The 57,671-nt window shown below is 35.1% G+C and carries 54 protein-coding genes (2 of these 54 cut by a window edge); 44 read left to right on the top strand and 10 right to left on the bottom strand.

All coding sequences use genetic code 11. The features are described from left to right. The 19 genes from BMZ04_RS03465 to BMZ04_RS03375 form a co-directional block, all read left to right on the top strand. Positions 1–275, top strand: the end of a protein-coding gene (locus BMZ04_RS03465) for a polysaccharide biosynthesis protein (protein ID WP_093265329.1). The gene continues 1,561 nt to the left of window position 1, outside the view; 275 of the gene's 1,836 nt are visible here — the last part of the coding sequence; the start codon falls outside the window, past its left edge; it ends in the stop codon at positions 273–275. 57 nt (positions 276–332) lie between these two features. Then, on the top strand, positions 333–1,637 hold the full coding sequence (locus tag BMZ04_RS03460) for a glucose-6-phosphate isomerase (RefSeq protein ID WP_093265326.1): 1,305 nt from the start codon (positions 333–335) through the stop codon (positions 1,635–1,637). A gap of 21 nt (positions 1,638–1,658) precedes the next feature. After that, complete coding sequence (galU, locus tag BMZ04_RS03455; protein WP_093265323.1) at positions 1,659–2,537, top strand: UTP--glucose-1-phosphate uridylyltransferase GalU; 879 nt, start codon at positions 1,659–1,661, stop codon at positions 2,535–2,537. A 143-nt stretch (positions 2,538–2,680) separates the two neighbouring features. Then, the gene (locus BMZ04_RS03450; RefSeq protein ID WP_093265321.1) at positions 2,681–3,913 is read left to right on the top strand and encodes a DegT/DnrJ/EryC1/StrS family aminotransferase; all 1,233 of its coding nucleotides are present in this window, start codon (positions 2,681–2,683) and stop codon (positions 3,911–3,913) included. After that, a complete protein-coding gene (locus tag BMZ04_RS03445; RefSeq protein WP_093265319.1) occupies positions 3,913–4,524 on the top strand; it encodes a sugar transferase in 612 nt (203 codons plus the stop codon). The genes BMZ04_RS03450 and BMZ04_RS03445 overlap by 1 nt, the downstream gene beginning before the upstream one ends. 2 nt (positions 4,525–4,526) lie before the next feature. Next, positions 4,527–5,048: a GNAT family N-acetyltransferase gene (locus BMZ04_RS03440; RefSeq protein WP_093265316.1), complete on the top strand. Its 522-nt coding sequence runs from the start codon at positions 4,527–4,529 to the stop codon at positions 5,046–5,048. After that, positions 5,038–6,243 (top strand): ATP-grasp domain-containing protein, encoded by a 1,206-nt coding sequence (locus BMZ04_RS03435; protein ID WP_218145511.1) that lies wholly within the window; start codon positions 5,038–5,040, stop codon positions 6,241–6,243. The genes BMZ04_RS03440 and BMZ04_RS03435 overlap by 11 nt, the downstream gene beginning before the upstream one ends. Before the next feature lie 14 nt (positions 6,244–6,257). After that, positions 6,258–7,478 (top strand): glycosyltransferase family 4 protein, encoded by a 1,221-nt coding sequence (locus BMZ04_RS03430; RefSeq protein ID WP_093265314.1) that lies wholly within the window; start codon positions 6,258–6,260, stop codon positions 7,476–7,478. 69 nt (positions 7,479–7,547) lie between these two features. Next, positions 7,548–8,699, top strand: a complete 1,152-nt coding sequence (locus tag BMZ04_RS03425) for a glycosyltransferase family protein (protein WP_093265308.1) — start codon at positions 7,548–7,550, stop codon at positions 8,697–8,699. A gap of 58 nt (positions 8,700–8,757) precedes the next feature. Further along, positions 8,758–9,873 carry a glycosyltransferase gene (locus tag BMZ04_RS03420; protein WP_093265305.1) on the top strand — a complete coding sequence of 372 codons (1,116 nt, stop codon included), beginning with the start codon at positions 8,758–8,760 and terminating at the stop codon, positions 9,871–9,873. A 1-nt stretch (position 9,874) separates the two neighbouring features. Beyond that, positions 9,875–11,263 (top strand): O-antigen polymerase, encoded by a 1,389-nt coding sequence (locus BMZ04_RS03415; RefSeq protein ID WP_177184305.1) that lies wholly within the window; start codon positions 9,875–9,877, stop codon positions 11,261–11,263. 130 nt (positions 11,264–11,393) lie between these two features. Next, positions 11,394–12,671 (top strand): lipopolysaccharide biosynthesis protein, encoded by a 1,278-nt coding sequence (locus tag BMZ04_RS03410; protein ID WP_093265299.1) that lies wholly within the window; start codon positions 11,394–11,396, stop codon positions 12,669–12,671. 345 nt (positions 12,672–13,016) lie between these two features. Continuing rightward, positions 13,017–13,919, top strand: a complete 903-nt coding sequence (gene rfbA / locus BMZ04_RS03405; protein ID WP_093265296.1) for a glucose-1-phosphate thymidylyltransferase RfbA — start codon at positions 13,017–13,019, stop codon at positions 13,917–13,919. Beyond that, complete coding sequence (gene rfbC / locus BMZ04_RS03400; protein WP_093265293.1) at positions 13,916–14,476, top strand: dTDP-4-dehydrorhamnose 3,5-epimerase; 561 nt, start codon at positions 13,916–13,918, stop codon at positions 14,474–14,476. Before rfbA ends, rfbC begins: the two co-directional genes overlap by 4 nt. Positions 14,477–14,480: 4 nt before the next feature. Next, on the top strand, positions 14,481–15,335 hold the full coding sequence (rfbD, locus tag BMZ04_RS03395; protein WP_093265291.1) for a dTDP-4-dehydrorhamnose reductase: 855 nt from the start codon (positions 14,481–14,483) through the stop codon (positions 15,333–15,335). Continuing rightward, positions 15,336–16,355 (top strand): dTDP-glucose 4,6-dehydratase, encoded by a 1,020-nt coding sequence (rfbB, locus tag BMZ04_RS03390; RefSeq protein ID WP_093265288.1) that lies wholly within the window; start codon positions 15,336–15,338, stop codon positions 16,353–16,355. 51 nt (positions 16,356–16,406) lie between these two features. After that, complete coding sequence (locus BMZ04_RS03385) at positions 16,407–17,783, top strand: UDP-glucose dehydrogenase family protein (RefSeq protein WP_093265285.1); 1,377 nt, start codon at positions 16,407–16,409, stop codon at positions 17,781–17,783. Further along, the gene (locus tag BMZ04_RS03380; RefSeq protein ID WP_093265282.1) at positions 17,758–18,783 is read left to right on the top strand and encodes an SDR family NAD(P)-dependent oxidoreductase; all 1,026 of its coding nucleotides are present in this window, start codon (positions 17,758–17,760) and stop codon (positions 18,781–18,783) included. The genes BMZ04_RS03385 and BMZ04_RS03380 overlap by 26 nt, the downstream gene beginning before the upstream one ends. Positions 18,784–19,371: 588 nt before the next feature. After that, complete coding sequence (locus tag BMZ04_RS03375; RefSeq protein ID WP_093265279.1) at positions 19,372–19,809, top strand: VanZ family protein; 438 nt, start codon at positions 19,372–19,374, stop codon at positions 19,807–19,809. Between the two features lie 96 nt (positions 19,810–19,905). Here BMZ04_RS03375 and BMZ04_RS03370 read toward each other — a convergent pair whose 3' ends face one another. Then, positions 19,906–20,772 (bottom strand): LysR family transcriptional regulator, encoded by an 867-nt coding sequence (locus BMZ04_RS03370; protein WP_093265276.1) that lies wholly within the window; start codon positions 20,770–20,772, stop codon positions 19,906–19,908. A 176-nt stretch (positions 20,773–20,948) separates the two neighbouring features. On the opposite strand from BMZ04_RS03370, the gene tcuA reads away from it, so the two are divergent. Beyond that, the gene (gene tcuA, locus BMZ04_RS03365) at positions 20,949–22,457 is read left to right on the top strand and encodes an FAD-dependent tricarballylate dehydrogenase TcuA (RefSeq protein WP_093265273.1); all 1,509 of its coding nucleotides are present in this window, start codon (positions 20,949–20,951) and stop codon (positions 22,455–22,457) included. A gap of 231 nt (positions 22,458–22,688) precedes the next feature. Here the strand turns inward: tcuA and BMZ04_RS03360 are convergent, their stop codons facing one another. Then, entirely contained in the window at positions 22,689–23,966 is a 1,278-nt protein-coding gene (locus tag BMZ04_RS03360) for an L-lactate MFS transporter (protein WP_093265270.1), read from the bottom strand. A 507-nt stretch (positions 23,967–24,473) separates the two neighbouring features. On the opposite strand from BMZ04_RS03360, the gene BMZ04_RS22190 reads away from it, so the two are divergent. Further along, positions 24,474–24,623, top strand: a complete 150-nt coding sequence (locus BMZ04_RS22190; RefSeq protein ID WP_177184304.1) for a hypothetical protein — start codon at positions 24,474–24,476, stop codon at positions 24,621–24,623. A gap of 96 nt (positions 24,624–24,719) precedes the next feature. On the opposite strand, the gene BMZ04_RS23105 is transcribed toward BMZ04_RS22190, so the two are convergent. Then, entirely contained in the window at positions 24,720–24,917 is a 198-nt protein-coding gene (locus tag BMZ04_RS23105; RefSeq protein WP_369802621.1) for a carboxymuconolactone decarboxylase family protein, read from the bottom strand. Positions 24,918–25,073: 156 nt separating this feature from the next. Beyond that, complete coding sequence (locus tag BMZ04_RS03350) at positions 25,074–25,691, bottom strand: TetR/AcrR family transcriptional regulator (RefSeq protein WP_093265267.1); 618 nt, start codon at positions 25,689–25,691, stop codon at positions 25,074–25,076. A 213-nt stretch (positions 25,692–25,904) separates the two neighbouring features. Between BMZ04_RS03350 and BMZ04_RS03345 the strand changes: the two genes are divergently transcribed. The 7 genes from BMZ04_RS03345 to BMZ04_RS03315 all read left to right on the top strand — a co-directional run bounded on the left by BMZ04_RS03345 (position 25,905) and on the right by BMZ04_RS03315 (position 36,154). Further along, positions 25,905–27,215 carry a GntP family permease gene (locus BMZ04_RS03345; protein ID WP_093265264.1) on the top strand — a complete coding sequence of 437 codons (1,311 nt, stop codon included), beginning with the start codon at positions 25,905–25,907 and terminating at the stop codon, positions 27,213–27,215. A gap of 17 nt (positions 27,216–27,232) precedes the next feature. Next, a complete protein-coding gene (locus tag BMZ04_RS03340) occupies positions 27,233–28,126 on the top strand; it encodes an NAD(P)-dependent oxidoreductase (RefSeq protein ID WP_255367777.1) in 894 nt (297 codons plus the stop codon). After that, positions 28,123–29,634 carry a CoA-acylating methylmalonate-semialdehyde dehydrogenase gene (locus tag BMZ04_RS03335; RefSeq protein ID WP_093265258.1) on the top strand — a complete coding sequence of 504 codons (1,512 nt, stop codon included), beginning with the start codon at positions 28,123–28,125 and terminating at the stop codon, positions 29,632–29,634. Before BMZ04_RS03340 ends, BMZ04_RS03335 begins: the two co-directional genes overlap by 4 nt. 516 nt (positions 29,635–30,150) lie before the next feature. Continuing rightward, positions 30,151–31,338 carry a beta-ketoacyl synthase N-terminal-like domain-containing protein gene (locus BMZ04_RS03325; RefSeq protein ID WP_177184303.1) on the top strand — a complete coding sequence of 396 codons (1,188 nt, stop codon included), beginning with the start codon at positions 30,151–30,153 and terminating at the stop codon, positions 31,336–31,338. A gap of 12 nt (positions 31,339–31,350) precedes the next feature. Next, the gene (locus BMZ04_RS03320; protein ID WP_093265250.1) at positions 31,351–33,747 is read left to right on the top strand and encodes a sensor domain-containing protein; all 2,397 of its coding nucleotides are present in this window, start codon (positions 31,351–31,353) and stop codon (positions 33,745–33,747) included. A 174-nt stretch (positions 33,748–33,921) separates the two neighbouring features. After that, a complete protein-coding gene (locus tag BMZ04_RS21935; protein ID WP_143128262.1) occupies positions 33,922–34,089 on the top strand; it encodes a transposase in 168 nt (55 codons plus the stop codon). Positions 34,090–34,963: 874 nt separating this feature from the next. After that, positions 34,964–36,154: a M14 family zinc carboxypeptidase gene (locus tag BMZ04_RS03315; protein ID WP_093265247.1), complete on the top strand. Its 1,191-nt coding sequence runs from the start codon at positions 34,964–34,966 to the stop codon at positions 36,152–36,154. Between the two features lie 275 nt (positions 36,155–36,429). Here BMZ04_RS03315 and BMZ04_RS21930 read toward each other — a convergent pair whose 3' ends face one another. Beyond that, positions 36,430–37,248, bottom strand: a complete 819-nt coding sequence (locus BMZ04_RS21930) for a DUF2599 domain-containing protein (protein WP_143128261.1) — start codon at positions 37,246–37,248, stop codon at positions 36,430–36,432. Between the two features lie 418 nt (positions 37,249–37,666). Here BMZ04_RS21930 and BMZ04_RS03305 point away from each other — a divergent pair, with 418 nt between their 5' ends. Further along, positions 37,667–39,814, top strand: coding sequence for a purple acid phosphatase family protein (locus BMZ04_RS03305; protein WP_255367785.1), 2,148 nt, complete (start codon positions 37,667–37,669; stop codon positions 39,812–39,814). Positions 39,815–40,050: 236 nt separating this feature from the next. On the opposite strand, the gene BMZ04_RS03300 is transcribed toward BMZ04_RS03305, so the two are convergent. Continuing rightward, a complete protein-coding gene (locus BMZ04_RS03300; protein WP_255367784.1) occupies positions 40,051–40,485 on the bottom strand; it encodes a restriction endonuclease in 435 nt (144 codons plus the stop codon). Positions 40,486–41,142: 657 nt separating this feature from the next. Then, the gene (locus tag BMZ04_RS22690; protein WP_255367776.1) at positions 41,143–41,298 is read right to left on the bottom strand and encodes a transposase; all 156 of its coding nucleotides are present in this window, start codon (positions 41,296–41,298) and stop codon (positions 41,143–41,145) included. A gap of 338 nt (positions 41,299–41,636) precedes the next feature. Here BMZ04_RS22690 and BMZ04_RS03290 point away from each other — a divergent pair, with 338 nt between their 5' ends. The 3 genes from BMZ04_RS03290 to BMZ04_RS03280 all read left to right on the top strand — a co-directional run bounded on the left by BMZ04_RS03290 (position 41,637) and on the right by BMZ04_RS03280 (position 44,739). Then, the gene (locus BMZ04_RS03290; RefSeq protein ID WP_093265238.1) at positions 41,637–42,617 is read left to right on the top strand and encodes a quinone oxidoreductase family protein; all 981 of its coding nucleotides are present in this window, start codon (positions 41,637–41,639) and stop codon (positions 42,615–42,617) included. A gap of 135 nt (positions 42,618–42,752) precedes the next feature. Further along, positions 42,753–43,730, top strand: a complete 978-nt coding sequence (locus tag BMZ04_RS03285; protein ID WP_093265236.1) for an NAD(P)H-dependent flavin oxidoreductase — start codon at positions 42,753–42,755, stop codon at positions 43,728–43,730. Positions 43,731–44,217: 487 nt separating this feature from the next. Next, the gene (locus BMZ04_RS03280; RefSeq protein ID WP_177184302.1) at positions 44,218–44,739 is read left to right on the top strand and encodes a GNAT family N-acetyltransferase; all 522 of its coding nucleotides are present in this window, start codon (positions 44,218–44,220) and stop codon (positions 44,737–44,739) included. A 577-nt stretch (positions 44,740–45,316) separates the two neighbouring features. On the opposite strand, the gene BMZ04_RS22685 is transcribed toward BMZ04_RS03280, so the two are convergent. From BMZ04_RS22685 to BMZ04_RS03270, 3 genes are all read right to left on the bottom strand, one after another. Continuing rightward, a complete protein-coding gene (locus BMZ04_RS22685) occupies positions 45,317–45,448 on the bottom strand; it encodes a hypothetical protein (protein ID WP_255367774.1) in 132 nt (43 codons plus the stop codon). 108 nt (positions 45,449–45,556) lie between these two features. After that, positions 45,557–45,745: a hypothetical protein gene (locus tag BMZ04_RS03275; protein ID WP_093265231.1), complete on the bottom strand. Its 189-nt coding sequence runs from the start codon at positions 45,743–45,745 to the stop codon at positions 45,557–45,559. A gap of 40 nt (positions 45,746–45,785) precedes the next feature. Beyond that, positions 45,786–46,580: a type II toxin-antitoxin system SpoIISA family toxin gene (locus BMZ04_RS03270; protein WP_177184301.1), complete on the bottom strand. Its 795-nt coding sequence runs from the start codon at positions 46,578–46,580 to the stop codon at positions 45,786–45,788. Positions 46,581–47,253: 673 nt separating this feature from the next. Between BMZ04_RS03270 and BMZ04_RS03260 the strand changes: the two genes are divergently transcribed. The 12 genes from BMZ04_RS03260 to BMZ04_RS03210 form a co-directional block, all read left to right on the top strand. Beyond that, positions 47,254–47,715: a hypothetical protein gene (locus BMZ04_RS03260; RefSeq protein WP_093265223.1), complete on the top strand. Its 462-nt coding sequence runs from the start codon at positions 47,254–47,256 to the stop codon at positions 47,713–47,715. A 162-nt stretch (positions 47,716–47,877) separates the two neighbouring features. Continuing rightward, positions 47,878–48,009 carry a hypothetical protein gene (locus BMZ04_RS22680; RefSeq protein ID WP_255367773.1) on the top strand — a complete coding sequence of 44 codons (132 nt, stop codon included), beginning with the start codon at positions 47,878–47,880 and terminating at the stop codon, positions 48,007–48,009. A gap of 314 nt (positions 48,010–48,323) precedes the next feature. Continuing rightward, on the top strand, positions 48,324–49,442 hold the full coding sequence (locus tag BMZ04_RS03255; protein ID WP_177184300.1) for a type 2 periplasmic-binding domain-containing protein: 1,119 nt from the start codon (positions 48,324–48,326) through the stop codon (positions 49,440–49,442). Positions 49,443–49,502: 60 nt separating this feature from the next. Further along, positions 49,503–50,810 carry a TRAP transporter large permease gene (locus BMZ04_RS03250; RefSeq protein ID WP_093265218.1) on the top strand — a complete coding sequence of 436 codons (1,308 nt, stop codon included), beginning with the start codon at positions 49,503–49,505 and terminating at the stop codon, positions 50,808–50,810. 35 nt (positions 50,811–50,845) lie between these two features. Beyond that, entirely contained in the window at positions 50,846–51,388 is a 543-nt protein-coding gene (locus BMZ04_RS03245; protein ID WP_093265215.1) for a TRAP transporter small permease, read from the top strand. A gap of 6 nt (positions 51,389–51,394) precedes the next feature. Next, entirely contained in the window at positions 51,395–52,423 is a 1,029-nt protein-coding gene (locus tag BMZ04_RS03240) for a zinc-dependent alcohol dehydrogenase (RefSeq protein WP_093265212.1), read from the top strand. A 28-nt stretch (positions 52,424–52,451) separates the two neighbouring features. Then, positions 52,452–52,961, top strand: coding sequence for a 2,4'-dihydroxyacetophenone dioxygenase family protein (locus BMZ04_RS03235; RefSeq protein ID WP_093265209.1), 510 nt, complete (start codon positions 52,452–52,454; stop codon positions 52,959–52,961). Positions 52,962–53,080: 119 nt separating this feature from the next. Further along, on the top strand, positions 53,081–53,833 hold the full coding sequence (locus BMZ04_RS03230) for an SDR family oxidoreductase (protein ID WP_093265206.1): 753 nt from the start codon (positions 53,081–53,083) through the stop codon (positions 53,831–53,833). A 17-nt stretch (positions 53,834–53,850) separates the two neighbouring features. Then, on the top strand, positions 53,851–54,627 hold the full coding sequence (locus tag BMZ04_RS03225; protein ID WP_255367772.1) for an NADPH-dependent oxidoreductase: 777 nt from the start codon (positions 53,851–53,853) through the stop codon (positions 54,625–54,627). Positions 54,628–54,648: 21 nt separating this feature from the next. Continuing rightward, on the top strand, positions 54,649–55,422 hold the full coding sequence (locus BMZ04_RS03220) for an IclR family transcriptional regulator (RefSeq protein ID WP_093265203.1): 774 nt from the start codon (positions 54,649–54,651) through the stop codon (positions 55,420–55,422). A gap of 431 nt (positions 55,423–55,853) precedes the next feature. Beyond that, positions 55,854–57,008, top strand: a complete 1,155-nt coding sequence (locus tag BMZ04_RS03215; protein WP_093265201.1) for an acyl-CoA dehydrogenase family protein — start codon at positions 55,854–55,856, stop codon at positions 57,006–57,008. Continuing rightward, on the top strand, positions 57,005–57,671 hold the 5' portion of the coding sequence (locus BMZ04_RS03210) for an acyl-CoA dehydrogenase family protein (RefSeq protein WP_093265199.1). It continues 368 nt past the right edge of the window; 667 of the gene's 1,035 nt are visible here — the first part of the coding sequence; its start codon is at positions 57,005–57,007; its stop codon lies beyond the right edge, outside the window. The genes BMZ04_RS03215 and BMZ04_RS03210 overlap by 4 nt, the downstream gene beginning before the upstream one ends.

Below are 57,671 nucleotides of genomic sequence, written 5' to 3'. Positions count from 1 at the left end.
TATCTGGTTACTCAAAAGGCGAGATTGAAGTCAAAGAAACAGGAATTAGACCTGGCGAAAAATTATACGAAGAATTGATGAATGAAAACGAAAGACAGAGTGAAGTAGTGTTTCCAAAGATTTATATCGGGAAAGCTACGCCGATTACGGGCAATGAATTAGATTACCTACTCGAAAAGATTCCTACACTATCGACATCTGCGGTAAAAGATATATTAGTAGGCGTAGCTAATCAGAAGAATGTTGAAGTAGAACAGAAGTTAGTGAGAATGTAACGTGTGATAGCATGTTGGATCTATACTAAAACTTGAACTTTTAGATTGGAGAATAAGATGAGCACATTAACATTACAAACAAAATACTTAGATTCTTATATTCAACAGGATGAGTTACTTCTATTAAATGAGTCTGTTAAAACTATTCACAAAGAAATGCATAATAGAAGTTCAACAGGAAGTGAATTTTTAGGGTGGTTAGATTACCCACTAGAGAATCACGACTCTCAGATAGCAGAGATGATTCAAATTGCTAAAGAAGTGCGAAGTAATGCAAAAGTATTTGTAGTCATTGGAATTGGTGGATCCTATCTAGGGTCAAAAGCAATTCAAGATGCACTTACCCCTTACTTCCGAGTGGATGATACGTTCCCAGAAGTAATTTATGCAGGTCAAAATTTAAGCGGTCGCTATATGAATCAACTATTGCAGTATCTCCAATATAAAGATGTGTATATAAATGTTATTTCCAAGTCAGGAACAACAACAGAACCAGCAATTGCTTTTCGTATATTACGAAAATACATGGAAGAAAAGTACGGAGAAAAAGCAAATGAACGAATAATTGTCACGACCGATAGTGAAAAAGGAGCCCTTCGAGAGCTAGCGAATGAAAAAGGCTATCGCTCATTTATCATCAAAAATGATATCGGAGGCCGCTATTCTGTTTTTACTCCAGCAGGATTATTACCGCTTGCTGTGCAAGGATACAATATCCAAGCATTAATGAGTGGAGCAAAAAAAGCAGCTATCGATTTACAAACGAATGATATTTTTACAAACCAGGCTTATCAATACGCAGTAACTCGTCAACTATTGCTTTCAAAAGGGTATGAAGTCGAAGTATTAGCTTCATTCGAGCCTGCTTTAAAAAATCTACATGAATGGTGGAAACAATTATTTGGAGAAAGTGAAGGGAAAGGACATGATGGGATATTCCCAGCAGCAGTCTCCTTTTCAACAGATCTTCATTCAATCGGACAATATATTCAAGATGGTAAACGATTTTTGTTTGAAACATTACTGCATTTCCATGAAGTAGAGGGAGATTGTGAAGTTCCATATGAGAGTCAGAACAAAGATCAGCTGAACTATTTAAGTGATAAAACACTAAACACGATCAATGATATTGCTACACAAGGTACAGCAATGGCCCATGTAGAGGGCGGTGTTCCAGTAATTAGTATTGAAGTAGAACGGTTGGACGAGTATCACCTCGGTTATCTCATGTACTTTTTCATGAAATCATGTGCAATGAGTGCTTATTTACAAGGGGTTAATCCTTTTGATCAGCCTGGTGTGGAAGCTTATAAGCAGAAGATGTTTGAATTACTTGGGAAGAATGTTGAACTAACTAAATAAATAAGGCATAGGTGATGACGAATGAAAAAAGTGAGAAAAGCTATTATTCCAGCAGCTGGATTGGGAACGCGTTTTTTACCAGCGACAAAAGCAATGCCGAAAGAGATGTTACCGATTGTTGATAGACCTACCATTGAATATATTGTGGAGGAAGCAATCGCATCTGGCATAGAAGATATTATTATTGTTACGGGTAAAGGGAAACGTGCGATAGAAGATCATTTTGATAGAAATTTAGAGCTTGAAGAAAATTTGATGGGAAAAGGGAAGTTTGATCTACTAGAAAAAGTAAATCAATCCTCTAAGGTTGAAATCCACTATATACGACAAAAAGAACCTAAAGGGTTAGGACATGCAGTATGGTGTGCACGTAATTTTATCGGGGATGAGCCATTTGCTGTATTACTTGGTGATGATATCGTACAAGCAGAAAAACCTTGTCTTAAACAATTGATTGAACAGTATGATGAAACTGGATCATCTGTGATTGGTGTACAAACAGTTGCGGATGAAAATACGCATCGATATGGAATTATTGATCCAAGTTCTAATGAGGGTAGACGATATCAAGTGAGTAATTTTGTAGAAAAACCTAAACAAGGTGCTGCACCTTCTAATTTAGCAATTATGGGACGCTATATTTTAACACCTGAGATTTTTGCGTTTCTGGAAAAGCAAGAAACTGGAGCTGGTGGAGAGATTCAGTTAACAGATGCTATTCAGAAGTTGAATGAGATACAGAATGTGTATGCGTTTGATTTTGAAGGTAAGCGATATGATGTTGGGGAGAAGTTGGGGTTTATACAGACTACTATTGAGATGGCTTTGCAGGATGAGGGATTGCGGGATGAGTTGTTAGTTTATCTTGATGAACTGATGACTAGTCGGTTGGTGGTTTAGGAAATAAAAGAATGAAGCCCATTTGGGCTTTGTGCTTTTTAGTGGGTTAGTAGGTGGCTTAGTGTTTAGGAAATTCATTTAAGCACTAAGCCGACTAAATAAAAGATTAAAACCTAAACATAGATAAAGCGAGGAAAACTAAAGTGATAGATTCTAAATTAAGAAATGTACCTTTCTCTCCGCCAGACATTACAGAAGCGGAAATTGAAGAAGTAATTAAAGCGATGAAGTCTGGTTGGATTACAACTGGACCCAGAACAAAAGAATTTGAAAAAAGAATAGCTGAATATGTTGGCGTAAACAAGGCTGTTTGTTTAAATTCTGCAACTGCTGCTATGGAACTTACTCTTCGTATTTTAGGAATAGGACCAGGAGATGAGGTCATTACCTCTGCATATACCTATACAGCATCTGCTTCAATTATCGATCATGTTGGGGCTAAAATTGTACTTGTTGATACCGCACCGGATTCTTTTGAAATGGATTATTCAAAATTAGCAGATGCAATTACAGAAAAGACAAAAGCAATTATCCCTGTTGATATTGCGGGGAAGATGTGTGATTACAATACAATTTATGAAATTGTAGAAAGCAAGAAAGTACTATTTAAAGCAAATAATGAAATTCAATTGTTGTTTAATAGAGTAATTGTAATGGCTGATGCTGCTCACGCTTTTGGAGCTGAAGGAAATGGATTGAAATGTGGACAAGTTGCAGATTTTACTTGCTTCTCTTTCCATGCAGTAAAAAATCTTACAACTGCAGAAGGTGGTGCGGTTGTTTGGAGTAATCGCATAAGATTAGAGGATGAATGGCTTTATAAACAATATATGCTATATAGCCTACATGGTCAGTCTAAAGATGCGTTGGCAAAAACACAAATTGGTGCATGGGAATATGACATTGTCTATCCCGCTTACAAGTGCAATATGACTGATATTATGGCTGGATTTGGATTAGTTCAATTAAATAGATATGAAGGTCTCATGAAAAGACGTAAAGAGATTATTGAGATGTACGATAATGCACTATTACCGTTAGGAATTCAAAGTTTGCAACATTGTGGTGAGGACTTTTCTTCTTCAGGGCATCTTTATTTAGCAAGGATTCCTGGAATAGGGGAAGTTGAAAGAAATCAAATAATTATTAAGATGTCAGAAGCGGGTGTAGCGTGTAATGTTCACTATAAGCCATTACCTATGTTTACCGCTTATAAGAACTTAGGATTTGATATAAAAGATTATCCTAATGCTTATGAAGTTTATAAGAATGAGATTACACTTCCGCTTCATACTTTGTTGACTGATGAAGACGTGGTATATGTCATTGATTCTTTGAAAAATGTAATAAGAGAAGTACAGGGTAGGGTGAAATAATGTATAAATTTTTTTTAAAAAGAGTATTTGATTTAATACTAGCAATAATTGCTCTGCCATTTTGGATTATTATATTAATTATTATCGGGCCAATTGTCTATTCTCAGGATAAGGGATCAATTTTTTATAACTCTCCAAGATTGGGTAAAAATGGAAAAGTGTTTACTATGTATAAATTCCGTTCTATGAGAATGAATGCACCTGACCTAAGAAATGAGGATGGTTCAACATATAATTCAGAAGATGACCTTAGGTTAACAAATATTGGAAAGTTCATTCGGAAAACAAGTCTAGATGAGACACCACAACTTCTTAATGTTATCAAAGGTGATATGAGCTTAGTTGGACCACGACCCGATATGCCTGAAGCAGAAAATATTTATACTGAATTTGAAGCAAAAAAGTTGAACGTTAGACCTGGAATTACTGGTTATAATCAAGCTTATTATAGGAATTCAGTTTTTACTAAAGAAAAGTTTGAAAATGATGTTTACTATGTTGAAAATCTATCATTCTTTTTGGATTTGAGAATTATTTATAAAACGATTGAAAGTGTATTAACAAGAAAGAATGTTTTTATAAATAATGCTAAAAGAAAGGGAGGTAATTAGTTTTGATAGTTGGTAAAAGAGTACAACTTATTGCATTAGATGAAGACTCCTTTGACTTGACCCTGAAGTGGATTAATGATCCTAGTATCAGAATGTTTACAGGAGCAAAATTCCCGGTAACTAAAATTGAACATGAAACTTGGTTTAAATCGAAAGCATTAGATAAGTATAATAAAACATTTGCGATTCAAAGTATAGAAACAAAACAGATTATTGGTTTAGTAGGTAATAATGATTATGATCCATTAAATAGAACAACTTATCCATTTATATATATTGGTGAAAAAGTTAACCAGGGTAAAGGTATAGGACAAGAAGCATTTTCACTAATCATTAATTTTTGCTTCGAAGTACTAAATGTTCATAGGATATATGGATATCTTTTCGAATATAATACTGCTTCTAGAAATATGTTGGAAAAGTGTGGATACATTTTAGAGGGTGTTCTAAAAGAACATTGGTATAAAGACGGCAAATATCATAATGTACTTGTAATGGGTAGGGTGAAAGATAGTGGTGAATAACAAAAAAATTATGATTCTTGGAGCTAGTGTATTACAGTTACCAGCTATAAAAACAGCTAAAGAACTGGGCTTTCAGGTTATAGCTGTGGATAAGGATAAAAATGCTGTTGGATTTGAAAGTGCAGATATTTGTTTAGAAATTAGTACAATAGATATACCAAGAGTTATTGCGGCTGCTAAGGAATATAAAATTGATTGCATTATGACGCTAGCAACAGATATGCCAATTAGGACCGTAGCAGCTGTTTCGAAGGAATTAAATATTGTTGGTATTAGTGAAGAAACCGCAATTAAAGTTACCGATAAGTGGATAATGAGGGGATGTTTAAAGGAGTATAACGTTCCAGTACCAGTATTTATTAAAGTGAATAGTTACATTAATTTTTATGATGCTATACATAAAATAAAAGGAAAGGTTATTGTTAAGCCTGTTGATAGTTCAGGTAGTAAAGGAGTATTTTTAATTGAAGAAAAAAGTAATATTGAAATAATTAAATCCGCTTATGAGAATAGCAAGTATTTTTCAAGTAATGGAGAAGTAATAGTCGAAGAATTTATGGATGGCCCAGAAGTAAGCGTTGAAACTTTGAGTTTTGAAGGAAATGTACACATTATAGCAATAACAGATAAGTTAACGACAGGTGCACCAAGATTTGTAGAGATGGGACATTCACAACCTGCAACAATTTCTGATGAACTAAAAAAACAAATCGAGGTTGTTACTATTGCAGCTGTTAAAGCTGTTGGTATTAATAATGGACCTTCGCATACTGAAATAATTATAACAGAACAAGGCCCAAAAATTGTTGAGCTTGGAGCAAGACTTGGGGGAGACAATATTACAACACATTTAGTTCCACTGTCAACGGGGATTGACATGGTTAAATGCTGTATTGATATTTCAATGGGAATAAAGCCGAATTTAGATAGGAAGTTTAACGGGGGTTCTGCAATACGATATTTTAATTCCGATAAAGGTCGTATACTAAATATAAGAGGAATAGACAAAGTGAAGGAGATGCCTGGAGTAAAAGAAGTTTATTTTACTAAGGGTATTGGGGATACAGTCGGAGAAGTGAAGAGCAGTGGAGATAGAATAGGTTTTGTTATTTCTCAGGCTAACACAGTAATCGAGGCCACAAATATCTGTAATAGTGCAAAACAAAAAATATATTTCGAAATAGAGAATTACTGAAAGGAATTAATGTAATGAAACTACTTGTTGTTTTGGAACACCGATTTTATCAAGACCCTGAGGGCGGAGTATATTGTGAACGGGTAGTCGATTACAATTTTATTAAAAGATACTTAAATGTTTTTGAAGAAGTAGTCGTATGTGGAAGATTTAAAACTATGGATTCTCCTATAAACAAAAGATTACGAGTAGATGGAGACAATGTGTCTTTTGTAAAGTTGGCTGATTTTAAAGGGCCTAAGGAGATGGTCTTGAAGTATTTTTCTTCAAACAGGATTCTCAAAAAAGCAATTAGAGAATGTGATGCAGTCTTATTAAGAGCCCCAAGCCCTATTTCTTTTCTTTCATTTTCAGCAGTAAAGAAAGAAAAAAAACCTTTTGCTGTAGAAATGGTTGCAAATCCACGAACAGCAATGCAGGATAATTCAGATGATAATATTTTTACTCGTATAATAAATCGTTTAATAAAAGTAGTATGGATTAACCATGCTAAGAATGTGTGTATGAATGCAAATGGAGTTTCCTATGTTACTCAATATGCATTACAGAAAGAGTATCCAAGTTATGCGAGAATTTATGGAGAATCAAAAGAATATTTTGAAGATGTCTATTCTACCATTAACTTAAAGGAAAATGATTATTACCAAGGTAAGTATTTAAATCCTCATAATGCAACATTTACTATTTGTCATACCGGTTATATGGATGGTAAAACCAAAGGTCATATTACTGTAATTGATACATTGAACATTCTTTTAAAGGCAGGGTATGATGTTAACGTTAAATTTATAGGATCTGGTAGTTTGATGGAAGAATTTAAAGATTATGCAAAAAGACTAGGAATTATTGAAAATGTTGAGTTCCTAGGTAGCTTATATGGATATAATGAGGTTCAAAAAGAATTAGTAACATCGGATATGTTTTTATTCCCAACAATGTCCGAAGGCCTACCTAGATCTTTAATTGAAGCAATGGCAAATAAATTACCATGTGTATCTAGTCCTGTAGATGGTATACCTGAATTGCTTGATGAAAAATATTTAGCTCCATATAATTCGCCACAACTATTAGCGCAGAAAGTTGAGTATATATTAAACAATCCAAGTATAAGGGAAAAGGCAGCTTTAGAAAATTTCAATAAGGCGAAAGAATATTCAGAATCTGTATTAACACCTCGTAGAAATAGATTCTATTCAAAATTAAATGACCTTGCTTTAATAACGAAAATAAAATAGAGTGATAGGTTTAGTAAAATGCGTTAAAGTTTTAATTTTGATAATATATCTTTGTGATAGGAGTATAAAATGGACAAAAAAAAGGTAGTAGTAATCTCCTATGTTTTTAGTTTAAGTAACACAGTTCGAGCATATGCAGTTTATAAGGCATTAAAAAATGACTATGAAACGAGTGTCATATATGCCGATTATGATCATTACTCAAAGCAACATATTACATACACTGGTTCGAACTTTAAAAGTATTCATGTACCAGGATATAAAAGAAATATGTCCATCATGCGTATTGTTTCTACTGTATGCTTTGGTATAAATACAGTAAAACTGATAAAAAAAGCGTCGCCAGATGCAGTATATGTTATATGTCCTCCTAATCTTGGTTCATATATTGCAAGTTTATTATGTAAAAAAAGAGGCATTCCGTGTTTGATTGATATAGTAGATTTACATCCAGAATCAATACCAATAAATAAAAAATTAAAGCCAATAGTTGATTTTTTAGGGTTATCATTGTGGAAAAAATTCAGAAATATTGCAATTGAAAATGCTGATAAAGTAATAGTTGAATGTAATTACTACAAAAAAGTAATAAAAGAAAAATATTTAAAAAAGACAAGCACTGTTTATATAGCCAAACATTCTGCAATTAATGAAGGAAAAGTTTTACAAGTTGAAACAGGTATCATAAATATAGTTTATTTAGGTTCTATCGGCCATATTTATGATTTTGAAACATTAATTAATATTGGAAAAGGATTACTTAATAAGGGAATTTCATTTAAATTGCACATTATTGGAGATGGAGAAAAACGAGACTGGTTGACTAAACAGTTAAAGAAAAATAATATACCATATTCATTTTATGGGAAAATTTACGAAGAGTCCGAGAAAGCGAAGATAATGGAGATTTGTGATTTCGGATTTAATGGATTTAAAGATGAAACTTCGGTAGGTCTATCGTATAAGAGCCTTGATTACATGGATTACGGTCTAGCACTAATTAATTCTACTAAAGAGGATACTTGGAATTTAATTAACGAGTATAATGCTGGTATTAACTATTTTAGCAATGAGCTACAAGATTTAATTGATGAAATTGCAGAATTAAATAAAGAAGAAATATTAAAAATGAAGATAAATTCAAGGAAATTATTTGAACTGTTTTTTGACAGTCATATATTTGAAGAAAATATAAAAAGAGAAATTAATGATTTAATCTAAGTATATTTAGATTTTTTATCGTTATAAATACTAGCGTGTTAGTTTGGAGGGAACCATTATGAAAATCAAGGTCTTAGTCTTTTTGTTTCAATTAAATGGTGGAGGGGCAGAAAGAACAGTTGTAAATATCATAAATAAATTAGATACAGATATTTATGATATTGTATTGGTTCTCGGTAATGATAAAAATAATGTCTATATAGATTTAATTTCAGATAGAGTTAAGATAAAATTTTTATATTGTAATAAATTAAGAAATTGTTTATTTAGATTGAGAAAATGCATAATTGAAGAAAATCCAACTTTAATTTTTACTACAATGAATCCTAACAACTTAATGGTATTATTCGCCAAAATCTTAAGTTTTAAGAGTATTCCAGTAATTATTAGAGAAGCTAATAATAGAACCCAATCAGGAAAAGTTACAAAGTTTAATAAATTTATAACGACGATATTCTATAATACTTCAAATAAAGTAGTAGCCCTATCTCAAGGTGTAAGTGAAGATCTAATTGAGAATTTCAAAATTAAAACAGATAAAATAAAAGTTATATACAATCCTGTTGATATTGATAATATAAATATATTGAAGAATGAAATAGTTGAAGATATAGAAATTAACAAGAATGAAAAATTAATAATTTCTGTAGGAAGATTAGAAGAACAAAAAGATTTCTCAACTTTGATTAAAGCGTTTAGTTTAGTTCTTGAGAAAATTAATGCAAAACTAATTATTTTAGGCATAGGATCTCAAGAAAAGATGTTAAAGGAATTATGTGTAAATTTAGGAATAGAGGATAAAGTTTTATTTTTGGGTTTTAAAGAAAATCCACAAAAATATGTAAAATCATCTGACTTATTTGTTTTAACTTCAAAATGGGAAGGTTTTGGGCATGTAATTGTGGAATCTATGGCCGTAGGAACTCCTGTAGTAGTTACTGATTGTAAGTCAGGTCCTTTCGAAATAATTAAAGACAACAAATATGGTTTATTAACTGAAGTAGAAAATTTTCAAGAAGTCGCTAAAAAAATTATTGCCATGTTAGAGAATGATGAGATGCGCTCATGGTATTCTAAACAGGGATTAAAGAGATCTTCAGATTTTAATAGTAATTTAATAGTGAAGGAATATGAAGAATTATTTACTAAGGTTATTAATAGTAAGGTGCGTTGAAATGATTATTAATAAAAAGAGAAATTATTTGTTAAGATTAATATTAGCATTACTAACTTCATTAATTATCACTGTTTCTTTTTTGGAAATTTATAATTTAGCAATTACAACTGTGGGGATGGTAATACTTTTTTCACTTTTGATTATTGTATTTCCTTTATTTCTTGTAAGAGATATCTTTCACCCTTTTATTATATTATCTATTTCTATGTTGTTGGCTGTAATAGATTTTTTAAATAAGGATTTATCTGGTAATACTAATTCTAAAGTGTTAACCTGGGTGTCAGGATCAGATGTAAACTATTTAAGTATATATTCTTTAGTTGTAATTATTTGTTGGTACATATTTGTTTACTATGGATTTCTTATGGCTTCTAAGATTAAAAAAAAACAAGATACCAATTTTAGTTTTCCGAAGGTAAATTCTCCAATTAGGGTATCTATCATATTAGGTATAGCTGTCGTTTTAGGTTTTCTATATTCAATGTCTTTACTTGGTGGAATTAGTGGCATGATAAATGCAATGACACATACAACAGTAGCTTATTCTGGACTAGGATATCTAAGAAATATTGTTGGTATAGGAATTTTCGTAGCATTTCTATTACTTTATGGAGGATATAAGAAGTGTGCAATATTATTTTTAATAGCTACGAGTATTATGTTAACTTTTTTTGGTGGGCGTGCAAATGTTATTTTAGGGACTATATTACCTTTTTTGATGGTATATCATTACAGGGTTGAGAAAATTAGAATTTGGAAGTTATCATTACTTGCTGCTATAGGTTTAATCTTTGTAGAAGTTATTGGTGTTATGAGGAAAATGAGTGAATCTACTATTTCATTTGGTGGTATATGGGAGCTAATAGTAAATGCAGCTCAAGCTACAGGTAGGTCTGAAATTGTCCCGGCACTGATAGGATCAATATTAAATGGTAATATTGAATATCAACTGGGAAAACCATTTATCAACATCATATTTGCACCTATACCAAGAACTCTTTGGGATGGAAAACCTGAAATTATTGATGATACTGTACTGATAGCATATGAGTTGAATGGTGTATCGAGCTACGGTATGCCTGCTGGGCCATATGGCTGGGCTTTCTTTAATTTTGGATGGATAGGTGTAATCGTAATGGGTCTTTTAACAGGATATATAATACAAAAATTGTATATTAAATTAGTATTAGAAAGAAAAACCAAAGATGATTTTATAAGTGTAATGTTTTATTCGTTAATCATACAATCGGTATTTAATATATTTTCTACTTCTCCTCAAGCAGAAATAATTTGGATAGTTGGTATTTTTCTAATGATATATTTTCTTGACTTTTTATTTGCATTGACATCATCAAAAAGTCGAAAATATTCGCAATTAATACCTTAGAAATGTTATTTAACTCTATTTACAAAATATTAAACGATATTAATAGCTTAAGGGATAAATATTACAATTTTTCCTTGGAAAATTTCTAAAATACTTCTAAACCAATACTAATAAAAAGAGTGGTTCCTATATGTTAAAAGCTAAATTTTATAATAAAAAAAAACCAACAATAAAACCATTGTCTTTAAAAAAGAATTTCTCTTGGACTTTAATTGGTAATATTATCTACGCTGTATGCCAATGGGGTCTTTTAGTGGCGTTGGCAAAAATTGGATCTCCGGAGATGATGGGTAAGTTTGCGTTGGCTTTAGCAATTTCAGCACCTATAATGATGTTAACAAATTTACAATTACGTGCAGTACAATCAACCGATACAGAAGAGCTATATCATTTTAGTGATTACCTAGGACTAAGGTTAATAACCTGCTTACTAGCTTTAGTTTTAATTACTATAGTAGTAGTGGTAGTGGGGTATCCTTTGGAAATAATATTAATAGTATTAATAATAACAATTTCAAAGATTATAGAGTCTATAAGTGATGTTATCTTTGGATTATTGCAAAAAAATGAACTTATGGATCGGATATCCATCTCAATGATTTTAAAAGGGATATTATCATTGATTACACTAGTAATTGTAATTTCAATTACAAAAAATTTGATTTATGGAACACTTGCGCTAGTATTTTCTTGGCTTCTAGTATTACTTTTTTATGATATAAGAAATGCTAGGGAGTTTACAGCTTTTAAACCTAAATTTCGTTTCTTATCAATTTTTAATTTAGTTAAGCTATCCCTTCCTTTGGGAATTGTATTTTTGATTTTATCACTAAACACTAACATCCCACGCTATTTTTTAGAATATTATTTTGGAGTGGAAGAACTGGGTTTTTTCATTGCAATGGCTTACTTGATTGTAGCTGGAAACACAATAATCATCGCATTAGGTCAATCAGCCACACCTAGACTTGCAAAAGATTACGCTAGTGGTAATAGAAAAAAATTTTCAATATTACTTTTAAGGTTGATTTTTATTGCATTTTTTATTGGTGTAATAGGCATGGTTGGATCATTACTATTTGGCAAACCGTTATTGACTTTAATCTATAAAGAAGATTATGCGAATAATTCGGATGTATTTTTTATAATAATGTTAGCAGGTATGATTAATTATATAGGATCAGTTTTAGGTTATGGAATGACAGCTACACGTTCATTCAAAATACAACCGTATATTAGTTTCGTATCGTTAATATCAGGATTAATTAGTTCAATTTTATTAATACCAATATACGGTCTAATGGGGGCTGCATATACATTAGTATTGTCTGCTAGCGTACAGTTAGTTTTGAAAAGTTTAGCATTAATATATTTAACATATAATAAGAAGCCTGAACATCAAACATAAAATTGTTCAATGTTATGAGGCTATTTCATTATTATATTCACTGGATTTGATAATCATTTTGACTTGTACACTAATAAGTACTCGCCGTTATTCTGCCATAATACAATTTACTTTTTAATGGAATATGTAATGTTTACCAAAAACCTATTATTAAAGATTATTAGTAAATAATAAAACAATTATAGCCGGTTTTGCTATTCTTATGATAAATATAATAGTTTATTTTTCTATAGAGTATAAGTAAATTAGATATAAAAGGAAGAGCAGTGATTATTGTATAAAACAATAACGAATATGTAATTAGGGAATAAACTTAAAGTGATCTATCTAGGAGGAGATGAATTTATGAAAGGTATTATTTTAGCAGGTGGAAGTGGATCAAGATTGTATCCATTAACCAAATCTGTTTCTAAACAGTTATTACCTATATATGATAAACCAATGATTTATTATTCTTTGTCTGTTCTAATGCTTGCAGGAATTAAAGATATACTAATTATTTCTACTCATCAAGATACCCCAAGATTTGAAAAACTTTTAGGGGATGGACATGATATTGGGATTAATATTAGTTATGCGGTACAAGATTCCCCTGATGGTTTAGCACAAGCTTTTCTTATTGGTGAGGAATTTATTGGTGATGATAATGTTGCATTAATTCTGGGAGATAATATTTTTTATGGTCATGGATTTACTAAACTACTAGAAAATGCAGCATCTAATGAAAAAGGTGCAACTGTATTTGGTTATAATGTAAAAGATCCAGGGCGATTTGGTGTAGTGGAGTTTGATCAAGCTGGAAAAGTAATCTCAATAGAAGAAAAGCCAAAATGTCCAAAGTCAACTTATGCAATAACTGGATTATACTTCTATGATAATAGGGTCGTGGATTTTGCTAAGCGGATCAAGCCGTCAAGTCGTGGTGAACTAGAAATTACAGATATAAATAAGGCTTATTTAGAATTAGATGATCTCAATGTGGAATTACTTGGTCGTGGTTTTGCCTGGTTGGATACTGGGACTCATGAATCTTTGCTTGAAGCATCAACCTATATTGAAACCATTGAAAAGCGTCAAAGCTTAAAAGTAGCTTGTATAGAAGAAATTGCATACAGAAAAGGCTATATAACTAAAAAACAATTATTAGACTTAGCAGAACCATTAAAGAAAAATGAATATGGACAATATCTAATTAGTCTGTCTAATCTACAAATCGAAAAAATACAAAAAGAGGAGGTAATAGGTTGAATTTTACAAAAACAAGCATAAATGGTGTGACAATTATAGAACCAACAGCATATGGTGATCATCGTGGCTGGTTTATGGAAACCTACAATGAAACAATTCTTAAAGAAGCTGGGATTGTGGTTACTTTTGTTCAAGACAATCAGTCATTTTCGGCATCTAAAGGAACATTAAGAGGGCTACATTATCAATTAAATCCTAAAGCCCAAATGAAATTAGTTCGTTGCACAAAGGGAGAAATTTATGATGTTGCTGTCGATATTCGTAAAGGGAGCCCAACTTATGGGGAATGGTTTGGAATTAAATTGTCTGCAGAAAATAAAAAACAATTATTAATTCCAAAAGGATTTGCACATGGTTTTATGACGTTAACAGATGATGTTGAAGTTCAGTATAAAGTAGATGAACCTTATGCAAAAGAGTGTGACAGAGGCGTTATTTGGAATGACCCTGAAATTGGAATTGAGTGGCCGATTGATATTGTGCCTATCCTATCAGAAAAAGATGATAAAGCCCCATTACTAAAAGAAGCTGAAAATAACTTCATTTATGGAGAGTAATTCTATGAAAATATTAGTTACAGGTTATACAGGTCAATTAGGTTATGATGTTGTTGAACAAGGTATAAAAAATGGACTTAACATGGTAGGTGTTGGTTCCAAGGATTTGGATATTACGAACGAAAAAGAAGTTTCTTTTTTTATAAATAAAACGAAACCTGATGCTATCATTCATTGTGCTGCATATACTGCAGTAGATAAAGCTGAGATTGATAAAGAGAATTGCTGGAATGTAAATGTTGAAGGAACTAAAAATATTACTAAAGCAGCTCACAACATTAACGCAAAGTTAATGTACATTAGCACTGATTATGTTTTTGATGGTTTAGGGAATACAGCATTTAAAGAAAATGATGTACCCGCCCCAGTTGGTTACTATGGCTTATCAAAATATGAAGGTGAAAAAATAGTTCAACAAATTATGGATAAATGGTTTATTTTACGTATTTCATGGGTTTTTGGTGCTAATGGTAATAACTTTGTTAATACAATGCTTCGTTTGGCAGAAACTCTAGATGAAATAAATGTAGTTGCTGACCAAGTAGGTTCTCCAACTTATACATTTGACTTATCAAAACTATTATTGGATATCATCCAAAGTGATGCGTATGGAGTATATCATGCTTCTAACGAAGGATTTTGCTCTTGGAGTGAATTTGCGCTAGAAATCTTTAGACAAGCTAATATAGAAGTCAAAGTTAATGCAATTACTACAGAGGAATACCCGACTCGCGCAGTTAGACCTAAAAATTCTCGTATGTCTAAACAAAAGTTATTAGATAGTGGTTTTACCCCAATGCCAAAATGGCAAGATGCAGTCGAGAGATACATAAATGAATTATCGGAAGAGGTGAAATAGATGGAGAAAAAAAAATTGTTAGTTACCGGAGGGGCGGGATTTATAGGTGGAAATTTCGTTCAATACATGGTAAATAAATATCCTCAGTATATTATTTATAATTTAGATTTATTAACATATGCTGGCGATTTAACAAAACATCGCGAAATTGAACAAAATGATAATTATCATTTTGTAAAAGCCGATATTACAGACCGTGAAGTTATTTTCTCCCTATTTGAAAAAGAAAAATTTGATTATGTCGTTCATTTCGCTGCAGAGAGTCATGTGGATCGTTCTATTACGGACCCGGGAATTTTTGTGCAGACAAATGTTCTAGGAACACAGGTATTACTTGATGCATCCAAGCAAATCAATATTTCAAAATTCTTACACGTTTCTACTGACGAAGTATATGGGGAACTCGATTTTGATCCTACAACATTTTTCACTGAAGATACTCCAATTATGCCCAACAGTCCATACAGTGCAAGCAAAGCATCATCAGATTTGCTTGTACGTGCTTATCATGAAACATTTAATTTACCTATCAATATTACTCGGTGTTCAAATAATTATGGACCGTACCACTTCCCTGAAAAATTAATTCCTTTAACTATTTCTAGAGTATTAAATGAACAAAAAGTTCCTGTATATGGCGATGGTAAAAATATCCGCGATTGGTTACATGTTTATGATCATTGTTCTGCGATTGATTTAGTGTTACACGAAGGTTTAGATGGAGAAGTGTATAATGTGGGCGGACATAATGAGCTTACTAATTTAGAAGTTGTGAAAACAATTATTAGTACTTTAGGAAAATCAGAAGAGCTAATAGAATTTGTCGTAGATCGCTTAGGCCACGATAAACGGTATGCGATTGATCCAACAAAATTAGAACAACTAGGCTGGAATCCTACTTATACATTTAAAACTGGCATTGCTCAAACTATTCAATGGTATCTTGATAATAAAGATTGGTGGGAACAAATTATTAGCGAAGAATATCAAAACTATTTTGAGAAACAGTATACCATTTAAATCATTTTGTATTAAATTAAATTTCACATAATATGAAAGGTAGGCTTATCTATGTATAAAATAGCAGTAGCAGGAACAGGCTATGTCGGCTTAGTGGCAGGCGTATGTTTCGCTGAAGTAGGTCATAATGTGACTTGTGTTGATATTGATGAAAGAAAAGTAAATCTAATGAAATCTGGCGTTTCTCCAATCTATGAGGCAGGATTAGAAGAGTTAATGCAGAAGAATTATACTGTTGGAAGACTGAACTATTCAGTAGATTATCAATCTGCTTATAGAGATGCTGATGCGATTTTCATTGGTGTTGGAACGCCAGAACAGTTTGATGGATCTGCGGATCTTTCTTACATAGCAACAGTTGCAAGACAGATTGCTGAGTCAGTTGAAAAGGATTGTTTAGTCATTGTTAAATCTACTGTTCCAGTTGGTACAAATGACAAAGTAGAACAATTTATTCAAGATTTTTTAGTAAATGACGTGCGAGTGGAAGTGGCTTCAAATCCTGAATTTTTAGCTCAGGGTTCAGCTGTTCATGACACATTACATGCAGAACGCATTATTATTGGTACTGAAAGTGAATGGGCAGAACAAGTATTGAAGAGAATTTATGAACCATTTAATTTACCAATTGTTTCTGTAAATAGACGATCTGCGGAAATGATTAAGTATGCTTCTAATGATTTCCTTGCACTTAAAATTTCTTATATGAATGATATTGCAAACCTTTGTGAATTAGTAGGGGCGGATATTCAAGACGTTGCCAAAGGGATGAGTTTCGACAGTCGTATTGGCAGTAAATTTTTAAATGCAGGAATTGGTTATGGAGGTTCTTGTTTTCCTAAAGATACGAAGGCGCTTGAGAATCTAGCGACTCAAAACGGATATGAGCTTAAGACGGTGAAGGCTGCTATTGACGTGAATGATAGTCAGAAGACGAAGTTATATAAAAAAGCGAGTAAGCGACTTATTACTTTTAACGGTCTTAAAGTTGCTGTATTAGGCCTTACCTTTAAACCAGGAACAGACGACCTTAGGGAAGCTGCCTCACTTGAGAATATACCATTGTTATTAGAACAAGGCGCAGATATCTATGCGTATGATCCTATTGGGGTGGAGAACTTTGCTAAAGTACACCCAGAAGGTAAAAACGATAAAGGGTATATTACGTATGTTAGTAATATTGAAGCAGCGCTAGAAGATGCGAATGTTTGCTTTATATTTACTGAATGGGGTGAGGTTAAAGCTGTACTACCTGAAACTTACAGGAAGTTGATGAGAACTCCTTTAGTATACGATGGAAGAAACATTTATAGTGTAGAAGAAATGCTACAAGCGGGTGTAGAGTATTATTCTATTGGAAGAAAGCCTATCAGTAGAGAGTTGTTAATGGAGGCAAAAACGATTGAATTACAAAACTTTAGATTGTAGTAAGGTATACTTTATCACTGGTGCTGCTGGTTTTATTGGTTATTTTTTATCTAGGAAACTTCTTGAACAAGGTTGTTTTGTGATAAGTGTCGATAATCTAAATGATTACTATGATGTGAGTCTTAAATACGCTCGTTTGGAACAGCTCGAATCCTATGAGAAGTTTACCTTTATCAAAGGTGATATTTCTGACAAGTCAATGATTATGAATATCTTTGAAGAGTACAAGCCTGATATTGTTGTAAATTTAGCTGCACAAGCAGGGGTCCGCTATTCAATTGAGAATCCGGATGTGTATATTCAAAGTAATATTGTAGGATTCTATAATATTCTTGAAGCATGTAGAAATTATCCAGTAGATCATCTTGTATATGCTTCATCTAGTTCTGTTTATGGATCCAATAAAAAGGTTCCTTTTGAAGAAACAGATTTTGTGGACAACCCTGTATCACTCTATGCAGCTACGAAAAAATCTAATGAGTTAATGGCGCATACATATAGTCACCTATATAATATTCCAGCTACAGGACTTCGATTCTTCACGGTTTATGGACCGATGGGACGACCAGATATGGCCTACTTTGGATTTACGGATAAATATTTTGCTGGAGAATCTATTAAGATATTTAATAATGGGAATTTTGATAATGACTTGTATAGAGATTTTACATTTGTGAATGATATTGTTGAAGGAATAGAGCGACTTTTAAGTAATCCACCCATGGGAGATGTTCAACATAAGGTATATAACATCGGGAATAATAACCCTGAAAAGTTAATGGTGTTTATCGAAACATTAGAGAAATGTTTGGGCAATGCTTTGGGTAAAGAGATAGTTTTTGAAAAAGTATTTGAAGCTATTAAGCAAGGGGATGTACCGGCAACGTATGCATCTACTGATTTATTGTATGATGCTGTAGGTTTTAAACCGGAGACTTCGATTGAGGAAGGATTGCAGAAGTTTGCTGATTGGTATGTGGAGTATTATGGAATGAAGTAAATTCTCTTGAAAATGCATCCCTGTGTTAGAAAAAAACTATACAGTTCCGATAATTGACTACAATTCAATACTTAATAAGTAAGCGAGTAAGCGGTAAATAACACTCACACGACGAAGAGGCGGTTGGGTGTTATTTGGCGTTACCTTTGATTGAATTTAGATAGCTACTTTTTTTGCATTCCCAATTTTCGATAATTAGATGCTTTGTTAATATACAAAAAATGCTTACTTTTAGTGAAGCGTCCCTTTGTAGAAACAATTAATGTTAGATTGTAGATTCGGGGATATTGCTTCATGCTATGCTGATGCTTCGAAAGCAGAGCGGAACTTGGCAGAACCGCTAAACGTGATATTATTGCGATTTGCAGGATGCTTGGCAGTTCACTAATTGGTATTCTGAATAATTAATTTAATGAAAATTACCCGCTGTACAGAAAGGCACTGGAGAAGGATGTATTTACTGATAGATAGTACGGGTGTATATGTTTGTATAGGATTAGGGTTTTTATGTAGATTTTGTTTCGAACTATGTAGATGGGTAGATTATTTTCAGGAATAGAAGCAAATGCGAAGAAAGGATGAAGCCAAATGATTTATCCGCTACTTATTATTTTGTGGAGTACTTGGATAATAGTTGCGACAACTACTACAAATTCATATACTTTTTTGTATGACCAAGTTGTCCAGTTTAGCCTTGAAACTTCTCCCAATTACTTGGATTTACTCATTACGGGTGATATAGCGTTTACAAGCCAATTTTATATCATGCAAAAAATTGGTCATATGCTGACGTTTGCTCTGTTGTATATACTATATTTTCGTTGGTGGAAGCGGGTGGGTTTTGCACTCTTAGTAACCAGTGTATTCGCAGTTTTTACAGAGATTCTCCAGTTGTACTTCAATCGAAGCGGCAGATTGTATGATATTGGAATAGACCTTTTGGGGATTATGATTGCTTATTTTGTTAGTGTCATTGTTGTTAGGCGGGGTGGACGAGGTAGGAGGACATTTTTGAGAGGGGAATAGTGTTGAATGTTTTCTATTGGGTTATGCTCTTTAGAAGAAATAATGCTGTATAAGCCACTACCATTTTAAAAAGATGGCGGTGGCTTATCTTTTTTATTATTTTCCCTGCTTTGAATCATTCAGAAAATCAATAAATGCTTTTACTTGAGCTAACTCAAGCGTGACATCCCGATAAAATATCCATGTATTTCTTAGTAAATACTTATTCTCATTTAATAGAATTGGTGCAATATACAATTCTTCATCATGCTTAATACAAATCTCCGGCAGAATAGCGTATCCTAGACCATTTAGTACAAGTTCCTTGCATGTATCAATTCGATCTACTTCCATCGATATCATTGGTGGGACCGTATACGTTTCCTGCCACCAGTTTTCAATTGTATTTTTTAATGATTGGTCGGTTTGATAATTCACTCTTGGTAGGAAAGGGAGATCTTTAAATTCTATTTTTTTACTAGAGGCAATACAAATCTTTTCTTCGCGTAATAATATTTTATTTTCCTTCCAGTTATAATCGCCCCTTACAATTCCGAGATGCGATTCTTCTTTATGGAGTAGTTGATGAATATCGGAACTCCATCCTGTTTTTAAATTAACCTCGACATCCGGGTATACGGCTAAAAATTCTTTTAATAAGGATGGCAGTTCATATCTAGCAAATAGGCCAGACACAGCTAGGCGCAGTGTACCTTTTACAGTGTTGTCCATATTTAATATATGTTCTTTCGTTTTGCGTAGTTGTTGAATCATGTCATGTGCATATTGAACGAGAAATTCCCCTTTAACCGTGAATTCGACACCTTTCTTCCCTCTAGAGACAATCTTTGTATCAAATTCCTTTTCCAACTGTTGTAATCGATAGGTTAACGCTGGCTGCGAAATATAGAGCCGTTGTGCTGACTTCGTTATATTCTTCTCTTCATGAAGTGTAGTTAATATATGCCAATCTTTTTCATCCACTGATCGTCCCTCCTTTATGGAAAGAATATTCTATCAATAAATTTCATCATATCACTAGTATGCTTATTAATAAAATTTTTTTATGGATTGAAATAAAAAAACGATATTATATTTATCTTTCATTCTCCTTTACTATAACGTTAAAGAGTTATCATAACTGATCAGGAGGGGTCGAAATGTCACATACACAAAGTTACGATGTAGTTGTAGTTGGAGCAGGGAATGCAGCTTTATGTTCGGCAATCGCAGCAAAAGAAGGTGGGGCGAGCGTTCTTGTATTAGAACGAGGACCAGTGGAAAAACGCGGAGGAAACTCATTTTTTACAGATGGGGCGATTCGTGTTGCCTACAATAATTTAGATGCTATCCGTAAGGTCATCCCAGAATTGACAGATGAAGAAGCAGAAATGATCGTGATGCCTGAATACGGTGAAAAAGATTACTATGATGATTTGATGCGAGTTACAGGAGGAAAAAGCGATGCTGGTTTGGCTAAACAGCTTGTTTCTAAATCTTATGAAACGATTACTTGGATGCGAGATCAAGGGATCAAATTTGAGTTAAATTATGATAATCAATCCTTTATACAAGATGGCAAACGTCATTTTTGGGGTGGTCTACCTATAAAAACGGAAGATAAAGGCGTTGGGCTAATGAAACAGCTTTTCGCAAGAGTGAAAGAACTAGGCATCGATATTTGGTATGAAGCGCGCGCAGTGAAATTAATTAAAGAAAACGACCAAATTACAGGGATTGTTGTGGAAAAAGATAACGATACAATTACGGTAAATACAGGTAGTGTCATTTTAGCTTGCGGTAGTTTCGAGGCAAATAAGAAATTGAGAAGCGAGCATATCGGTGAAGAATGGGAAGCGGCAATTGTCCGTGGAACTGAATTTAACACAGGCGACGGTATTTTCATGGCGCTAGAAGTTGGAGCGCAAAAATTTGGAGAATGGTCCGGCTGCCATTCGATTGGGACGGATTCAAACGCACCGATCGTGGGAGACTTTACAAAACCGGGTGATATTTTTAAAAAGCATTCGTATCCTTACAGTATTATGCTGAATAATGAAGGAAAACGTTTTGTAGATGAAGGAGCAGATTTACGCAATTATACGTATGCCAAATATGGTCGGGAAATATTGAAGCAACCTGGACATGTAGCTTACCAAATTTATGATGCGCAAGTGCGTCCGATGTTGCGAAAAGAATATGATTTGGAAGAAGCTACTTTCTATCAAGCAGATACGCTGGAAGAACTTGCGAATTTATTGCCAGTTGATAAAAAACAATTCCTAGAGACAATCGAGGAGTATAACAAAGCTGTGCAAGAAGGCGATTACAAACCAGCGGAGAAAGATGGAAAAGGAACGATAGGAATCACTCCATCAAAATCGAACTGGGCACTCCGAATCGAGAAATCGCCATTCTACGCATTCCCTGTAACATGTGGAATTACATTTTCGTTCGGTGGATTACATGTAGATCCATTAGGTGAAGTGTTAGATAAAGAAGAACAACCAATTAAAGGGCTTTTTGCGGCTGGTGAAATGATTGGTGGAATCTTTTACGAAAACTATCCAGGCGGTTCTGGTTTGATGTCTGGTGCTGTTTATGGGAAATTAGCCGGTACATCCGCTGCTCAGTATATTTTGGGGAAAAGTGCTGAACTAGTGAACTAATTTAATACTAAAAGAATTCTCGCTGATTCGGTTTCGGGGAGAATGCTTTTAAATAATAATGTATACGCTTTCACGATTTACTATTTAAAAAATATGGAGTTTCATATCATAAATAATGATTCTTTATTCTGATTATCGGTGCAAAATGTGAGATTATGACTATTGGAACAGTTGAATGTTTAGTCAAAAAAACTCCTCTCTTGCATAAACAAGAGAGGAGTTTTATTTCTTCTATACAGTAGTCGAGATGTCGCCTACTTTAACCGCTTTACTCTTTTTGCTTTGTCTCTTGATTTTATTGACATCAGCACGTAGCAATAAAGAAATAATCAATGAAATCGTAATCAGTACAGTAAATACATAGAAAACTGGTATATAACTATTCGTCATTCCTTTTATTAAACTAACAATAAGGGGACCGAAAATCCCGCCTAAAGACCATGTTGTCAGTAAATAACCGTGAATGACACCTAATTGTCTCGTTCCAAATAAATCGCTGGCGAATGCTGGTAAATTGGAAAAACCACCGCCATAACAACTTACAACTAAGAAAATAAAGAATTGGAATAAAAACAAATTCGTTGTAAATGGCAAAATAATAAACGTAACTAATTGGATAGCGAAAAAGATGACAAAAACATTAGAACGTCCAATGTAATCGGAAACAGCTGCCCAAACTAATCGGCCACCACCGTTAAATAATCCCATTATACCAACCATTGCTGCTGCACCCGCTACTGATAGGCCAACGATTTCCTGTGCCATTGGTGAAGCAACAGAAATCATCATAATACCCGCCATTACATTGAATAAATGCATTGCCCAAAGCATCCAGAAATGTTTCGTTCTTACAGCTTCTTTTGCAGACATTTGAGCTAAATCTTGTTTCACCACTTGTTTACCTGCCACTTCAGCCTCTTTCATGCCCGCTGGCATATAACCTTTTACCGGGGGTGCGATATAAGAAGCACCTAAAATCATCAATATAAAGTAACTAGCACCTAAAATGAAATAAGTAGTTGAAATCCCGACAGACTCCATCAAATTCGCTGCCACAGGTGCTGTAATAAGGGCACCTGCTCCAAACCCTAGCACTGCCATACCTGTTGCTAAACCACGACGATCCGGGAACCATTTTACTAATGTTGAAACCGGCGCAATATAACCAATCCCCATACCTAAACCACTTAATACACCATACGTTAACCAATATAAAGGCACTGAGTCTATTAAAATAGCAACCCCTGCTCCAGCTTGTCCTAAACTAAACAAAAAAGCTGCAAGTATTGCGGACTTTCTCGGTCCAAACTTCTCTACTAAGTTACCAAACAATGCTGCTGCAAAACCTGCAAGCCCCATCATAATGGTAAACGCCACTGTTACCTTTGTTTCACTCCAACCCATCTCTTGTACGACTGGTAATTTGTATACGCTATATGCATAAGCCCCACCAATGGAAAGGTGGATCGCTATCGCGGACACTGCTATTAGCCATCTATTCTTATTCATGATTTTATCCTCTTCTCTCTAGTTGTGAATGTTCTGTGAACATCTATGCTCTAAACATATCATAAAAAATCGTCCCTGTGTTAGTGCAATTCTGATAATTCGCTACAATTCACTATTATATAAGTATACGCCAAATAACACTCAGAGAAGGTGGGTGTTATTTGGCGCTTACCTTTGATAAACCTCACTCGTTTTTTGAAGATAATTATCTTTTTTTGTATTCCAACTATTCTATAATCATACAATTTGTTACAATGAAACTAAGGGTGTTTCCGTAAAAGGCTAAAAACGCGTCCTTGTGTTAAAAATATTTCTACTGCACTATTCTAAATTGCTATCTTTAGAGAGAAGTTAACCATTCATATCCTTTTGTAAAAATTTAATATAAAATTAATAGATTACGACTAGCTTCGACATAATATTGTAATGAATCTGTATTACAATGTAGGAAAGCTTATTATTTATTAATTGATACAACATGTAGTGAAATCGTAGGAGGTATTGTGCGTGACAACAGCTGAATTACAAGAAGAATTCAAGCGTATTTTAGAATATGGATATCATAGAGGAAATGAGAATGATTCAATTAAAACGGATGATATTATTAGAGAGTTATCAGAGCAGCTGAGAAATTTACTAGATAAGAGTAAAGTTTGACTAGGATGAAATAGAAGAATAAAAATGTCCACTGAATTTAACCAATTCGAGGAAACAAAACCAAATGCCCACCTATTATAAAGGAGGGCATTTGGTTTATTTATTTTTTGTTTTCTCAGAATCCTCAAAAATCTCCTCAGCGATTCCCATTGCCTGAACAGCTTTTAGAAACCCAACATATCTGGCGCAGTGGATGATAATTTCTTCTCTGGAGAGCTCAACATTGAGGGCTGCTTGTAAGTGAACTCTCAGCTGATCGAAAGCTCCCTGTGTGATAAGTGTTGTAAGTGGGATGATTTCCCGTTATGCATGAGAGAGCGTATTTCTACTGTAGAGTTCTCCTTATCCGAAGGACACTATCATCTCCCAAAGGTCAGGTGAAATTTTTTTTAGTATAATGTCCCTGCGTAAGAAACAATTCAAAATTGTTTCTTACGCAGGGACATGTTATTAATTAGTTTCCCGTTTGCCTATCCCTTCAAAAATCATCGTAACGAGTATGGTGATTTCTTCGACAATATCCAATTTATTTTGGAAGATGATCCAGTCAAATACTGTGGCTCTCATGCATCGGGTCAAGTTGAGGAGCAATTGATCTTTTTCCCAGGAAGAAACGAATTCGCCTTTTTCAAGGCCTTCATCTAGGTAACTTTCAATCAATTTGTAAATCCGGCGCTCGGGGTCAACTAAATAATGCTTTTCATCCATCGTACGCGACAGTGAACTCATATAGACGGTCCGAACGAAATCTACCCCAAGTTCATCGCGTAAATAAGTCATCTGCTCTTGATAAGCAAGGATGATTTTTTGTTTTACCGTATATGCTGGATGTATTTTTTCATAAAAGCTTTCGTAAAAGTTATCGATGTCTTTGAATTTTACCGCAAAGACATCGTATTTAGAATTGAAATGTCTATAAAACGCGCCTTTTGAGACATCGCATTTTTCGACAATTTCATCAATTGTAACATTGTCAAACCCTTTTTTACCGAACAATTCAAGAGCTGTATCTAATAATAGTTGCCGCGTCTGCTGCGCTTTGATAGCTCTTTGGGAAGATGGTTTCATTTATCTACACTCCTTTATTAATAGAACCTATCATATTTTGTAAATAATACAAGGATTAATATTAGGAGTATAGAACTGAAAATATAAAATTCAGAAAATATTAAATTTACTGTTTACAAATACTATTCTTTCTATTAGTATTTAAGGTACTAAGGTATCTGACTTTGGTATCTCAAATTTTTTAACGGCTTAAAGGGGAGCAGGGGGAATGAAATGGTAGTTGCTTTTATCGGATTTTTTCTGGGGTTAGGTTTACTTATGTATTTCACAATGCGGGGAATGAATATTATCTTTGCAGCATTGATTGCTTCAATTGTAGTCGCCTTGACGAATAGTTTGTCGTTAGAGAAAGCGCTTACAGAAAATTATATGACGGGATTCACCGGATATTTTGCCAGTTGGTTCCTTGTATATTTGCTTGGGGCAGTGTTTGGCAAAATCATGGAAGAAACCGGAGCGGCCAATTCTATTGCTGATTGGGTGAAACGGGTAATTGGCGCAAAGCATGCTGTTTTTGCAGTTGTAGTCGCTTGTTCGGTTATGGCATATGGTGGAGTGAGTGTGGCGATTGTCGCATTTGCTGCTTATCCAATTGCTTTATCGTTGTTCCGAGAAGGGAATATTCCTCATCGGTTTATCCCAGCAGCAATTGTCTTCGGATCGATCTCGTTTACAATGACCTCTCCAGGATCGCCGGAAGTGCAAAATTTGATACCGATGGAGTTTTTCGGAACGAAGCCGACTGCTGGTGGGTGGGTTGCGATAGTTGTTGCGATTTTCATTATTGTGACAGGAAGTTATGCAATGAAGTTTATGGTGGACCGTGCAATCAGGAATGGTGAACAATTTGATGCGCCTAAAGTGGTCATGGAGAACTTGAGCAAGCTTGAGTCAGTAGAGCGTAAATTGCCGCCGGTATTCTTCTCCATTTTACCGCTTGCACTTGTGGTCATTACGCTAAACATTAGCGCGCAGTTCATTTCTTCTGTCGGTGCGGCCTTACTAGGATTGTCTGTAGGCTGTGCAGTCGGGTTGGCTACGATGTATAAATACACCGATCAATACCGGGCGATGTTTACGAAAGGTGCAGAAAATGCCGTCGTTGCCACAGTTAATATTTGTGCAGTGGTTGGTTTCGGTGCAGTAGCCCAGCAAACGGCATCTTTTCAAATGATTGTTGACGGCCTTGTCGCTCTTCCGGGCATGGAATACATTGGGTTAGCACTTGCGGTCACGGTAATTGCAGGAATCACAGGATCTGCTTCAGGCGGCCTTGGAATTGCGCTTCCGATTTTGGCTCCAATCTACAATTTACAAGGCTTGGATCCAAACGCTATGCACCGGATCTCAGCACTTGCCTCCGGAGGTCTGGACTCATTGCCTCATAACGGGTATATCGTGACGACAATTCGGGCAGTTAGTAATGAAACACATGATCGGGCTTATAAGCCAGTATTTGTCATTAGTGTTGTCGTATCCATGATAGCACTCGCATTAGCAATTGTTTTATATTCAATCTTTTAAAAGGAGTGGGATAAATAATGGAAACAATAGGTTTTATTGGACTAGGCAATATGGGACTTCCTATGGCAACTAATTTAATCAAGGCAGGCTACACAGTTTACGGGATGGATGTCAATGAAGAAACACTGCAAAAATTTACGGAACTTGGGGGTAAAGTGGCGCAGTCAAACGATGAACTTACAGCACAGACGAAAGTGATTATGACGAGTCTGCCGACACCGCAAATTGTTGAGGCAATCTATACAAAGCCAGGTGGTTTGATCGAGACGGCTGCACCGGGCACATTATTGATCGACTTCAGTACAGTGGATCCGAAATTAAACGATGATATTGCGGCCCTTTCTCTTAAAAACGGCCTGAATTATTTAGGTGCACCAGTAAGCGGTGGGGTCATCGGAGCAGTTCAATCAACCTTGACTATCATGGTCGGTGGAACAAAAGAAAACTATGAAAACGCACTTCCGCTACTGAATGTGCTTGGTAAGAATATTTTCTTGCTTGGTGATTCACCGAGTGTCGGAACCCGCATCAAATTGCTGAACAACTTGATGATCGGCTTTTATACGAAAGGTGTCGCAGAAATGTTAGTGCTGGCAGAAAGCGCTGGATTGTCACTGGATAAAGTCTATGAAATTTTGAATGTCAGCTATGGACAAAGCAAAATCTATACACGCAATTATGCGGAGTATATGAAAAATGAAGATTACCAACCAGGTTTCTCGATCGATCTTTTATTAAAAGATATGCGCCTTGCTCAGCAAATGGCTGTACAAGGAGACGTGAATTTGCCGGTGACGAATCAATTGATTGAAGAATATGAACAAATGTCTCAGGATGGGTTCGGACATCTAGATATCTCTGCAGCTTATTTATCAGCCGTCAAAACAAACGAGAAGGAGGAAGTATTATGACAACTATACAAACAGTACAAAAACTATCGCACTTTATCGGAGGAAAAAAGGTTGAAGGGACAAGCGGCCGTTTTGGCGAAGTTTACAATCCATCAACTGGAGAAGTGATTGCGGGTGTGCCACTTGCATCAGTGGAAGAAACAAGACAAGCAATCGTATTAGCAAAAAATGGACAAGTAGAATGGCAGGCTAAATCACTCGCTAAAAAAATGGAAGTGGTATTGAATTTCCGCAACTTGCTCTCTTCTAGACAAGATGAATTGGTCGATATTGTTTGCTTAGAGAGCGGTAAAACGAAAGCGGATGCTCTAGGAGAAATCACTCGTGGGTTGGAATCCGTCGATTTGGCACTTAGTGCACCTCATTTATTGAAAGGCGAGTATTCTGTCAATGTAGGCGGGAATATTAATGCTTTCTCAACCAAAACACCTTTAGGCGTAGTAGCAGCGATTGCACCTTTTAACTTTCCTGTGATGGTGCCGATAGCGATGACTTCAATGGCCGTGGCAGTAGGAAACTCAGTCATCTTGAAGCCGTCTGAAAAAGTGCCGCATTCCGCACTTTTTATCAGTGAATTATGGGCACAAGCTGGGCTTCCAGAAGGCGTCTGGAGCGTAGTCAATGGAGATAAGGAAGTCGTTGATGAGTTGTTGAAGAATGAAGATGTCCAAGCTATTTCATTTGTAGGATCTACTCGAATTGCTGAATATGTTTATCAAACAGGCACTCAGCATGGCAAGCGCGTTGCTGCATTCGGAGGCGGGAAAAACCATATGATCATCATGCCGGATGCTGATTTAGAACAGGCTGCTACTGCTTTCTTAGGAGCCGCTTATGGAGCAGCTTCTCAACGCTGCATGGCAATCTCAACAGCAATGCCAGTGGGTGAGAACACTGCGGAGAAATTCGTCGCCATCTTAAATGAAAAAGTCAGAGAATTAAAAGTAGGTCCATACACAGATGAACAAGTCGATTTTGGACCTGTCATTTCAAAAGAAGCTAAACAAAACGTGTTATACGAAATAAATAATAGTATAGAAGAAGGTGCATCACTGGTCATTGACGGACGCAATCCCGAAATCTGTGAAAGCTCGGAAGGTTATTATCTTGGACCAACCTTGCTGGATCACGTTACACCAGATATGAAAATCTATAAAGAAGAAGTATTCGGACCAGCACGCATCGTCGTACGTGTATCCGCACTTGAAGATGCCATCGATTTGGTCAACAAGCACGAATTAGGCAATGGCGTTACAATCTATACGAACAATGGAGCTGCATCCCGCAAATTCGTAAGCGAAATCGAAGTGGGCATGGTCGGTGTTAATGTGCCGATTCCAATCCCTGTTGGTTATTTTAATTTCGGTGGTTGGAAACGTTCTAAGTTCGGAGAAGGCCACATGTTTGGACCGGACACAGTTCGTTTCTTTACCAAAAACAAAACTGTTTCGGAACGCTGGCCAGAAGACCAATTGGAGCAAGCCTCCTTCTCATTTCCTAGCAATTGATTTAAAGTAACCAGGACATTAAGATGTCCTGGTTTTTTTTATTAGGATAATTATTTGGTCTAGAAAACGATAAAGCAACAGAAATGGAGAATCTTCGGCTGCTTTTTTTAATTCTAGAGTAGAGATCTCCATAGCCAAAGGAAACAATCATCTCCCAAAGGTCAGGTGAAAATTTATTAATTCCTTCCATGCCATTTCGTACTTCCTGGAAAAATAATTCTTGCATTGCTTTTATTCCGGACCGCATTGCTTGTTGTTATCCATGTTATTGCCTCTCCCATAGTTGGTGGTATTCCTGTTCATCCACCAATGCATCAATAACGATTGGTTAATCACTGAGGGTAAGAGACTTGGATACTTGCTGTAAGCATCAATACATAAATTTAGTTATTATTACCATTAGACTAGGACTCCATACATTAAGCATCAGTATGTGTATTTATAGTCTTTCAGACCTAGGTACATAGACTTTCCTTTATGATGTCGTATATAATAGAATAAAGTCGAAATTTGAAGGTGAAAAAATTGGATGATATCGTAATAACAGGGTATGGCATTAAAGCGCCTGGTGTTTTAAATAAACCTAGTTTTTTGAATGTATTAAATAATGGCATTTGTACTCAGACCATCTTAAAAAGTGTTAATGAGGATCAAAATAATATTGTTGCGGGTATAATTGATGATGACTTTCTAGAGTTGAATGGAAGAAATTATAAAAGGTATCCGCGTTCTGTAAGATTGGCAATTTCAGCTGCAATGGATGCATTAGAAATGTCGGGGTTAAAAGACTATGATCCAAAGCGGGTTGCTGTAATTATCGGAACATCCGCAGGAGCTGTTCTTGAAATTGAACAATACTCTGCTGCGTATGTAAATTATAGAAGTTTCCCAATTCATGGGGTTTCCATTGTTGATACACACACTCTCTCTACTTCTGTTGCTGAAGCGTTAGGTTTGTGTGGACCTGCCTTTACATTAACAACCGGATGTACTGCCAGTATTGATGCAGTATTGATGGGAAAACTCCTACTTGAGAACGGGGCTGTGGATGCTTGTATAGTAGGAGGATCGGATGCCCCTTTAGGCTCATGGACAATCAATGGCTTTAAAAAATTGAGAGCACTCTCTACGGAGACCTCTATCGATCAAGCTGGAGTTCCATTTTCATCGGAACATCAAGGCTTTGTTTTAGCCGAGGGGGCTGGTGTAATCGTTTTAGAGCGGAGAGAATCTGCACAAGCACGCGAACAAAGGATATACGGGAAAATTGAACGTGTCATGTCAAGGAATGAAGGGCAAAAACTATTAGGCTCTGATGAAACTGGTAGACATATGCTCGAAATTTTTCAAGAAGTCGTTGGAAATACTAAACCAAGCTATGTGAACAGTCAGGCACTCGGCATGGCACTAAATGATAGGATAGAACGGTTTATCCTTATGGAAACATTTAGTTCGGACGTTCCAATCACTTCAATAAAAGGAATGATTGGACATACATTTGGTGCAGCGGGAGCAATGCAAATCATTTCATCCCTACTTTCAATGGAGTATGGATTTATTCCTCCTACGATTAAAACAAAAGGGGATGGATTTGAGGATATACCAATTGTTTATGAAACTAGACATCAAGCTGTAGAGTCCGTATGCATAACTACCCATGGGAGTAGTGGAAATAATGCTTGTCTATTATTAACACATGCATAGGAGGCTCATTATATGTTTTTTCTTTTTTTAACTTTATTATCTTGTATTCCCTTATGTATCGGAATTACGATACTTGTTTTATTCAAAAAAAATAATCTATCAAAAATTATTTTTATATTCACTTTATTGGCCTCGTTCTGGCAATTGGACGTTGCATTTTTGCATGCGTATGACTTGCTTAAAGAAGAGACCATTGAGTTCTATTTCAAGCTCTTTCGATTTGGTTCTATTATGATAACGCCAACGCTTTTCTATGTTGCGTATACAATTGTTCAAGAAATATTGTCAAATGACTTAAAAAGGAAGTGGCGATTTCTTGTAAATCGTACTACTGTTCTATTATTCTATGCCATAGCTATACTTGTTTATATAACCGGATGGAGTGATAAAGGGGTTAGTGGATTAGAACCTATACAAAATGGTTCTAATATATTTTACTTTCCTGTTTATGGAGAGCTATCCTGGTTTTATCATTCCAATGTTCTTCTTTTTATATTTAGTATGATTATTTGTTTTTTGATTAGTTTACATGTACAAGATAAGAATGTGCGTTCATTTTTAGTTTATTTTAATATCTTTACGTCAATTGCATTTGTAATAGGCACCTTAAATATGTTCCCATCGACAAGGTTGTACCCAAGTTCGATTGCGATCTTAGTCTCTGCTATTTCCCTATTAATTCTTTCGAGCAGAATGTATTTAGAAGTAGTAAACAATATGAATAAGAAGCTATCTGAGCAAAAGAATTTTTTATTTCAAGTCATAGATTTGAACCCAAATTACATTTATGCGCTTGACGAAAATGGTCGATACACACTTGTGAATGAATCATATGCACAGTTAATGGGAATGAAAATTCAAGATATGATTGGGAAAACTGACTATGACATACAACAAGATACAAGTGTAGTAAAACAAAACGTCAATCAAGAGAAGGTTATACGCAAGACTACGGAAAAACTCTTCATGAAAGAGGAAGCCGTAACAGCCGAATCAGGAGATGTAATATGGTTAGAAACTGTCAAAATACCAATAAATATTAATGACAGCTCAGCGCTACTTGCTGTATCAATGGATATTACCGAACGAAAGCAATATGAAGATGAAATCAAGTTTCAAGCCAATCACGATATCTTAACAGGGTTACCGAATAGAAGAATGTTCAACGAGGATTTAACTAACTTTCTTGAAAAAGCAAAGATCGAGGATAGTAAGAATGCTATTATGTTTATTGATTTAGACCGGTTTAAATACATTAATGATACACTCGGGCATGATGTAGGTGATCTCTTATTAGTTGAAGTTACAAAACGTTTAGAAAGATTATTAAAAAAAGAACATTCTAGCGCAAAAATTTATCGACTTGGAGGAGACGAATTTACTATATTACTTCCACATCATAATGAGATGGATAGTGAAACTTTTGCCAAAGAGTTATTGGAACAATTTAAAAATGGCTTTTGGATCGATGGTAATGATTATGTTATTACTCCAAGCATTGGAATTAGCGTATTTCCAAATGATGGAGATGACGCTAATACACTAATAAAACATGCAGATACCGCAATGTACTATGTAAAAGATAGAGGGAAAAATAACTTTCAATTGTTTACATCAGAAATGCATCAAGAATTTTACAGGAAAATGATGATTGAAAAACAATTACGAACCGCCTTAGATAATGATGAATTCGAACTTTACTATCAGCCTATTATGGATCTAAAAACAAATGAAATCGTAGGGATGGAATCTCTTATTCGCTGGCATAACGAAATACTTGGCCAAGTTGCACCGGATGAATTTATTTCAATTGCGGAAGAGACAGGAATGATTATTCCAATAGGTCACTGGGTACTGAATACAGCTCTTGAACAAAATATTCGTTGGCAAAAAGCAGGCTATAAGCCTTTAAAAGTAAGCGTTAATGTATCTGTAAAGCAGTTACTCGATTCAACTTTTTTAGAGAAGGTGAAAAACGCTCTTGAGAATACTAAACTTGATGCGACTTATATTATGTTAGAGATTACGGAGAGTATTGCTATGTATGCAGAGGCGATGATTGAAAAGTTAGATGCATTAAAAGAACTTGGTATAAGTCTATCAATGGATGACTTTGGAACAGGATACTCATCGTTAAGCTATCTGAACAAATATCCACTTGATTCATTAAAAATCGATAAATCATTTGTGATTTGTATGAATAAAGACGATGAAAATAAAGCCATTGTAAAAACGATTATAGCGATGGCTAAGCAACTAGATTTGAAAGTCATAGCCGAAGGAGTAGAAGGAGTCGAAGAATATCATTTCTTGTCTGAAAATAGCTGTGATTACGCTCAAGGCTATGGCATCAGCCGTCCACTCCCCGCAACCGATTTTGAAAGTAAATGGCTTGCAATAGGTGACTGATTCATTGGTGATGCATAAAAAGCGTCCTTACTATGTAATATAGATAGAGAACAATAATAGCGACCACCACATCCACTAATTTTTACTATTTCCAGGTAGACAAAACAAATGCTCACTTTTTGAACTGCACCCCAAACGTTAGACACAATCTAACATTTGGAGGTGCTTTTTTATATGAGGAAATTCTCTGAATCAGAAAAATTAGCTGCTGTTCGGTGCTATGTAGATGGAAAGGAATCAAGTATAAAAATCGCCAATTCACTTGGCATGGATAAAGCCGATTTATTGCTATTGATTAAACGATATGAATATCACAGAGTAAGTGCTTTTATAAAAAACTAAACAACGCATATAAACTAGAAGGAAAATTTGTTAATTTCGATTTGACAATTTTGTCAAATGGATATTGACAAATTGTCGATATGGAATGTTACAAATTGTTAAAATGGATTCTGACAAATTGTTAAAATGGATTCTGACATTTTGTCGAAATCATTAACAGTAGATTACTACAGAGAATACAACATATTATAAAAGAATTTATATAAAAGGATATAAAAGATATAAAAGATATAAAAGATATAAAAGATATAAAGATATAAAAGATATAAAGATATAAAAGATATAAAGATATAAAAGATATAAAAGATATAAAAGATATAAAAGATATAAAAGATATAAAGATATAAAAAATATAAAAGATATTGTGGGATAAGCTGAATAATATTCCTCTTTTAATACACAGATCATTTTTTTGAAGAAAAAGTTCTTTCATGTATTCGATTGCAAGTTTGGAATCTATTTATTTGGGTGAGGGGACGTAAAAAAAGAAAAGGTGGATTGCAGGATGAGCTGAACGATATTCCTTTTTCGGGAATCCAATGAAGCCTCGACGACTTTGCTCACGTAATAGATGTGCAGTGAACGAGTGGCTAAAAACGCATCCAGATGTTAGAAATAATTCTACGCTATTCTGACACTTTACTATAATTTCCTATACTATCAAGTATTTCTGGTGTAGTGTATTTTGTCCTATAACTTCGTTAGCTTCGGTAGGCGAAGTAATTAGTCCTTCGTGTCACTAAAGATATATAGATTTCGTGTCAATTGGTTGTATTATATTACTAATTAATCAAATATTCATAATATATTTACTATTTAAATTTCCTTTGTTAATCTAGTAACGATTCTAAGAATAAGAAGGAGTGGATACGTATTGAAGAAAAAAATAGTTAGTACAATTGGAATTTTAGGATTATGTACAAGCCTGGCTCTCCCTGCTTATGCGGCGGATACTGTAAATCAAGAAACGCATCATCATGAGTACTCAATCTCTGGTTTTATCAGTCACAGTGAGCTCGAAAAAAGCCTTAAACAGATTGAAAAATCAAGTAATGGGGTTGTGCAGGTAGAGGTCGCTGGCCAATCACACAAAGGTTTGGATATCTACACGGCAAAAGTTGGGACAGGAGACAAGGTTATTCTTATTCAAAGTGAGATTCATGGAAACGAAAAAACTGGTACGGTCGCGATTTTAAATCTATTAAAAAGCCTATCCACAAATTCAAAAGAAGCAAAGAAAATACGGGAAGAAGTCACGATTGTATTTATGCCAATGATGAATCCAGATGCATCCGAAGGGGATAAGCGCCGCAATAGTATGAAATGGGATGAAGTAGTGAAAGATTTCCCACAACTGGCAAGTGCTAAACCTTCTTGGAACTATTTAGACCGGGGAATTAGTCAAAGCTATAACTACGGTGAAAATCCAGGTTTCGATGTAAATAGAGATTTTAATCCAGATCTCAACTATGTCCCAACGGCACAAGACTTCCCGGGAGCATCTAATATGCCTGGATGGTTTATCACACCTGAATCACAAACTTCTCGTGACGTATACAAAGCATTAAAAGCGGAATATGGAAATGTAGATGTCTTCGTAGATCTGCATCATCAAGGTATGTACTATGTGGACGGCACCTCGGATGAAGTAACGCTGTCATTATCTGCACAGTTTGTTCCGGATCCGAACACTCCTAAAGGAGCGAAATATGCCAAATACGCTGATAACTACAACTATGATTTTTCAAGGCAATTGAATGTTGCAGCTTATAAAGAACTTCAATCTTATGGAAACTCAAAGTTTACGAATATCTCGCTTTATTCTCAAGGGCTTGATCTTCCAGGTACAGCACTTGGAAGTTATGCACTGAATGGAAGCGGAACTGTGCTTTTTGAGGTGAGAGGACAGACACAAATGATGGGGCAAAAGGAAAAAGGACAACTTGTTAAATCGGTTGAACGTGGACTCGAAGCAATTATCAAAGGAGTCGCAGATGGATCTGTTGAAACATTGAATCCAGAAGATTATGAGAAGATTCCACTGACATCTAGTAGACCTTCTTGACCTGTCTCCACGAGCGTTGCACTAAAAAGCATCCTTGTGTTAGAAACAATTGGATGTTCGGTAACAGCGGAATTGCTTTCACATCCACTGATTTTTACCAAGCTATAAAAGCGACACTGTCGAATCTTAGAAAGGTATTACAGTTTTAAAAAGGATTTTGAATGAGATTTATCTTGGATAATCCCGAAAGTTAGTTAGAAATAAGAAAGAAAAAGCAACCGAGGATGAACTTTGGTTGCTTTTTCTATGGTTAGAATAAGATTATCTTCCTTGCTTTATGGATTACATCTTGCTATTACAGTTGTTAAGTAATCTACATTTGGTCTATGGGGCTCTAAATTCCAAGAATCTTTTTTCTTGGCAAAGTCAAAGTGGCAATCGAATTGATTCCTCATACCATTTGTGTTTGACCATTGATTATTACTTCTATGTATAGATGCCACTTTATCCCATGCATCTAATTTTTTTACTCGCTCTAAACCATCATCACTTGCGTTAGTAAGGTACGGCTTTTGTGCTAAGCTTAGAGATTTTATTCCCCCTCGATCAATCCATTTCATTTCAGAGAAGTAAGTTGAAAAAGTGGAAGCAGTTATTTCTATTATAATGGTAAGTGGTTCCAAGGGATATTTTTTATCCACATTTACTATTAAAGTATTCCCGTCTTTAATCTTCGAAGTTATATTTGCCCTTCCTTTTCCTTGATCGTTTACCAATTGGACAGAAAATATTCCGATTGAGTTATGGTTTTTGTTGTGAATATTTCCTGCATTATAAGTATTACCTAATGAGTCTTGGTAAAGAATAAGATTCTCCTCGTTTTGAAAATCAATTGGTATTTCGATAACAGGACTAAAGACTGAAGGGTTGATAGTAATAGTTTGAATGATACTTTCTTCCTTTTTAATTGATTGAAAAGTATAACCATTTACATGTTCATTATTTACTCTTGGTGAACCAATCCCTATTTTCACTTTTTCTTCTGCAGATAGATAGGAAAATTTATCAATTGCGCTTGCTGTTGAAGGTTGGCTAAGACTAAATAGCATGAATAGACCTAAGAATCCCGCGAAGGACTTCTTTAATTTGAACATTTTCCCATTTTCCCCTTATCTTTTATGTGTAATGAAATGATCCTATCTATACACATAAGATTTTCTTTTCTGATTCTTTTTGACTTTTTTATTGTATATTATAATAGTCATTTAGTCTATTTAATATTTTTATTTTAATGCCTATTTATTAAACAATTTATTCCATGTAAAAAAGTTGGCAAGGTAAAAAAGTCATGTGCGCTTGAATTAGGTTATTGATTATTTACTGAAATAACTAAATTATTGGTAAATTAATGTTGTCGTAATACAATCTTTACAATGTAGAACTAATCTATTAATAGTGCCTTCCATCGTTGAAGGTGAGATTATTGAATGGAGTGTTGTCAGAGTGATTTCAGTTAAGAAGAGGAATGATTCATCTCAAAGGTTTCTAAAGCTATTTCTAGTGCTTGCATTGGTGATTTCGAGTTTTATTCCATTTGTAAGTAATGTGGAAGCAGAAGGGTCTGGAAGTTATCAAGCAACAAACATTTCTTTTGCTCCGGGAGCAGATGAAACAAAATATAACTTTTCATGGTATTCTCCAGAAACATCTAATCCAGGTGTAGTGGAATACGCAAAAAAATCGGACATGACAGGGGAAGTTTTTCCGAGTGAGTTAGCAAAAACTACAACAGCAACTGTAGCGAATGCTTCATCTGGCTACTCCACACATAAAGCTACGATTACGGATGTAGAAAGTGCATCTGAATATGTGTACCGTATAGGCGATGGAAACGGGAAATGGTCAGACACGTATAGCTTTAAAACGCATGATACGGATTCTTACAATTTCTTGATCATGGGAGACACACAAATTGGATCAGGCAAGGTTCCATCTGATACTGAAGGATGGGTAAATACACTAAACAAGGCATATGCAAAGTATCCGGATTCAAGTTTTATTCTTTCTGTAGGTGACCAAGTCAATAATGCAAATTCAGAGGAAGAATATGCAGGTTATTTTACACCAAAAGAATTAAAACAAGTTCCAACAGCAACGACTATCGGGAATCACGACAATTCCAATTCTTATAAGCAACATTTTAATGTACCAAATGAAACAACTTACGGGGCAACAGCTGCAGGTGGCGATTATTCATTTACACGCGGGGATACATTGTTCATGGTGTTAAACTCGAATAATAAAAATGCATCAGAACACAACGCATTCATGGAAGAAACAGTTGCTGCAAACCCAGATGCAAAATGGAAGTTTGTAGTGTTGCACCATTCTATTTATAGCGCTGCGAGCCACTCACTTGAAACATCTATTGTGAAACTAAGAGAAGAACTTGTACCAACAATTGATCAGTTAGACATTGATGCAGTATTAATGGGGCATGACCATTCCTACGTGAGAACGTATCAGATGGAAGGTCTTCAACCGTTGAAAAACCAAATGATTGATGAGCAAGGAAGAGTGATTAACCCAACAGGTACAATGTATCTGACAGTAAACTCATCAAGCGGTAGTAAATATTACAATTTAAAAGAAACTCCGGAACCGTATTCAGCAGTTAGAAGTCAATTAAAAACACCAACTTTCTCTAATGTGACAGTTACACCAACAAGTGTAGAATTCAGCACATACCGTGTAGATACAATGGAACAAGTCGATACGTACACAATCGTAAAAGACCCATCCATTCCAGTTAAACTTCCAGAACTTAAAAAAGTACATCTTGAAGCATCTGGAGAACAAGTACCTACTAACCCATCTTCATTTTTCGAAGATGTTAAATTGACACTTACAGGTGAAAATAAAAGTGGCGGTCCATTTGATGTTCCTTATTCAGACATCTCGTATAAAGTAAAAGAAGAAGGACAAATTTCGATTTCTCCATCAGGTGAAATTACTGTTTTAGAAGGTGCGAAACCTGGAAAAATTCAAGTTTGGGCAGAAGTACAATCTAACGGAAAAAAATTCAAAACTAAAAAAATGCACCTCACAATTGTGGAACATGCGGAAGAGACAATTGTTGAAAAAGGAAGCAACTGGAAGTATCTTGATGATGGATCAGATCAAGGAACTGCATGGAAAGCTCCTGAATTTGACGACAGCAGCTGGAAAAGCGGTTTAGCTCCACTTGGTTATCCAATAAGTGAAGACCGTCCGATGTTCGGCGATATCCAAACATTAATTGGTTACGGCCCAGATTCAGCAAACAAATATCCAACTACCTATTTTAGAACTACTTTTGAATTAGAAGACTTATCTAAAATCGGAGAAATGGCTCGTATTAACTTTGGGATAGATGACAGTGTCATCCTATACTTAAACGGTCAGGAAATTGGCAGACACAACCTTCCAGAAGGCGACATTTCTTATGATAAATACCTGTCGGACTTAGCTGGTTCTAGTGTTGCAGACGAAAGTGCTTATGAAAGCTTCGATTTAACGAAAGAAGATCTAGCTCATTTAGTACAAGGTACAAACGTATTAGCAGCAGAAATACACCAAGACCGCCCAACAAGTTCTGATGTTTATTGGGATATGGAGTTTGTTACAACGGTGAAGAGTGATGCTGGAGAAAAAAAGAATAAAGGGAAAGATAAGAAGTAATAAACAAAAAATGACAAGAGCAGCCGAAATTGTATTTTCGGGTGCTTTTACTTTGGAAAAAATAGAGATTTTCGTCTTATAGTGTTTCCTTAAGATTTGTGAAAACTAGTAATATGAATATGAGAAGTATCTCTTCATTGTGAATAATTGTCGTTTTTGAAATAGGTGTCACTATATCTTACACACATTCGTTTTCTTAGGTATTGAGGAGAGATGTAGAATATCTCCTCCCAGATCTATCTTCGAAGGAATTTTGACCCTTTTTCAATTATCCAATCAAAGCTATTCAAAAGATGATTCATTAGACCTTTAGGGGGAGCATCTATCCAATTCATTTTAGCACCCAACCAATACTGAGAAAGTTCATAGCCGTTGATCAATTTGATTCCTCGTTCCTCGGCGAACTTTTTAGCTTGAGGTGAATAGTCGCTTGTTGTGACAAAATATGCACCTTGTGCTTTGCGAGTAATGATATTGGAGTGTAATACGACTAGAGGGTCAAACTTAATTGAATTCTCTGTTTTGTAGCATTTAACCTGTACAAGGTAGATGTCACGATTGGAAAGGGTATGGACGATATCGACACCTAAATCACCTGAGGAGGGTGTGACTTTAGCTCTTCCACCCATAACATTTTCCATTATGTTGGCTACAAATGTCTCAAATAAAATTGAATTCTCTACTTTAGGCGGGATACCTTCTTTTTTTCTCTTACGTTTTTCTTGTATGTCTTCATCTTTAAAACGGTAATAAATTCCTAAAGCTAATGTTTCGTATATTTATTCTTCGCTGTGCATTTGCTCTAAGTCCTTTCAACAATCATTTGCTTTATTCTTTCCATCTGCAAGGAAATGCAGTCAATGTTTGCAAATTATATTTTAGCGTCCTTGTGAAAAAATCTTCCCTTTCTTAATCCTAGTGCGGATCAATTATTTTATGGTTATTGTAACATGTATTAAAATTTTCAAAGAGTTAAAGAAAAAAACAGATTGACAATTCAAATAATTATGATTACTATTTTAGTGACCGGGGTATCTCAAATTAATTAAATGGAAGCCTTTTCTATTTCGAGGGCATTTGGATAATAGGGGTGGAAGTTTATTCAGTATTATCGGTTTTTTTCTAAGTTTAATATTATTTGGTACACAGCCGACTGCTATTATTGAGCTGCGTCTGATTTCTAATTTTCATTACTTCTTACTTGATTTGTTAAAGATAAACGCAAAATAACACCTTAGTTACCTTCTTACTACGAGGGGGCAATTCAAATACTTCACCATTTTTTACTGCTTTACCAACCAAATTTTTAAGCAAATATCCACCCACAATCATGATGAACAAGCCCACCAATTAATCCACCCAGAATGAGTTGCTTCAATAATTAATGCCGATTTGAAGTACTTGTTTCCTTTTTTCATGATGGTTGATTTCCTCTTGCCCGCACTCTCATTATGTCTAGGTACTAATCCTTCCCAGGAACACAAGTGCGCCTAACTGGGGAATTGTTTCTTGACATCCGTACTGATTTCGGCAAAGACTTGTTCGGCCATTAGAGTGGCGATGCCGGGAATGGAATCGATGTTAGAAAAAATCAATAAATATCGAGAATAATGTGATCTAGAAATAATCAAATCACCCAAATGTTTCACACGGTGAAGGTACAATTCCAAACGATCCACAAGCAGGCGACCTCATAAAGCTCACGTTCCGTGCGGAGTAAGTGAAAAGCTGGAGATAACTTCAAATGCTTACCTATTACTAACGATTAGTTTAAAAGAAGTCGAATTTAATTAAGACAAAACATTTTTGGAGGTATTTATTTATGAAAGCTATTGTTATCGATGAATTTGGTGGTCCTGATGTTTTAAAATATATCAACGTGGATACTCCTTCTATTAAAACCAATCAAGTGTTAATACGTGTAGTAGCAACGAGTGTCAATTTTGCTGATATTCAAACAAGACAAGGAAAATACCATGCTGCTGGGAAACCTCCCATTATTCCTGGATTGGATGCAGCAGGGATTATTGAGGCTGTAGGAACAGATGTGCAAAGTTTGAAAGTAGGACAACGGGTGATTGCCTTTCCGAAAACTGGGTCATATGCGGAATATATCGTAGCTGATGAAGATCTAACTTTTGTCCTCCCAGATAACATTGATTTTCAGACAGCTGCTGCTAGTCCATTGGTTTCTTTTACGGCTTATAAACTTCTCGCCGATGTAGCAAGGTTGCAGCAGGATGAAACGGTACTTATTCATGCGGCGGCAGGAGGAATTGGAACGACAGCTATCCAGTTGGCAAAAATTTTAGGTGCGAACTGTATCATTGGAACTGTAGGTAGTGAAAACAAGGTTTCAGCTGCTATAGAAGCAGGTGCGGATTATGTTATTTGTTACAAAAACGAAGATTTTGTAGCTAAAGTCAATGAACTGACTAACGGGAAAGGAGCCGATATCATATTAGACTCAATTTCTGGTGAGGTGGGAGAAAAGAGCCTGAATTGTTTAGCGATGTATGGGCGATTGGTCAACTTTGGAAATGCAAGTGGGGATTTCGCCCAATTTAAAACCACAGATTTGCATGCTAGCTGTAGAGCTGTTCTCGGTTTTAGTTTGGGTACGACGAGAAATAACCGCCCAGAACTATTTCGTGGAACAGCCGAACATATAATGAGTTATTTAACGAAGGGGAGTTTAGACATAAAGATTGGGCAGCATTTTAAATTAGAAGAGGCAGCACACGCCCATCGTTTAGTAGAAAGCAGACAAAGTATAGGAAAAGTTTTGTTAGAAATTAACTAAAGCTGCAGAATAGCACAATAAAGGTCTAACTTTTTAGTATACATTCATCACATAAGAATATAAAAAGTTATAGGATTTATAATTTTTTGTGTTGATTATATAAAATAGGACATCTGAAAAGGAGTGGGAGAAATATTGAAAACACGAGTAACGGAGATTTTAGGAATTAAATATCCAATAGTACAAGGGGGACTCGCTTATCTTGCTTATGCTGAACTGGCTGCTGCGGTCTCGAATGCAGGGGGACTTGGACAAATTACTGCGGCAACGCTTGGTTCACCTGAAAAACTTCGAGAGGAAATTCGTAAAGTACGCACACTCACCGATAAGCCATTCGCCGTAAACTTTGCTATTGCCAGACATGACGGGCATTATAAAGAATTACTTGAAGTTGCCATTGAGGAAAAAGTACCGGCAATTTCAATTACTGGCGCTAATCCACAACCAGTTTTCGAGCGAATTAAAGAAGAAAATATTAAAACACTTGTTCTTGTAGCAGGTGTTAGACAAGCACAAAAAGCGGAAAAACTCGGTGCTGACATAGTAATAGTAGTTGGCCAAGAAGGCGGAGGACATTTAGGACGTGAGGATATAGGCACAATGGTTCTTACTCCTCGTGTGGTCGATTCCGTATCAATCCCAGTATTAGCAAGTGGTGGCATTGGAGATGGACGAGGTTTATTAGCAGCTTTAGCTTTAGGGGCAGAAGGAATCGAAATGGGTACTCGCTTTATTGCTACCCAAGAGTGCGTTCATGCTAATGAGAAATACAAGCAGGCAATCCTTCATGCGAAAGAGACGGATACAGTAATTATTAAGAGAACATTAGGCTCGCCGGGACGAGTGTTGAAATCTGAATATACTTTGAATATTATCGAACGTGAAAAGGAAGGCGCAACCTATGAAGACCTGCAAGATATTATTAGTGGAAAAGCTAATTGTAGGTATATCTATGATGGAAATGAAACGGACGGTTTCGGATGGGTTGGACAGGTAATCGGTCTTCTCAACGATATTCCAACGGTTCAGGCGTTATTTGATGAGATGATTTTTACAGTAGAGAAAGGATTGAGTCGTATAGATAATATTATTGGAGAACGAATTCATAGATAGTTTTTAACTATACTTATTCCTATTTTCTTAGTGACGGGTCCCTGTGTAAGGAACAATTCTGACTATTAAGCGAGCGATAGAATAATATACACCTCCTAACGAAGTCTATGCTATGTGATTATCACAGTATATTCATTCGTTAGGAGGCTTTTTCATGTCAAGACCGACCTGTCACCTTTAACAAGCATTTGCATGATTAAAACGGCACATTTGGAAATTTCCTGCTACAGCGGCGTAGAAGTACATGTTATCCAAACTATCGTTTTTGTCTCGTTTATTAGACGGATAATTTGAAAATAATATAAAATTCTAGAAGTATTGATAGATTTTTTTTCTCTAATTAAAATATTTTCTATTAGTAATGTTGTTGTTTACAATGATAGGATTAATATTAAATAAAATGTATTTTGCTGATTAGTTTACTAGGCATTAAGACACTAACAGATATCTTATCTAAAATTATTTTATAAACGGAGGCATTAAGAGTGTGATTATTGAAGAGCTAAAATTAAAAGATAAAGAACAGGCTAAGCAAGTGTTAGTCAATAGCTATATGCAATACGAAGAAACTTTTAAGCCGAAAGAACATTGGTTGAGATATTTAGGTGATATTAAGGCAGCAATCGATGATCCGACAGTGGAGAAAATCTTTGTTGCAAAACATGAAGGGAAAATTGTTGGTACAGCTAGTATGTACGCGAATAGTGATGTTGCTTATCCAGGTACAGATTACGGCGTAGATTATACGCTTTTAAGATATTTAGCTGTGACACCGAAAAGTCGTGGCTTAGGTGTGGCAAGGGCATTACTTGAAGTGGGTATACAATATACGTTTCAAAAAAATGAACCTTATATGTATTTATTTACAGGAGAAATGATGACATCAGCTATTCATTTATATGAGAAGTACGGCTTTGATCGTGACCCACAAGTGGAAAGCAAATTCATGTCAACAGCACGCTGCTACCGCATTAAAAGTGGAGTGTTAGAGGTACAGAAGAGACTTTAAATCCTAGTATTAATAAAATTAATTATGAATTGAGTTGATCATATGACGAATGATGTAACAGGCTATCAGTTACATTATTTGAATAAGAACAATGTATTTCATTAAAATGTTTGGATAGGTAGCAGCAGGGAAATGCAGTTATCTTAACAGTCATAATGGATGACTTTACAGTATTTAATGTAAAGTTATCCACTTTTTTATTTCTTTAAAGACTGGTTAACCACATTCATTCTTATAGTATTTATAATAAATAAAGAAAGGAGATAATTCTTTCACTTGTTGGAATTCACGATGTAATATATTGGCTACTTGATCTTCGTAACTGTGGTTTTAAATTTTTTAAAATTTTTCAAATGTAGAAGAATTTATTGAATATGCAAAGCAAAACGATCTAACTGCAAATAGTAGTGGTGTAGGTTCGGCCAATCATTTCATAGGAGAATAAATCAATCAATAGCTTGGGGAAACGGAAGCCTTTGATTCTATTATCAAATTCAGACTTTTGTATATTTTAGTTCTGATGACAATAGATATAACCAGTTAAAGAAAAGAATAGGTACAAGTATTATTAGGACAATCACCCAAATTTCCCTTTATACTCTTTTGATTTCTTCAAAAGTTCTTTATCCCGCTCGGACAATTTGGATTGTGATGGGAATTTAATTGGTTTTGTTGGGCTTGCCCATTTAATTTTTACTGGCTTTTTCATATAATTACTACCTCCCTCGTTCTTTTCTAACAACTTGGGCAAAAAGATCGAAAACTATACAAAAAAGCAGTATGTTGGTAAATTCAACATACTGCTTTTAGATTAAGATTAGTAATTAGCCATTGTTTGTAACACTTTTTTATTTAATTCTTCTAATTGTTTTGTTGCTTTACTTTTGGAGTGTTTTGACAAATGGGTTGTTTTTGTTGCAACAGGCAATTTAACTCTTTTTCTTTTTGAACCAACGTCATTAACTTCCTCAGTTAAAACAGGTCTTTCTTCAGTAGATATTGTCATTTATAACCCCTCCTTTAAAAGTAATCTTATTCCTATAATATCACAAATTGAGTGTAAAAGAATGATATAAAAAGATTAGATTTGTTATGTGAACTGCATCAACTTCTAAGATTTCCCCTTTTTTGCTTTCTATCACTGCAAGCAAGTTGTTTCCATCCATATATACTGGTAAGATCATAAATCCTTCGTCCAGTACAGAAAGAACAGAGGAATCAAATAATACATCAATATTCTCTTCCCTATTTAGAGACAAACTTAAACCATAATCACGGTCTATTTGTTCCAAGGTCTCACCTAACAAAGTTCTAAATAAAGCCTGTTCGCTTTCTACGTTCTGAATAGTAAGCCTAAATAATTTTGTATTCAGTCCGTACTTATCACAATATTCATTGATAAACGTTTCGGTATCCTCTATGCGTTCGTCTTCATCAGTTGAAACAACTTGAATGTAACTTCCTACATTCTGGATCATTTCAGACATAGTGCCTACTCGATAAAGAATGCGATCCCGCAGTCTTTTGCTTTCTTTAATCGACTTTTGGACATTTTCAGGATAATTGAATTCAGCATGCCAAAACTTCATAATACTTGGGGTAAGAAGAATGGATATGTCTATAAATAGAACAAGGGACGAGAGCGTCAAAAGAAACTTCCAGTTACTTAACGAAATTTCATCCCACAACAATCCTATCAATATCGCACCAACAAATAATGTATAAAGCAGTTTTCTTAAACCATAAATGGATATAAGATATTTGTCTGGGGCTTTCATGAAGAATAAGAAGTTGCCAATCACAAACAATATCAATACGACGATAAAAATATTAAATTCCAATGCAATCTCTCCCCTTTCAAATCATTTAAACCGTTTTCTACATAGCAATTCGTTTCTTTTCTTGTGTATCTATTATAATTATAGATCTTTCCACCCTTGCTATTCTATCATTTCAAAACTTGCTTATAACAACAAAAAAGACTCCATACCGTATATGGAATCTTCTTAGAACAGTTCTAACTGCATTAAACTGATATGTTTTTCGAATAGAACGTAAAATGGAAATATACATCACCTCATTTTGCTTATTGCAATTTCTTATATAAAACCTCACGGATACAATAAATTATGGGGGAGAAGTATAGTGATATGTTTGAGTAATGACGAGGTAGGAAGAAATAAAATTAGAAAGTTAAGAAACATGATAGTCCGGTCCCGTCCGCTTTTGGGTCTGGATTAGTAGACCTGGTACCTCAATATTCCCTGCCACTTCACTTTCTCAATTTCAGCCCATTTATTCATAATAGAGCCTCCCTCTCCCATCCGCAATTGGACAAAAAGGGATAGATCCAGCAAGGAATTGTAGATGATTTTAAGAATAGTGTAGATTTTTTTTACAAAGAACTTTTTTAATTGTGCTGTTCTTCTAAATACAGACTGTCCGTTCGGATAATAAATTTGTTGAAAACATATCCTCTTCATATAGATGAATTTAACAAAGGGGCTATTCATCATGAGAAAAAGGCAAATAAAAACACTCTTACTTATTGTTATCATATCCACATGTTCTTTGGTTGTATTGATAAGCTCTATTAATTACCTGTTTTCGCCGAGCTACAAATCTAAAAAAGTAGTAGAAGCATTTTATACGCATGAACAAAGTAGTGACTTTGCTGATTCATGGGAATTACTTCACCCTTTTATGAAAGATAGATGGAGTAAAACACAGTTTATGACTGATCGTTTGCATGTTTTTGTTGGCCATTTTGGTACCGAAACTTTCCAATTTACAGTAGGGGAAGGCAATAAAATTAAGGATTGGAAAATGGCCAAAGAAGCAAAACCATTTGATGTAGCTTACAAATATAATGTCATTCAAACCTATAAAGGAAAATACGGAAAGTTCAGCTTCCTACAAGAAGTATATGTCGTTGAAGATGAAGAAGAGTGGAAGATACTGTGGGATTATAATTAATATACTGATTACTAACGACCCTGTGTCAGCCATTTTGAAGAACAATTGAGTCTGACACAGGGACGCAATGAAGTATGTACATTCAGCGATGATTAGTAACATTTACGGGGATATCTTAACGAACCATTAGATTTTAGTGCATCTAGTTCAGGCTTTCAGGAGTTGATAGAGATTATAGAACATGTGAAAGTAGGAGGAGATAAAAAGCCTGGTAAAGGTAAAAACAAAGAATATGAAAAGACACGAGCAGCCGAAATTCCATTTTCGGCTGCTTTTTTTGTGTTTGAGTTTTGATAGCTACAACCAGCCATAATTGAATCTAAGGATTTTTTTGAGTTTGACGCTCTATTAAATTATAAAAATAAGAGATATTACTCTCTGAAAATACCATGAAAATTAGAATATTCACAGTCGGCAAAACATACAGTCTATTATAAGGTTTCATTAATGAGTACGGCGTTTCATTTAACGGTACGGCAAAGGAATTTGAAAGAGTCTTCTTGCGTAGAAAGATTTTGGATAAATCTTATCTCTTTACGAACTTTATGCGAAAGGAGTTTGGAATTTAATAATGTAAGCGTTTTATTATAAAAATGGAGGTTGAGAAGATGAAGAAAAAGTTCAAGAAGTTTGGGATGATTGGCCTTATTATACCTACTTTGCTTATCGCTGCTTGTAATAGCGAAGGATCTTCTGCATCAGCTGATAGTAAAAAAATGATTGCTTCTTCTGGTTTACCAGCGGGGCATGCATGGGAAGTCGGATTTTACGACCCTGTGTTAGAAACTGTAACGGAACAAACAGATGGAAAAGTTACTTTTGAAAAATATACTTCAGGTGAACTTGTTACCTTGGGGGAAGAATATAATGCACTTCAACAAGGGACAATCGATGTCGCGCTTTCATTGTTGACGCCGTATGATCCTAAAAGATTTCCACTCTCTGAAGTATCTATGCTCCCAGTATTAGAGTCAGATGCTAAGATGGCTTCTATTGCTATGCAAAATATGATGAACAGTGAAGAAGAGATTATGGATGGCAAAACATTCTATGAACTTGAATTTACTGACAACAAATTGGTTGCTTTTGCTGTTCCAATTACAGAGCCTTATTTAATTGCAACTGTTGGGGCTAAGTTCGATTCATTAAATGACTTTACAGAAAAGATTAGACTTAGAAGCTCATCGCGAGTTCATGACATCTTATCAGCTAATTTGGGGGTAACTCCTTTAACAATGTCAGTGGCAGATTCCTATGATGCTTTAAGCAGAAATGCCCTAGATGGGGTAATTTCAAACATACCTGACTGGGAAAGATATGGATTTAATGACATGATTAAGTATTCTATTACTGGTGCAAATTTAGGTCATTTTCCATCATTTATGGCTCTAACAATCGAAACATGGGAAAGTCTACCAGAAGAAACGCGTGATGCATTCAAAAAGGTTGCAGATGAAAAACTTGTACCTGGAGTTGATAAACAAGTAAATGAAGGGAAGGTAGCTTTTAAAAACTTTACTAGTAATGGCGGCAAGGTAGTGTCTATAGAAGAGTTAAATCCTGAAGTCTCAGATTATATTAACATAGCGATGACAAAGACATGGACAGATTGGATCAAAAACTTAGAGAAAAATAATCTTCCAGGTAAAAAGGTGGCGCTGATGTGGAGAGATAAGTTAGTTGAAGCAGGTGGTAAAGTACCTAAGGAAATAGAGGAAATGAAATAGAATAAATCTAAAATATCTTGATACAGGTTACTTCTGTAATGTGACATAGGGGGAGATTCAATGACAGAAAATATCATTATCATTATTGTAATGTTCCTATTTTTATTTTTATTAGTAAGTGGTCAATATATTAGTACTATACTCTTGTTCGGTGGAATTGTGGGTCTTTACTTGTTAGGGGGGATGGGAAGGCTAAATGGTTTTCTACAGAGTGAGCCATTCAATCAAGTAACAAGCTATTCTCTAACAACAATTCCTTTATATATATTGATGGCACAATTTATTATCCAGGCAGGTATTATACGAGATTTCTATACTCTCATCTATAAACTTTCTCGTGGGAAGAGTAGCTTGCTTGGTGTATTAACTATATTATTAGGTGGATTTTTGGGTGCAGTTTCCGGGTCAGGTACAGCTACTTCAGCAGCTTTAGGTCAAGTAGCAGTACCCGAACTACAACGAAGAGGATTTTCCGATAAGTTGGCTGCTGCAATTGCAGCAAGCTCAGGATCATTATCCGCAATTATCCCTCCAAGTGTTATTTTGATTATGTATGGAGTGATAACACAAACATCTATTGGCCGACTTTTTGCGGCATCAGTTATTCCTGGTATACTCACAATGCTTGTATTCATTGTTGTTACTATTTTCTTATTTAACAAATCTAAAACAGATCCTACTGCTTCCTCTGGGACTACTACTATTGAGGAAGTTCCAGTCAAACAGTATGTCATTATTATTACCGCGGGTATATTAATTGTTGCAGCTATTTTTGTTGGGATTTTCTCTGGTTTATTTACCCCTACCGAAGCAGGAGCAGTTGGTGCTTTCATCAGTTTCATCGTTGCTGTATTACTAGGTAAATTTACAATGGAATTTATTAAAACATCCGTTACAGAAACACTGAAGGTTACAGTAATGGCAATGAGTTTAGTAATAGGCGCTTCGATCTTTGGAAGATTTATTTCGTTATCATTGATTCCAAGAAAATTAATTGGAGCACTTGAGCCTTTGATGGAATTCCCAATGGTTATTTTAATTCTAATATTATTATTGTTCTTCTTTTTGTTTATGTTCATCGAAGGAATTGCAGTTTTACTTATGACCTTACCGGTTGTTTTACCAATAATAGAGACGTTGAATATTGATCCTTTATGGTTCGGTGTGATGGTTTCATTCATTTGTACACTTGGGTTCTTAACACCACCTGTTGGGATAAGTGTTTATACAGTAGGAGCTGTTACGAAGATTCCTATTGAAAAAATATTTAGATCTACTTTTGTATATGCGCTAATAGCATTTGTTGTGGTGGGTGCAATAATGATACTGTTCCCACAAACCGTAACTTGGTTACCTAGTCGAATGTAATCCAATATGGCTTGATGGACAGAAGGGAGAAATAAATGAAAACTATTTTAACCTATTTAGAAAAAGTAAATAATGTTATGAAAATTTTCGGGCTTTATATCGCTGGAATAGCACTTGTAGGTATGATGGTTATGATTTTTGGTGATGTACTTATGAGAAATGTGTTCGATAAGCCATTAATTGGTACTTACGAGATAGTGGAGTATTTTTTAATGCCTTTACTCATTTTGCCAGCACTACCTTATACGTATAGTTCAGGGATATTGCCGAGATTGGGAGAGCTTAAAGAAAAGCTTAAACCATCTGTTAAAACAACCATTGATTATATGATTCAATCAATAGAAATCTTCACATTTGGTCTATTAACCTATTATAGTTTTATTTTTGCATTTGACGGCATGGTGGATGGTGTGGCAACTGCTATTGGTCTTGCTTTTATACCACTGTGGCCAGTATATTTCTTTTTACCATTTGCATTCGGATTTGTTTTTCTAGAAGCTCTATTAAGTACTTTGCATATGATTTTGAAAACACCTGGAAAGAAGTTATACAGTGAAGATGCAAGTTCAGGGGGGTAATGATGATTGAAGGCTATTGTCAAAACTGAGAAAACTTATGGTGGGATTGAAGTTTTGGAGTTAGAGAAGCCTACTCCAAAAGAGAATGAAGTATTAGTAAATATTAAAAATGCTTCTATTTGTGGTTCAGATGTTCATGCTTATGCATTTTCAGCTAGCCATAATTTTATTACAACACCTGTTATCATGGGACATGAATGCTCTGGCGAAATAGTCGAATTAGGAAAAGGCGTTTCTGAATTCAAAGTTGGAGACCGTGTAGTCATTGAAATAACTAAACCTTGTGGTAAATGCAATTCTTGTTTAAAAGGAAAAGAGCATATTTGCAATGATTTAAAAGTTCGAGGTATGCATATTGATGGATTCTATACAGAATATATAGCAGTAGAGCCCAAACACTTACACAAAATACCGGATACATTGTCGTTTGAACATGCAAGTATGATTGAACCTATATCCGTTTTAACGCATGCAATTATTGATAAAAGTGAAGTTCGAGCAGGTGATTTGGTATTAATAACTGGTCCAGGACCTATTGGGTTACTTGCTGCACAAGTCATTAAATCAATTGGTGCAACACCTATTGTTGTAGGTACGGAAGCAGATGAAGTTAGTAGATTGCCAGTTGCAAAGCAACTAGATTTAATCACTCTAAATGTGGAACGATATTCAATAACAGAATTTCTAAAAGAAAATTTTAATAAAGAAGTTGTGACAGCTGTAATTGAATGTTCTGGAGCAGTTCAAGTCGTACAACAAGCAATAGAACTTACGGAGAAGGGTGGAAGTATCACACTCGTGGGTATGTTCAGCAAACGAGTAGAGTTAGATCTTTCTCTTGCTATTCGTAAGGAAATAACCATTTATACAAGCTACGCTTCCAATTGGTTGAACTTTGAAAGATCGATTAATTTGCTAGATAAGGGGTTAATAAACGTTGACCCTCTAACAACGATTTATGCTATTGAAGATGCAGCAAAAGCATTTGAAGATGCCCTTCATAAAAGAGTAATTAAACCTATTTTTCGTTTTTAAATTAACTTAATTTACAGGAGGAATTTGCATGATTGAAAAGTTAAAAAACTTAGACACTACAAACCTATCTTTAAACGACTTTACAGAAAGTATTCAGCTTGATGATGTAGCAATCAATTTAGATGATATTCCGTGGGTATCCAATAATGGTATTTTTATGTTTAAACCTGTGCGATTTGATTTGACTACTGGGACATGGACTAATCTTGTCAAGATCAAACCACATGGTACTGTGGGAAGACATAGACATACGGGTGGTCAGGTATTTGCACATACTCTTCAAGGACAATGGCGTTATAAAGAGAGAGACTGGGTTGCTACTGCGGGGTCAATAATTTTTGAACCACCAGGGGATATTCATACATTAGTAGTGGATGGTGAGGAAGATATGATTACTTTATTCACAATCAGTGGAAGTGTACAACATTTAAATGACAATGATGAAGTAACCTATCAAGACGATATTTTTGCTCGAATTAAGCTTTATGTGGAACACTGTAAGAAAAACGACTTACCTATTTTAAATTTATTCTATTAAACCGTAATTCGGAAGTAGTGGCTCATTTTGGAGAATTCTTTAGTTTATTTGTAATGACTAACGATGTCTATAATGGGCTGCTTTTTGATTAGATAAATATTTTCCGAAGGAGTGAAGAGATGATTGATTTGCAAGGAAAAAAAGCGTTGATAACTGGTGCTGGCCGAGGTTTAGGAAGAGGAATGGCCACAGGATTATATAAAGCTGGAGCAGAAATTGTTATATTAGATATTTTAGAAGATGTATTTAAAACGAGTGCTGAGATGGAAGAGAATGGGGCTAAAGTACATTCTATCATTTGTGACCTTTCAAATAGAGAAAATCGTATTGAAGGGTTTGAAAAAGCACTAGAATTATTAGGTGGTAAAATCGATATCTTAGTTAATGCAGCAGGTATTATTGACCGTTTCCCTGCAATAGATCTTCCAATGGAAACTTGGGATAAAGTGTTAGAAGTCAATCTGACAGCTGTTATGGATTTATCTAGACTCGCAGCTCGACAAATGGTGCCACAAAAGAGCGGAAAAATAATTAATGTAGCATCTATGCATAGTTTCTTTGGTGGATTTAATGTTACAACATATGCTTCCAGCAAAGGTGGCGTTGCCCAATTAACAAAGGCATTATCTAATCAGCTGGCGATTGATGGAATTCAAGTGAATGCTATTGCTCCAGGATTTATTCAATCATTTATGACTTCTCATCATGAAGAGGACCCTGAACTCTACGCACAATTAATGTCAAGAATTCCTACTGGAAGATTGGGTCAGCCTGAGGACTTAGAAGGAATTACAATGTTTTTGGCATCCAACCTTTCAAACTATATTACTGGTACAGTTATTCCAGTTGACGGAGGGTACTTAGTTAGATAAAGCAGGGAGAGAAAAAAATGTCAAAAGAAATAAATGGAGTTTTAGCTACTATGATGGAACATCGGTCGTATAGAAAATACTTAGATAAAGAAGTAACTGATGAAAATGTAGAGACAGTTGTAAGTGCTTCTCAAGCTGCACCTTCATGGATCAATGGACAACATGTAACTATAGTTGTAGTGAGGGATAAAGAAAGACGCAAGAAGCTAGCAACACTTTCTGGAGGGCAAAAGCATATCGAGGATGCTCCAGTATTTTTAGTGTTTTGTGCAGATTTTCATCGTATTAACTTAGCTTGTGAAATTGAAGAAAAAGTTTTTGAATCTATACAAAATATTGATACGGTCATTGTCGGGGCTACCGATGTGGGCATATCTTTGGGAAATGCTATTAATGCTGCTGAGTCGATGGGTTTAGGAACCGTTCCTATTGGAGGAATTAGAAGAAATCCTATAGAGGTCATTGAATTACTCCAGTTGCCTAAGTACGTTATCCCTATAAGTGGATTATGTATTGGACACCCAGACGGAGAACCAGGCTTGAAGCCAAGGTTACCTAAAAATGCAATCATGCATAATGAAGTTTATAACTCAGATACGTCTGCATTGATCCATCAATATAATGATACGTATAGCAATTATCTTAATGAACGTACTAATGGTAAAGATAATTCCAATTGGACGCAAAGAATGGCAGAATTTTATAGTGAACCCTTTTATCGCAACAATAGCTATTCAAATGTTCGAGATATGTTAATACAACAGGGGTTTCCTATTAAAGAAATATATAACTGAAAGTTAGAAACGAGGCAAGTTATGACTACAGATAATACTATGCAAACGATAAGTAGGGCAATCTCCATCTTAAAATCATTTTCAAGGGATGACCGAGAGTTGTCATTGGCTGATTTCCACCATAGATTAGGATTATCAAAATCTAGCCTTCAACGCATATTAAGTACGTTGGTATCTCAAGGATTTCTTGAAAAAGATAATGAAAAAAAAACATATAAGCTTGGAATAGAGCTCTATTATCTCGGTAATCTTGTAGAAGAACATTCTCATTTATTGCGAATTGTCAAACCATATCTAATATTGGTTAGAGATAAAACGAATGAGAATGTCTACTTAAATATCATTGAAAATGATTTAAGGAAATGTATTGCTTTGGAAGAGGCAAAGCATGATTTAATGACCATTTCATATGTCGGTCAAACGTCACCTTTATATGCAGGTGCTTCAGCTAAGCTACTCTTAGCTTATTTAACAGCGGACGAAATACAACTTTATTTAGAAAATATGGAAAAAGAAAAAATAACAAATGTAACAAAAACTGAAAGAGATGAGCTAGTTGAAGAAATCAGATTTATAAATCAAAATGGATATGCTATTAGTTATGGTGAGAGGGTACCGGGTGTATGTTCAGTTAGTGTTCCGCTATACAATCGTTGGAATAAAGTCATTGCAAGTCTTTCAATATCAGCTCCTTTGTCAAGGGTAGATGATGACATAGTCTCTAATTTTATTCAAATACTAAGAGAAACTTCTAAAAGTATAAATGAAGAATTGAGATTTGTTAGTCAAGATTAGCTGATGAAGTAAATCAAAGGAGAGAACGGTTTATGCTAGAAAGGATTTTTAGACGACTCTACCCAATCTATGCTTCCATTCTCTCAATATTTAAAAATCCAATAAAAAGATTTTGCGAAAATTAGCTTTGACCTGTTAAATGATGATGAAAACTCTGCTCATATAGGTTGTTATGATAGTTTACACATTGTGTGTTTTAGGTTCCTCTACATATGGCATTGCTATAACTATGACATCAATAATTATAAATCAAAGTCCATATAGAATTACTGATCAGGATACGTTATTAAGATTATTTTTTGTTTCAACAATTAGACTAAATTTCTTCTGAATATTAGATTTTAAATGAAGAGGGTAAAAATCGAAAAACTAATATAGTATTACGATATTTGATTAATAAATACTCTATATCGGCAAAAAGGAGAATGATAATGAGGCAGTTACAATTACCAGCATTTTCATTTACGGACAAACAACGTAAGTTTCGCCAAGAAGTACGTTCTTTCCTACAAACGGAAAAAGAATTGGGCACGTTTAAAACACATGCGGATTCTTGGTTAAGTGGATATAGTTCGGAATTCTCAAGGAAAATTGGAGAACAAGGATGGATTGGAATTACGTTTCCTAAAAAATATGGTGGGCAAGCTCGATCATCCATCGATCGTTACATTGTTACAGAAGAGCTTTTAGCTATTGGTGCTCCAGTTGCAGCTCATTGGTTCGCCGATCGTCAATCAGGACCACTATTGTTGAAATTTGGAACTGAAGAACAAAAAGACTATTTCATCCCGAAAATCATAAAAGGGGAATGTTATTTCTCCATTGGACTTTCTGAACCGAATTCCGGTTCGGATTTGGCTTCCTTAAAAACTACCGCTACTAAAGTAGATGGTGGATGGATTGTAAATGGCATGAAGACATGGACATCTGGTGCACATCATTCTCATTATATGATTACATTATGTCGTACTTCTCCACAAGATTCGAATTTTAGACATGGAGGAATGAGCCAGCTGATAATCAGTCTAAAGTCAAAAGGTGTTTCTATTCGTCCAATACAGTACCTGACAGGAGAGCATCATTTTAATGAAGTTTTTCTTGAAAACGTTTTCGTACCTGATAACCGAGTGGTTGGGGAAATAGGTAATGGTTGGGCACAAGGAATGACAGAACTAGCTTTTGAGCGGAGCGGACCAGAACGAATTTTAAGTACATTTCCATTACTCGAAGAGGCAACTAAAATAATGGTAGAACAAGGGGATCATCGAGGATTAATGGAAGTTTCCAAATTAGTTAGTCGGATGTGGTCTTTACGTAATATGTCTATCGGAATTGCATCACTCCTTGAAAATAATAAAGATGTTGGATTGGCAGCAGCTCTTGTGAAAGATTTAGGAAATAGTTTTGAACAAAGAGTGGCAGAAGTGATTAGGTTATTATTATCGACACTACCAGATAAGCATTCTACTGATGAGTATTCTCGATTGTTAGCAGAATGTATACTTCATGGACCTGGTTTTACACTTCGCGGTGGAACAACTGAAATCCTAAGAGGTATAGTGGCGAAAGGGGTTGTTTCTGTATGAGCGAAATGAAATCTTTTATTGAAGAAACGACAGAAAAAATGTTAAAAGATTTATCAACGAAAGAACTGCGAGAACGTTTTGAAAAAGGTGAATGGATTAAATCATTATGGGATGCGATTCAGGAATCTGGATTGACACTCCTTGGAATCAATGAAGATCAAGGTGGAGTTGGCGGAGACTTTGAAGACATCTTTGCAATTTTGAGGATAACTGGTAAATATGCAGCCCCAGTTCCCTTAGCTGAAGTACTATATGCAAATCACTTTTTAGCGAATCAAGAAGGTGAGGTAAAAGATAAACTACGAGTTGTACAATTCGAAGATGGAAGTGGGAAAGAACTTAAATCCGTTCCATACGCTCGCTATGTGGAAGAGGTAATTGTGATATCTGATGCAGGTTATAAGGTAGTTAATCTTTCTAGAACAGAAATTGTTCATAAAGAGAACTTGGCTGCTGAACCTAGAGATACAGTTAGAATGAGTTTTCAAACCGAAATCAAATCAATGGACTCTTCTTATGAAGAGGTACTCGAAGACTATACTAACTATCTAGCACTTAGTCGAGTGGCAATGATGACGGGAGCAATGGAAAGTGTACTAGCGTTATCTATCTTTTATTCCAAAGAACGCCAACAGTTTGGTCGCGCTCTGCACAAATTTCAAG

It is taken from the genome of Psychrobacillus sp. OK032 (assembly GCF_900111345.1).
Lineage (GTDB): Bacteria > Bacillota > Bacilli > Bacillales_A > Planococcaceae > Psychrobacillus.
The sequence above is the reverse complement of the archived record's forward strand: the minus strand, read 5'-3'. Positions and strand labels throughout refer to the sequence as shown.

Bases quoted from the DNA above. Each gene is read 5' to 3' on its own strand.
- BMZ04_RS03460 (WP_093265326.1), top strand. From the start codon at position 333: ATGAGCACATTAACATTACAAACAAAATACTTAGATTCTTATATTCAA.
- galU (WP_093265323.1), top strand. From the start codon at position 1,659: ATGAAAAAAGTGAGAAAAGCTATTATTCCAGCAGCTGGATTGGGAACG.
- BMZ04_RS03445 (WP_093265319.1), top strand. From the start codon at position 3,913: ATGTATAAATTTTTTTTAAAAAGAGTATTTGATTTAATACTAGCAATA.
- BMZ04_RS03430 (WP_093265314.1), top strand. From the start codon at position 6,258: ATGAAACTACTTGTTGTTTTGGAACACCGATTTTATCAAGACCCTGAG.
- BMZ04_RS03425 (WP_093265308.1), top strand. From the start codon at position 7,548: ATGGACAAAAAAAAGGTAGTAGTAATCTCCTATGTTTTTAGTTTAAGT.
- BMZ04_RS03420 (WP_093265305.1), top strand. From the start codon at position 8,758: ATGAAAATCAAGGTCTTAGTCTTTTTGTTTCAATTAAATGGTGGAGGG.
- BMZ04_RS03415 (WP_177184305.1), top strand. From the start codon at position 9,875: ATGATTATTAATAAAAAGAGAAATTATTTGTTAAGATTAATATTAGCA.
- BMZ04_RS03410 (WP_093265299.1), top strand. From the start codon at position 11,394: ATGTTAAAAGCTAAATTTTATAATAAAAAAAAACCAACAATAAAACCA.
- rfbA (WP_093265296.1), top strand. From the start codon at position 13,017: ATGAAAGGTATTATTTTAGCAGGTGGAAGTGGATCAAGATTGTATCCA.
- rfbD (WP_093265291.1), top strand. From the start codon at position 14,481: ATGAAAATATTAGTTACAGGTTATACAGGTCAATTAGGTTATGATGTT.
- rfbB (WP_093265288.1), top strand. From the start codon at position 15,336: ATGGAGAAAAAAAAATTGTTAGTTACCGGAGGGGCGGGATTTATAGGT.
- BMZ04_RS03385 (WP_093265285.1), top strand. From the start codon at position 16,407: ATGTATAAAATAGCAGTAGCAGGAACAGGCTATGTCGGCTTAGTGGCA.
- BMZ04_RS03375 (WP_093265279.1), top strand. From the start codon at position 19,372: ATGATTTATCCGCTACTTATTATTTTGTGGAGTACTTGGATAATAGTT.
- tcuA (WP_093265273.1), top strand. From the start codon at position 20,949: ATGTCACATACACAAAGTTACGATGTAGTTGTAGTTGGAGCAGGGAAT.
- BMZ04_RS03360 (WP_093265270.1), bottom strand. From the start codon at position 23,966: ATGAATAAGAATAGATGGCTAATAGCAGTGTCCGCGATAGCGATCCAC.
- BMZ04_RS03350 (WP_093265267.1), bottom strand. From the start codon at position 25,691: ATGAAACCATCTTCCCAAAGAGCTATCAAAGCGCAGCAGACGCGGCAA.
- BMZ04_RS03345 (WP_093265264.1), top strand. From the start codon at position 25,905: ATGGTAGTTGCTTTTATCGGATTTTTTCTGGGGTTAGGTTTACTTATG.
- BMZ04_RS03340 (WP_255367777.1), top strand. From the start codon at position 27,233: ATGGAAACAATAGGTTTTATTGGACTAGGCAATATGGGACTTCCTATG.
- BMZ04_RS03335 (WP_093265258.1), top strand. From the start codon at position 28,123: ATGACAACTATACAAACAGTACAAAAACTATCGCACTTTATCGGAGGA.
- BMZ04_RS03320 (WP_093265250.1), top strand. From the start codon at position 31,351: ATGTTTTTTCTTTTTTTAACTTTATTATCTTGTATTCCCTTATGTATC.
- BMZ04_RS21935 (WP_143128262.1), top strand. From the start codon at position 33,922: ATGAGGAAATTCTCTGAATCAGAAAAATTAGCTGCTGTTCGGTGCTAT.
- BMZ04_RS21930 (WP_143128261.1), bottom strand. From the start codon at position 37,248: ATGTTCAAATTAAAGAAGTCCTTCGCGGGATTCTTAGGTCTATTCATG.
- BMZ04_RS03290 (WP_093265238.1), top strand. From the start codon at position 41,637: ATGAAAGCTATTGTTATCGATGAATTTGGTGGTCCTGATGTTTTAAAA.
- BMZ04_RS22685 (WP_255367774.1), bottom strand. From the start codon at position 45,448: ATGAAAAAGCCAGTAAAAATTAAATGGGCAAGCCCAACAAAACCAATT.
- BMZ04_RS03275 (WP_093265231.1), bottom strand. From the start codon at position 45,745: ATGACAATATCTACTGAAGAAAGACCTGTTTTAACTGAGGAAGTTAAT.
- BMZ04_RS03260 (WP_093265223.1), top strand. From the start codon at position 47,254: ATGAGAAAAAGGCAAATAAAAACACTCTTACTTATTGTTATCATATCC.
- BMZ04_RS03255 (WP_177184300.1), top strand. From the start codon at position 48,324: ATGAAGAAAAAGTTCAAGAAGTTTGGGATGATTGGCCTTATTATACCT.
- BMZ04_RS03250 (WP_093265218.1), top strand. From the start codon at position 49,503: ATGACAGAAAATATCATTATCATTATTGTAATGTTCCTATTTTTATTT.
- BMZ04_RS03245 (WP_093265215.1), top strand. From the start codon at position 50,846: ATGAAAACTATTTTAACCTATTTAGAAAAAGTAAATAATGTTATGAAA.
- BMZ04_RS03235 (WP_093265209.1), top strand. From the start codon at position 52,452: ATGATTGAAAAGTTAAAAAACTTAGACACTACAAACCTATCTTTAAAC.
- BMZ04_RS03230 (WP_093265206.1), top strand. From the start codon at position 53,081: ATGATTGATTTGCAAGGAAAAAAAGCGTTGATAACTGGTGCTGGCCGA.
- BMZ04_RS03225 (WP_255367772.1), top strand. From the start codon at position 53,851: ATGTCAAAAGAAATAAATGGAGTTTTAGCTACTATGATGGAACATCGG.
- BMZ04_RS03220 (WP_093265203.1), top strand. From the start codon at position 54,649: ATGACTACAGATAATACTATGCAAACGATAAGTAGGGCAATCTCCATC.
- BMZ04_RS03215 (WP_093265201.1), top strand. From the start codon at position 55,854: ATGAGGCAGTTACAATTACCAGCATTTTCATTTACGGACAAACAACGT.